At 41.3% G+C, this 57,671-nt stretch carries 51 protein-coding genes, 1 tRNA gene and 1 pseudogene (1 of these 53 running past the window's edge); 33 read left to right on the top strand and 20 right to left on the bottom strand.

Annotation, left to right across the window (positions count from 1 at the left end; translation table 11 throughout):
* The 4 genes from L8106_RS11460 to L8106_RS11445 form a co-directional block, all read left to right on the top strand.
* On the top strand, positions 1-242 hold the 3' portion of the coding sequence (locus L8106_RS11460; RefSeq protein ID WP_009784458.1) for a BON domain-containing protein. Its footprint begins 1,387 nt before the window's first position; the window shows 242 of its 1,629 coding nt (coding positions 1,388-1,629); its start codon lies off the left edge, out of view; its stop codon occupies positions 240-242.
* A 211-nt stretch (positions 243-453) separates the two neighbouring features.
* Positions 454-699 carry a DUF3134 domain-containing protein gene (locus L8106_RS11455; RefSeq protein ID WP_009784457.1) on the top strand — a complete coding sequence of 82 codons (246 nt, stop codon included), beginning with the start codon at positions 454-456 and terminating at the stop codon, positions 697-699.
* A gap of 130 nt (positions 700-829) precedes the next feature.
* Entirely contained in the window at positions 830-1,945 is a 1,116-nt protein-coding gene (gene mraY, locus L8106_RS11450; RefSeq protein ID WP_009784456.1) for a phospho-N-acetylmuramoyl-pentapeptide-transferase, read from the top strand.
* A gap of 436 nt (positions 1,946-2,381) precedes the next feature.
* Positions 2,382-3,299: a glycosyltransferase family 2 protein gene (locus tag L8106_RS11445; protein ID WP_009784455.1), complete on the top strand. Its 918-nt coding sequence runs from the start codon at positions 2,382-2,384 to the stop codon at positions 3,297-3,299.
* A gap of 59 nt (positions 3,300-3,358) precedes the next feature.
* On the opposite strand, the gene L8106_RS11440 is transcribed toward L8106_RS11445, so the two are convergent.
* Positions 3,359-3,430: transfer RNA gene (locus L8106_RS11440), tRNA-Val, on the bottom strand.
* An 88-nt stretch (positions 3,431-3,518) separates the two neighbouring features.
* Here L8106_RS11440 and L8106_RS11435 point away from each other — a divergent pair.
* Positions 3,519-4,190: a metal-binding protein gene (locus tag L8106_RS11435; protein ID WP_009784454.1), complete on the top strand. Its 672-nt coding sequence runs from the start codon at positions 3,519-3,521 to the stop codon at positions 4,188-4,190.
* Positions 4,191-4,193: 3 nt separating this feature from the next.
* Here L8106_RS11435 and L8106_RS11430 read toward each other — a convergent pair whose 3' ends face one another.
* Entirely contained in the window at positions 4,194-5,630 is a 1,437-nt protein-coding gene (locus tag L8106_RS11430) for an MFS transporter (protein WP_009784453.1), read from the bottom strand.
* On the opposite strand from L8106_RS11430, the gene L8106_RS34215 reads away from it, so the two are divergent.
* From L8106_RS34215 to ligA, 5 genes are all read left to right on the top strand, one after another.
* The gene (locus tag L8106_RS34215) at positions 5,622-5,750 is read left to right on the top strand and encodes a hypothetical protein (RefSeq protein WP_009784452.1); all 129 of its coding nucleotides are present in this window, start codon (positions 5,622-5,624) and stop codon (positions 5,748-5,750) included. The two genes, L8106_RS11430 and L8106_RS34215, sit on opposite strands and share 9 nt — an antisense overlap.
* Before the next feature lie 46 nt (positions 5,751-5,796).
* A complete protein-coding gene (locus L8106_RS11425; protein ID WP_009784451.1) occupies positions 5,797-6,399 on the top strand; it encodes a DUF1517 domain-containing protein in 603 nt (200 codons plus the stop codon).
* 50 nt (positions 6,400-6,449) lie between these two features.
* Entirely contained in the window at positions 6,450-7,304 is an 855-nt protein-coding gene (locus L8106_RS11420; RefSeq protein ID WP_039896076.1) for a hypothetical protein, read from the top strand.
* 289 nt (positions 7,305-7,593) lie between these two features.
* Positions 7,594-8,553 carry an Npun_R2479 family HD domain-containing metalloprotein gene (locus L8106_RS11415; protein WP_009784449.1) on the top strand — a complete coding sequence of 320 codons (960 nt, stop codon included), beginning with the start codon at positions 7,594-7,596 and terminating at the stop codon, positions 8,551-8,553.
* A gap of 30 nt (positions 8,554-8,583) precedes the next feature.
* Positions 8,584-10,641, top strand: coding sequence for an NAD-dependent DNA ligase LigA (gene ligA / locus L8106_RS11410; protein WP_009784448.1), 2,058 nt, complete (start codon positions 8,584-8,586; stop codon positions 10,639-10,641).
* Between the two features lie 31 nt (positions 10,642-10,672).
* Here the strand turns inward: ligA and L8106_RS11405 are convergent, their stop codons facing one another.
* From L8106_RS11405 to L8106_RS11400, 3 genes are all read right to left on the bottom strand, one after another.
* Positions 10,673-11,491, bottom strand: coding sequence for a hypothetical protein (locus tag L8106_RS11405; protein WP_009784447.1), 819 nt, complete (start codon positions 11,489-11,491; stop codon positions 10,673-10,675).
* A gap of 174 nt (positions 11,492-11,665) precedes the next feature.
* Positions 11,666-11,833 carry a DNA ligase gene (locus L8106_RS32950; RefSeq protein ID WP_009784446.1) on the bottom strand — a complete coding sequence of 56 codons (168 nt, stop codon included), beginning with the start codon at positions 11,831-11,833 and terminating at the stop codon, positions 11,666-11,668.
* A complete protein-coding gene (locus L8106_RS11400) occupies positions 11,817-12,557 on the bottom strand; it encodes a dienelactone hydrolase family protein (RefSeq protein ID WP_009784445.1) in 741 nt (246 codons plus the stop codon). Before L8106_RS11400 ends, L8106_RS32950 begins: the two co-directional genes overlap by 17 nt.
* Positions 12,558-12,757: 200 nt before the next feature.
* On the opposite strand from L8106_RS11400, the gene L8106_RS11395 reads away from it, so the two are divergent.
* Positions 12,758-13,339 carry an Npun_F5749 family FMN-dependent PPOX-type flavoprotein gene (locus L8106_RS11395; RefSeq protein ID WP_009784444.1) on the top strand — a complete coding sequence of 194 codons (582 nt, stop codon included), beginning with the start codon at positions 12,758-12,760 and terminating at the stop codon, positions 13,337-13,339.
* Here L8106_RS11395 and cysE read toward each other — a convergent pair.
* A complete protein-coding gene (gene cysE / locus L8106_RS11390) occupies positions 13,329-14,171 on the bottom strand; it encodes a serine O-acetyltransferase (protein ID WP_050779111.1) in 843 nt (280 codons plus the stop codon). The two genes, L8106_RS11395 and cysE, sit on opposite strands and share 11 nt — an antisense overlap.
* A gap of 280 nt (positions 14,172-14,451) precedes the next feature.
* Between cysE and L8106_RS32100 the strand changes: the two genes are divergently transcribed.
* Entirely contained in the window at positions 14,452-14,610 is a 159-nt protein-coding gene (locus tag L8106_RS32100) for a hypothetical protein (protein WP_156803645.1), read from the top strand.
* A gap of 491 nt (positions 14,611-15,101) precedes the next feature.
* On the top strand, positions 15,102-16,901 hold the full coding sequence (mrdA, locus tag L8106_RS11380) for a penicillin-binding protein 2 (protein ID WP_009784441.1): 1,800 nt from the start codon (positions 15,102-15,104) through the stop codon (positions 16,899-16,901).
* Positions 16,902-17,132: 231 nt separating this feature from the next.
* Here the strand turns inward: mrdA and L8106_RS11370 are convergent, their stop codons facing one another.
* On the bottom strand, positions 17,133-20,666 hold the full coding sequence (locus L8106_RS11370; protein ID WP_009784440.1) for an EAL domain-containing protein: 3,534 nt from the start codon (positions 20,664-20,666) through the stop codon (positions 17,133-17,135).
* A 248-nt stretch (positions 20,667-20,914) separates the two neighbouring features.
* Here L8106_RS11370 and L8106_RS11365 point away from each other — a divergent pair, with 248 nt between their 5' ends.
* The 3 genes from L8106_RS11365 (at position 20,915) to L8106_RS11355 (ending at position 24,013) form a co-directional block, all read left to right on the top strand.
* Entirely contained in the window at positions 20,915-22,924 is a 2,010-nt protein-coding gene (locus L8106_RS11365) for an amylo-alpha-1,6-glucosidase (protein WP_009784439.1), read from the top strand.
* A gap of 167 nt (positions 22,925-23,091) precedes the next feature.
* Entirely contained in the window at positions 23,092-23,688 is a 597-nt protein-coding gene (locus L8106_RS11360; protein WP_009784438.1) for an RNA-guided endonuclease TnpB family protein, read from the top strand.
* Positions 23,689-23,716: 28 nt separating this feature from the next.
* Positions 23,717-24,013: a TMEM165/GDT1 family protein gene (locus L8106_RS11355; protein ID WP_009784437.1), complete on the top strand. Its 297-nt coding sequence runs from the start codon at positions 23,717-23,719 to the stop codon at positions 24,011-24,013.
* Between the two features lie 130 nt (positions 24,014-24,143).
* Here the strand turns inward: L8106_RS11355 and L8106_RS11350 are convergent, their stop codons facing one another.
* Positions 24,144-24,662 (bottom strand): DUF4149 domain-containing protein, encoded by a 519-nt coding sequence (locus L8106_RS11350; RefSeq protein ID WP_009784436.1) that lies wholly within the window; start codon positions 24,660-24,662, stop codon positions 24,144-24,146.
* 207 nt (positions 24,663-24,869) lie between these two features.
* On the opposite strand from L8106_RS11350, the gene queC reads away from it, so the two are divergent.
* From queC to L8106_RS11300, 10 genes and pseudogenes are all read left to right on the top strand, one after another.
* The gene (gene queC / locus L8106_RS11345; RefSeq protein ID WP_009784435.1) at positions 24,870-25,559 is read left to right on the top strand and encodes a 7-cyano-7-deazaguanine synthase QueC; all 690 of its coding nucleotides are present in this window, start codon (positions 24,870-24,872) and stop codon (positions 25,557-25,559) included.
* Between the two features lie 400 nt (positions 25,560-25,959).
* The gene (locus L8106_RS11340) at positions 25,960-27,183 is read left to right on the top strand and encodes a Card1-like endonuclease domain-containing protein (protein ID WP_232228466.1); all 1,224 of its coding nucleotides are present in this window, start codon (positions 25,960-25,962) and stop codon (positions 27,181-27,183) included.
* On the top strand, positions 27,180-28,889 hold the full coding sequence (locus L8106_RS11335; protein WP_009784433.1) for a hypothetical protein: 1,710 nt from the start codon (positions 27,180-27,182) through the stop codon (positions 28,887-28,889). Before L8106_RS11340 ends, L8106_RS11335 begins: the two co-directional genes overlap by 4 nt.
* Positions 28,876-29,583 (top strand): RAMP superfamily CRISPR-associated protein, encoded by a 708-nt coding sequence (locus tag L8106_RS11330; protein WP_009784432.1) that lies wholly within the window; start codon positions 28,876-28,878, stop codon positions 29,581-29,583. Before L8106_RS11335 ends, L8106_RS11330 begins: the two co-directional genes overlap by 14 nt.
* Positions 29,580-31,223 (top strand): RAMP superfamily CRISPR-associated protein, encoded by a 1,644-nt coding sequence (locus L8106_RS11325; protein WP_009784431.1) that lies wholly within the window; start codon positions 29,580-29,582, stop codon positions 31,221-31,223. The genes L8106_RS11330 and L8106_RS11325 overlap by 4 nt, the downstream gene beginning before the upstream one ends.
* On the top strand, positions 31,220-32,743 hold the full coding sequence (locus L8106_RS11320) for an RAMP superfamily CRISPR-associated protein (RefSeq protein ID WP_009784430.1): 1,524 nt from the start codon (positions 31,220-31,222) through the stop codon (positions 32,741-32,743). Before L8106_RS11325 ends, L8106_RS11320 begins: the two co-directional genes overlap by 4 nt.
* Positions 32,740-33,309 (top strand): CRISPR-associated protein Csx19, encoded by a 570-nt coding sequence (csx19, locus tag L8106_RS11315; RefSeq protein ID WP_009784429.1) that lies wholly within the window; start codon positions 32,740-32,742, stop codon positions 33,307-33,309. The genes L8106_RS11320 and csx19 overlap by 4 nt, the downstream gene beginning before the upstream one ends.
* A complete protein-coding gene (locus L8106_RS11310; RefSeq protein WP_369748192.1) occupies positions 33,296-33,865 on the top strand; it encodes a Uma2 family endonuclease in 570 nt (189 codons plus the stop codon). The genes csx19 and L8106_RS11310 overlap by 14 nt, the downstream gene beginning before the upstream one ends.
* Before the next feature lie 60 nt (positions 33,866-33,925).
* Positions 33,926-36,253 (top strand): TIGR03986 family CRISPR-associated RAMP protein, encoded by a 2,328-nt coding sequence (locus L8106_RS11305; protein WP_009784427.1) that lies wholly within the window; start codon positions 33,926-33,928, stop codon positions 36,251-36,253.
* 50 nt (positions 36,254-36,303) lie between these two features.
* Positions 36,304-36,912 (top strand): annotated as a pseudogene (locus L8106_RS11300) (Uma2 family endonuclease).
* A gap of 30 nt (positions 36,913-36,942) precedes the next feature.
* Here L8106_RS11300 and L8106_RS11295 read toward each other — a convergent pair.
* Positions 36,943-37,791, bottom strand: a complete 849-nt coding sequence (locus tag L8106_RS11295; protein WP_009784424.1) for a leucine-rich repeat domain-containing protein — start codon at positions 37,789-37,791, stop codon at positions 36,943-36,945.
* 118 nt (positions 37,792-37,909) lie between these two features.
* Positions 37,910-39,478 (bottom strand): NAD(P)/FAD-dependent oxidoreductase, encoded by a 1,569-nt coding sequence (locus tag L8106_RS11290; RefSeq protein ID WP_009784423.1) that lies wholly within the window; start codon positions 39,476-39,478, stop codon positions 37,910-37,912.
* Between the two features lie 240 nt (positions 39,479-39,718).
* On the opposite strand from L8106_RS11290, the gene L8106_RS32945 reads away from it, so the two are divergent.
* Together L8106_RS32945 and L8106_RS11285 are read left to right on the top strand one after the other, a co-directional pair.
* Positions 39,719-40,279 (top strand): helix-turn-helix domain-containing protein, encoded by a 561-nt coding sequence (locus L8106_RS32945; protein ID WP_198012930.1) that lies wholly within the window; start codon positions 39,719-39,721, stop codon positions 40,277-40,279.
* Positions 40,164-41,030, top strand: a complete 867-nt coding sequence (locus tag L8106_RS11285) for an RNA-guided endonuclease TnpB family protein (protein WP_009784422.1) — start codon at positions 40,164-40,166, stop codon at positions 41,028-41,030. The genes L8106_RS32945 and L8106_RS11285 overlap by 116 nt, the downstream gene beginning before the upstream one ends.
* 108 nt (positions 41,031-41,138) lie before the next feature.
* Here L8106_RS11285 and L8106_RS11280 read toward each other — a convergent pair whose 3' ends face one another.
* Positions 41,139-41,783, bottom strand: a complete 645-nt coding sequence (locus L8106_RS11280) for a histidine phosphatase family protein (protein WP_009784421.1) — start codon at positions 41,781-41,783, stop codon at positions 41,139-41,141.
* Between the two features lie 175 nt (positions 41,784-41,958).
* Between L8106_RS11280 and L8106_RS11275 the strand changes: the two genes are divergently transcribed.
* Together L8106_RS11275 and L8106_RS11270 are read left to right on the top strand one after the other, a co-directional pair.
* Positions 41,959-42,321: a DUF4864 domain-containing protein gene (locus L8106_RS11275; RefSeq protein ID WP_009784420.1), complete on the top strand. Its 363-nt coding sequence runs from the start codon at positions 41,959-41,961 to the stop codon at positions 42,319-42,321.
* A 67-nt stretch (positions 42,322-42,388) separates the two neighbouring features.
* On the top strand, positions 42,389-44,110 hold the full coding sequence (locus tag L8106_RS11270; RefSeq protein WP_009784419.1) for a mechanosensitive ion channel family protein: 1,722 nt from the start codon (positions 42,389-42,391) through the stop codon (positions 44,108-44,110).
* Positions 44,111-44,158: 48 nt separating this feature from the next.
* Here the strand turns inward: L8106_RS11270 and L8106_RS11265 are convergent, their stop codons facing one another.
* On the bottom strand, positions 44,159-44,938 hold the full coding sequence (locus L8106_RS11265; protein ID WP_009784418.1) for a DUF4079 domain-containing protein: 780 nt from the start codon (positions 44,936-44,938) through the stop codon (positions 44,159-44,161).
* Between the two features lie 185 nt (positions 44,939-45,123).
* Between L8106_RS11265 and L8106_RS11260 the strand changes: the two genes are divergently transcribed.
* On the top strand, positions 45,124-46,470 hold the full coding sequence (locus L8106_RS11260; RefSeq protein WP_009784417.1) for an FAD-binding oxidoreductase: 1,347 nt from the start codon (positions 45,124-45,126) through the stop codon (positions 46,468-46,470).
* Positions 46,471-46,543: 73 nt separating this feature from the next.
* The gene (locus tag L8106_RS11255) at positions 46,544-47,953 is read left to right on the top strand and encodes a (Fe-S)-binding protein (protein WP_009784416.1); all 1,410 of its coding nucleotides are present in this window, start codon (positions 46,544-46,546) and stop codon (positions 47,951-47,953) included.
* A 40-nt stretch (positions 47,954-47,993) separates the two neighbouring features.
* Here L8106_RS11255 and L8106_RS29550 read toward each other — a convergent pair whose 3' ends face one another.
* Positions 47,994-48,611, bottom strand: coding sequence for a PEP-CTERM sorting domain-containing protein (locus L8106_RS29550; RefSeq protein ID WP_009784415.1), 618 nt, complete (start codon positions 48,609-48,611; stop codon positions 47,994-47,996).
* Positions 48,612-49,244: 633 nt separating this feature from the next.
* On the opposite strand from L8106_RS29550, the gene L8106_RS11245 reads away from it, so the two are divergent.
* On the top strand, positions 49,245-50,588 hold the full coding sequence (locus tag L8106_RS11245; RefSeq protein WP_009784414.1) for an NAD(P)/FAD-dependent oxidoreductase: 1,344 nt from the start codon (positions 49,245-49,247) through the stop codon (positions 50,586-50,588).
* Positions 50,589-50,917: 329 nt separating this feature from the next.
* Here the strand turns inward: L8106_RS11245 and L8106_RS11240 are convergent, their stop codons facing one another.
* From L8106_RS11240 to L8106_RS32940, 7 genes are all read right to left on the bottom strand, one after another.
* Positions 50,918-52,144, bottom strand: a complete 1,227-nt coding sequence (locus tag L8106_RS11240; RefSeq protein ID WP_009784413.1) for a hypothetical protein — start codon at positions 52,142-52,144, stop codon at positions 50,918-50,920.
* 6 nt (positions 52,145-52,150) lie between these two features.
* Positions 52,151-52,477 (bottom strand): hypothetical protein, encoded by a 327-nt coding sequence (locus L8106_RS11235; RefSeq protein WP_009784412.1) that lies wholly within the window; start codon positions 52,475-52,477, stop codon positions 52,151-52,153.
* Complete coding sequence (locus tag L8106_RS11230) at positions 52,474-55,002, bottom strand: phage/plasmid primase, P4 family (RefSeq protein WP_009784411.1); 2,529 nt, start codon at positions 55,000-55,002, stop codon at positions 52,474-52,476. Before L8106_RS11230 ends, L8106_RS11235 begins: the two co-directional genes overlap by 4 nt.
* 1,042 nt (positions 55,003-56,044) lie before the next feature.
* Positions 56,045-56,377: a hypothetical protein gene (locus tag L8106_RS11220; RefSeq protein WP_009784409.1), complete on the bottom strand. Its 333-nt coding sequence runs from the start codon at positions 56,375-56,377 to the stop codon at positions 56,045-56,047.
* A complete protein-coding gene (locus L8106_RS11215) occupies positions 56,364-56,804 on the bottom strand; it encodes a hypothetical protein (RefSeq protein WP_009784408.1) in 441 nt (146 codons plus the stop codon). Before L8106_RS11215 ends, L8106_RS11220 begins: the two co-directional genes overlap by 14 nt.
* A 212-nt stretch (positions 56,805-57,016) precedes the next feature.
* Positions 57,017-57,304 carry a hypothetical protein gene (locus tag L8106_RS11210; protein WP_232228465.1) on the bottom strand — a complete coding sequence of 96 codons (288 nt, stop codon included), beginning with the start codon at positions 57,302-57,304 and terminating at the stop codon, positions 57,017-57,019.
* Between the two features lie 68 nt (positions 57,305-57,372).
* The coding region (locus L8106_RS32940; RefSeq protein ID WP_009784406.1) for a hypothetical protein at positions 57,373-57,671 on the bottom strand (299 nt) is incomplete at its 5' end.

Below are 57,671 nucleotides of genomic sequence, written 5' to 3'. Positions count from 1 at the left end.
CGATTTTCTCAGATCGTAGTGATGAAGCCCTCGCCACCGCAATAGATGCTCAGTTATTATGGTCTCCCTTTGTAGATGAACAACAAGTAGAAGTTTCCGTCGATGATGGAGTTGCCCGTTTGACTGGAACCGTTGATAGTTGGTATGAACACGCCCAAGCCACAGAAGAAGCCTATGAAGGGGGTGCAGTAACAGTGATGAATAATTTAGAAGTTTCGCCAAACTCCAACCCATTAAATTGAGTTGACTCGCAGTTGTCCGGAATTTCTTCAAACTTTCATCGACAACTTGATCGATCCCTGATCCAGTTATGCTAATTTATGGTGGGATCGTTTATGTGTTTTTGCAGGTTGGCTTGGTATCCATCCGGTTTTACTCTCGTCTGTGAGTAGAAAGCAATAACTACAAACCGTCTCACTGTTTACGTCTAATATTTGGCATCAAATCGACTCAATGACAGAAAACAATCCTTCTTTACGCAAAATTCCCGTCCATGAACCTGCTGATGTAATTCCCTCAAAGCAGCACGTTTCCCTGTTAGAGTGGCTACAAGCAACGAATCGTTTGATTCCTCGGGATAATGTTCAGGAATCTAGCACTAATTATGTTAACCCAGAAGAGGAGATTTCAGAATTGATTGTTGATGAGAATTCCTACGATGACGATGACGACGACGATGATGATGCACTCGAAGATTAGGAAAAATTATCTATCTAGCAGGCGTTGCACTTCTGCCGTATTATAAGGGTGCAACAACGGCTAGGGGTAGTCATCAAAACTTAAACTCCCGGTTTGTAGTTGGTGTTGAGGATTAATTTTATTTATTTCCGTGGATAGTTTATTTTCACCAATTCGCTCATCAAATTTATCAGGACGTCATCTCTGGACGTTACTGACTCTAGGATTGAGTGCTTTTGCGATCAGTCTGGATCTGACAGCAGATCGCTTTCTCAATCCTCAAACTTCTCTCTTTCTTCCTTTAGCCGTCTGTGGGCTGATCGCTGCGGCTTTAGGGCATTGGGTCATTCCGCTCCTGGTTCGGATTAAAGCCGGACAATTTATCCGAGAAGATGGCCCGCAAGCACACCTAAAAAAAGCAGGTACTCCCACCATGGGGGGGATCTTTTTTATTCCGGTTGGGGTAATCGGGGGTTTGATTTGGTCAGGATTTCACCCCAATGTGATTGCTATTTCGAGTTTAACTCTCGCTTACGGATTTGTCGGTTGGTTGGATGACTGGCAAATTCTCAGACGAAAATCCAATAAAGGCATTTCTCCTCAAATGAAGTTAGCCTTGCAAGTTGGGTTAGCAACATTATTTGGTTTGGCATTAGCAACTCGGGGAGTGGCAAGTCTATCTCTCCAATCTTCTGAAATTTCAACCGTTGCTCTACCATTTGGGTTAGCCTTACCTTTAGGCTGGTTATTTTGGCCATTGGCTGTTTTTGTTCCGGTTGCCGAAAGTAACGCCACAAACTTGACTGATGGTGTTGATGGTTTGATGGGTGGACTAGGGGCGATTACTCTTTTTGGACTCGGGGCTTATCTTGCGCCGACTTCCCCAGAATTAATGGTATTTTGTGCTTGTCTGAGTGGGAGTTGTTTGGGGTTTGTCAGCCACAACCGCAATCCCGCTAAAGTATTTATGGGAGATACTGGTTCACTGGCCCTCGGTGGGGCGTTAGCGGCCGTTGCTTTACTCAGTAACACACTCTGGATGCTGTTGATTATCAGTGGGATTTTCTTGATCGAAACGGTGTCTGTAATCGCTCAGGTAAGCTACTATAAAGCAACGAAAAACCCCGATGGCATTGGTAAGCGTCTGTTTAGAATGGCACCGTTGCATCATCATCTAGAACTGTGCGGTTGGTCAGAAACTCAGGTTGTCGGAATATTTTATTTGATTAATGTGATCTTGGTGTTGGTCAGTTTGGTTATGGCTTAGACCCTGAAACTTTTAGCGGATAGAGAGATGTAATCTAGTATACGATTTGCGTTACTTTGAGTGGCTTCAAGGTATTTTCTGAATGTGATACAATCAAAAAACGCGAAAACCAAGCGATTAAAGCATTTAAGGCTTGACATCCCAGAGAATTCTTGTCTAGTGGGCAGCCTGTAAAAAGGTAACTGAGTAAAGCCATCAGTTTTAAATTTCCTGAAAATAGTGGAGTAGAGATCCAAAGTTGTGATTGAAAACTCAATAATAGGTTGGGTTCCAGCCGATTTTCAGCCTGTGGACAGGGTGCTGCCGACAGTCCTGGTTTGAAACAGGAAGCAAACAGTGCAAAAGTGTTGTAATGCGACGTTTTGTACAGGTTTTGTAGAACAGGTTAGAATTAGACTGAAGAATACCTTCTGTCTCGAAGGAGCCAAATCTAAACATGATTAATGTTTCTGTCGTCGTACCGATTTACAACGGCGAGGCAGATTTACCGGATTTAATTCAATGTCTGCGATCGCAAACTTATCAGCCTGATCAAGTCGAGTATTTATTGGTGGATAATAATAGTCGCGATCGCACTGCTGAGATATTGCAAGCCTTCGCAACCGATACCATTCGCCCCCTCTGTGAAAATCAGATTCAGAGTTCCTACGCCGCCCGCAACCAGGGAATTCGCATCGCCCAAGGGGAGATAGTCGCCTTTACAGATGCCGATTGTCGTCCCGAACCCCAATGGTTAGAAAAATTGGTCAAACCGTTTGAGGATGCGGCGATTGGAATTGTAGTGGGGGAAATTGTCGCCTTACCCGGTCAGACGTTACTCGAAAAACACGCTGATCGTCAAGATACTCTCTCCCAAAAGCATACTATTACTCACAAGTTTTTTCCCTACGGTCAAACTGCTAATCTGGCAATTCGTCGCCCTATTTTTGAACAGGTGGGTTTGTTTCGCCCCTATTTAACCACTGGGGGAGATGCCGATATTTGTTGGCGAATTCAACAGCAAACTGAATATCAAGTCTATTTTGCCCAAGACGCAATTATCAAACATAAACATCGGGAAACATTGCGACAATTACGCAGTCAATGGCAACGTTATGGCGAGTCAAACCGCTATTTACACGAACTCTATGGGGTTGATTTGATGCGAGATTTCACACCACAAGATTATCTCTATCGACTGGGGCGTTGGTTGTTAAAAGAAATACCGATTAACAGTATGAAAGCCATTGCTCAAAAAGCCGATTTAGTGGATTTGGCTAGGACTCCCATCGATTTGCTCAATGTGCAAGCCCGTTCACAAGGTCAAAAACAAGCTAAACTATCTGAAAAAGCCAAAGAAATTGCACAACTCTAAAAAGCTTGATTTTACTCAAGTTAACTGAACTAAGCGGTTGATATCAGGGGTTTTGAGTATGGGCGATACTGGATTTGAACCAGTGACGTCCTGCTTGTAAGGCAGGCGCTCTACCACTGAGCTAATCGCCCGTTTTTATCTGTTTCACTATTATAGCACCAAACTGTAAAATAGGAACAATTTATTTGCTCAGATGAGAAATCTGTTAAGCTGCTGCCTATGCCTTCCGGCCGAACTCACGATCGCATTACTCTGTGGAGTTTACCTGTAGTCACAGGCTTCACATTCGGACAAACTCGCAGCAGCCATCTGACTTTAATTATTGCCAGTTGTTTTCTGTTCAGTGGCCTGATGTTTGGCCCGGATCTTGATATTCATCGTTCCTACCATTTTCAACGGTGGGGTTGGTTGCGGTGGTTGTGGTTACCTTACCAAAAGAGTGTTCGCCATCGCTCGTTTTTGTCTCATGGCCCTGTGATTGGGACTGCGGTAAGACTCTTGTATTTGAGCATTTGGGTGATCATTTTGGCAATACCTGTAGTCTTCATTGCTCAGTCGGTTTGGGAGGTCGAATGGAGTTTCTCTCAAGTTGCTCGAATGATACTGCGATCGCTATCTCAACATTCAACCGAATGGTTAGCGATTTTTATCGGTTTAGAGTTGGGTGCCATGAGTCATTATCTCAGCGACTGGACAGGATCAGCCTACAAACGCATTCAAACTCAAGGCTTAAGCGGACTCTTCTCAAACTCAGCCTATAAACGAGTAAAAACTCAAGGCATTCTGGGATTCTTTGGGTCTAAATCGTCCTCAAAAAAACGCAAATCTCCATCAACCCGTCGTCCGCCCACCCCTTCAGTTGCTAAACGCAACTCAACTAAAAAAGACTAAAGATTAGTGACTTGATTGTTTACTTTTCCGTTCATGTAATTTCAATAAAATCTCTTCATGTACCGTTTCTGTAATCGGATAAAAATAGGTTAAAATTATCCCCCCAACTAACACAATTGCTGGAATGGGCGCGATCGCAAACCGAATCGCAAAAATAGCTGAATCCGGTTGTTGAGGGAGTGCTTCTCCCGGAATTCGTTCAAGAAATCCGGCAATTTCTAATGCTTGTCCGACGAGAAACAATCCGACTGCTAATCCCAATTTTTGTAAAAACACCATAAAGGAATAAAAAAGTCCTTCCCGTCGTTGACCTGTATTCAGTTCATCGAGATCAACAACATCCGGGATCATTGACCACGGAATCAGATAAGCCGTAGACACTCCAAATCCTGCCAAAACAGCTAGCAAATACATTAGACTAATCTGACCCGGTTGCAGAAACCACAATCCAACTTGAGCAATTAACCAAACACTAACTCCCATAAAATAAACAACTTTTTTACCATATTTTTTACTCACCTGACTCCAAACAAATAACATAATAATCGCCGTTCCCTGAACCGCAATGGCTGTCAAATAAAAATCAGTGGTTGACAGTTTCATCCGATTTTGAACGTAGTAGGGAAGAATCGCCGCAGTCAGTTGAACCCCTAGCCAAGAACATAAATAAATTCCGGTAACATATAAAAACGGGCGATTTTCAAAGACAATTTTAATTTGTTGGAATAGGGGTAAATTTGGAGATGAATCTGTTATGGGTTCAGAGGTTTTAGCCTTTAAGGTGCGATCACGAGTTCCTAACACACACCAAAAGATCGGTAAAACGGAAATAATGGCACAAATTAAGCCAAGAACGAGATATTGTTGTTTGAGATTATCAGGAATTAATAAAGAAATAACTAACGCTAAAATTAAGGATAAAATACTACCCCCAATAGAAAAAGCAAACCGAAAACTATTCAGGCTGGTGCGTTCGTGATAATCTTGCGTTAGCTCAGGGGTGAGTGCAGCATAGGGTAAATTAACAACCGTATAACTGAGATTAAACAAGACCGAAATAACAACATAGTACCAGAATAAAACCCAAATATTGGTACTCGGAACAAGCCACTGTAAAAAGAAGAAAATCCCAAACGGAATCGCCCCAAACACCATCCAGGGATAACGCCGTCCCCAGGGATGAACCGTGCGATCGCTAAGTACCCCAATAATGGGATCATTAATCGCATCGGAAATTTTCCCAATCATATAAACACTTCCAGCAAGTCCGGCAGGTAAACCCGCCACATTAGTTAAGAAAACCAATAAAACAAACGCCAGAAGATTGGCCGTAATTGCCGTACCCAGATCGCCCGCACCGTAGGCAATTTTAGTGGACAGATTTAGCTTTTCAGCCAAGGGAAATGAGGCAGGAGAAGCAGGGGAAGACTCATGAGTCATGAAGTTATTCCAAATAATCGTGATCGTCGTTATTTTTCAATTGCATCGGAAGCAAAACCGTTTCAGTGTTCTTTACCGAATGATCTGCGATGGTATCAACAAATAAACGCGATATCCTAGAACTATAGCTCAATTCACTCCAATTTCTATCAGGAGTAACTCAGTTATGGCAACTCTTGGCAATCGTTTTAATCAATTTTTGGGCAAAACTCGCTTTGTCGTCTCTCGGGTATTGCTGCATTTAGGAGGAGCAGAGGTTTCACCTTTACTCGGTGTTCTCAACCAAATTGCTCGTAATGCGATCGAGGCGGAAGGGGATCTCGAAGTGTTGGGGGAGGGACTGGTTGAAATTTGTCAAAATCTGCTGCAATACGACATCTATTGGCAATCTGCGAGCAATGAAGGTGATGTTCTGTGGGATGAAGGGGAAACAGCCGACTATGTTGATCAACTGTTCACCGACTCGGCGCAACGCTATCTCTCCCAACCTTTAGAAGATTTAGCCGATACCCCAGATGTTCCGTTGTCTTTAAGCGCCACAGCAAATCTAGTGGTGATGATTACAATAGCCTGTGAAGGTGAAGTTCCTGCTCTGGAAACCGATTTAGCGAGTATGGAAACGATGCAGGAGGGGTTAAAGGCGATCATCAACCTGCATTATCAAAATCGTCTCCGTGCTATTCAAATTCACTACTCTCCGGCTCGTTTTGGGGATGAACTCACTAGCGATCAATTATTGCAGAACTTCCCAGAACTGATCCCGCTATAGAATTAGGGCGGCTCTTGTCGATCAACTTAAAAAAAACCTCATTGTGATTTATGTTGCGTAAATTCATCATTGTTTTAATGTCACTGTCGTTGTGTTGGACAACCCTCGCTTGTGGTTCGTCGAGTACAACGACTACTTCTAATCAAACTCCCACTCAAACCGTTAGCCAAAATCGAACCCAGGCGAACCAGGGTGAATATCCCGTTCAGCAAGCCGAATACAATGATGCCAACGGTGAATATAGCTTAATGCTCCTCAATACTCCATCGGGAACTCCGCCGACTTATCGGACAACAAACCTGCAAATGGCGCGTCTGACCGATGAACAAACTCAAGCCGGAAAAGGCACTTACGCTCAGATTCAAGGTGATCAAGCTACATTGTATTTGACAGAAGACTTTAAAATCCAATACGTTCACAACGTCACTGAAACCCGCACCGATCCCTCTACCGGTCAACAGCAAGTGGTTGTGGTGCGTCAACAGTCGAGTTTTTGGCAACCTTTTGCCGGGGCTTTTGTCGGAAGTGCGATCGCTAGTACCCTGTTTGCGCCTCGGTATTACGTTCCTCCAGCTTATCAACCGGGTGGTTTAACGGGTTATGGCGGTTATGGGAATACCTATAATAGTGCAGTCAGCGATTATCGTTCTCGTTATAATTCCCCGCCTCCTGCTGTGAAAAATCGCCAAGTCTTGCGAACTACGGGAAATATTGCCTCTCCATCCAACAACCGCACAAATCGTTCCACCTCTAGAGATGCAAGTCGTTCAACCGGATCTGGGGTGGGTTCGAGTAACTTACAACGATCAAATCAAACTCGTCCTTCTCAAACCCAAAAACGAACTCCTAGCTTTGGAAGTGGGAGTTCTCGGAGTCGATCAGGGGGGTCAAGGCGTCGTCGTTAAATCAAATTGTCAAGAGACTGTGATTAGTTTTGATTAATAAAGGACAGAGGGTAGAAGGTATTTGCACCTAACAAATTCTCTCTGACCTCTGACCTTAATTCAGATCAAATTATTTGACAGCGATCACAGCTAAATATTGAGAGTCGAAATATAATAAGATCAATCTCTAACTCTATAGAAACTTAATGTTTAATTAAAGACTTCCAGATGATAAATCTGACCGGAAGTTTTGCTACCCTTGAGAGATCGAAAACCTCACAACCGACAAAATAAAATTGAGTTCTGAAGTATGTTTAATGCAACTGCTGTTCTTGTAGATGCCTTTTTAGAACGACTGCAAGCAGGCTACCGTCGTACCTACGGGGGTTTCAAACCGGACTTCCCTGAAATTATTGCTTGGGTCGGAACAATGGCATTAGAAAATATTGCCAACTGCGATGCCCTCTACCACAATGTCGAACATACGATGTTGGTCACATTGGTCGGGCAGGAAATCATGCGGGGTAAACATATTCGAGAAGGGGGTGTGACTCCTGAGGATTGGTTGCACTTTATCATTTCCTTATTGTGTCACGATATTGGCTATGTAAAAGGGGTCTGTCGCTGCGATCAAGAAGCCAACGGAATCTATGCAACAGGAATCAGTGATGGAATGGTTTCAATCCCTATGGGTGCGACCTCTGCGAGTTTAACCCCCTATCATGTTGACCGAGGAAAATTGGTCATTGATGAACGATTTGGCGGCCATAAATTAATCGATGCCGAACAAGTTAAACGCAATATTGAACTCACCCGTTTTCCGGTTCCGGCTGATGAAACCTATCAAGACCGAAATAATTATTCCGGTTTAGCAAGGGCGGCTGACTTGATTGGTCAACTCAGTGATCCTCGGTATTTAAAGAAAATTAGTTCGTTATTTTATGAGTTTGAAGAAGTCGGAACCAACAAAGTTCTCGGTTACAAAACGCCTGGAGATTTACGCAAAAATTACGCTAAATTTTACTGGAATGGAGTATTTCCTTATATTCCAGCAGCGTTAAGATATTTGGAACTGACTCAAGAAGGGAAACAAGTTGTCGCCAACTTATATGCGAATGTATTCCAAGTTGAAAACGAATCTCGAATTGTTGAAGAAGTCAATAATACCCGTTTTGATTCCGACTCAAATGGTGTTCTTTCATTGGGAGACGGAAATTCAAGACACAAAGAACTACCTAAGTTTAGTGAATTGACTGAACTCAATCTATAATGATTAACGGGAGTTTGAACAGAAAATCCTGTGGAACAGCTAACATCAGAGATTCAACAGCGCGTACAGAAGCTATCGCAACAGCTACATCTTGCTAGCTATGCCTATTATGTTCTCGATGCACCGATCATCGAAGATGCTATCTATGATCAGTTGTATCGAGAACTTCAACAATTAGAAACAGACTACCCTCAACTCATTACTCCCGATAGTCCGACTCAACGAGTGGGTGAAAAACCTGCTACTCAATTTACCTCTGTACGACATAATATCCCGCTTTACAGTCTAGAAAATGCGTTTAATACTGAAGAATTAAAAGCCTGGGACGGGCGTTGGAAAAAGGTTCTAAAAACAGAAGATAAAGAAATTAATTATTCAGAACCTCTCTATATTTGTGAACTTAAAATAGACGGTTCCGCCCTAGCTTTAACCTATGAAAACGGGATTTTGGTTCGGGGTACAACTCGCGGAGATGGGGTTACAGGAGAAGAAATCACTCAAAATGTTAAAACCATTCGTTCAATTCCTCTACGACTCAAATTAGAAAGTCCTCCCTCTATTGTAGAAGTGCGAGGTGAAGCGTTTTTATCCCTGAATATTTTTGCAAAGATTAACCAAGAACGTCAACAAAAAGACGAATCTTTATTTGCTAATCCTCGCAACGCCGCAGCCGGAACTTTACGACAATTAGACTCCCGAATTGTGCGATCACGCCAGTTAGATTTTTTTGCCTATACTGTGCATTTAGAAGGAGAAGAAATCAATCTCAAAACTCAATGGGATTGTTTAGAACTTCTGCAAGAAATGGGCTTTAAAGTCAATCCAAACCGTCAGCTTTGCCACTCGTTAACTGAAGTTCAAAACTACTTTGAAGACTGGGATAGTCGCCGCCAAAATTTATCTTACATGACTGATGGAGTTGTCGTTAAAATTAATCCTTTGTCCCTACAAGAACAACTCGGTTTTACTCAAAAATTCCCCCGTTGGGCGATCGCATTAAAATATCCTGCCGAAGAAGCCCCTACAAAACTTTTAGCTGTTACTGTTCAAGTGGGGAGAACAGGCGCCTTAACCCCTGTGGCGGAGTTAGAACCCCTACAACTCGCCGGAACCACCGTTCAACGGGCGACTCTCCACAATAGCGATCGCATCGCCGAACTCGATCTACATATTGGTGATACCGTAATTGTTAGAAAAGCCGGAGAAATCATCCCGGAAGTCGTTCGTAATCTCCCCGAATTACGCCCTACAAACGCCCAACCTTTTCAAATGCCGACCCACTGCCCGGAGTGTGGTCAAGCCGTTGTCAAGCCCCAAACTGAGGCGGTAACACGCTGTATTAATACCTCTTGTCCGGCTATTTTGCGGGGTTCTCTGATTCATTGGTGTAGTCGAGATGCGGTTGATATTAATGGAGTTGGGGAGAAGTTAGTTCAGCAATTAGTTGAACGGAAATTGATTTCAAGCGTTGCAGATTTGTATGAATTAACTGTTGAAAAACTCACTCAACTTGAACGGATAGGCGAGAAATCAGCGACAAAAATTGTTAATGCAGTTACTGAGTCTAAAACTCAACCTTGGGCGAGGGTTTTGTATGGGTTGGGTATTCGTCATGTGGGAAGTGTGAATGCAGAATTGTTAACTCAAAAGTTTTTAACAGTGGAACAGTTAGCTGATTCTACACCCGCAGATATTGAAGGGGTTTATGGAATTGGTACAGAAATTGCTTTCTCTGTTGAGGAATGGTTTAAAGTTCCGGCGAATCAAGCTTTAATTGAACGGTTAAAACAACAGGGATTAAATTTAGCTTCTCAACCGTCTCCAGAGTCGAGTTTATCACAAAAACAAGATTTAAACTTATCCGGTAAAACTTTTGTTTTGACGGGAACTTTACCGAATTTAAAACGAGATGAAGCCAAGAAATTAATTCAGAATGCAGGGGGAAAGGTTACAGGTTCAGTTAGTTCTAAAACCGATTATGTCGTTGTTGGAGAGGATGCGGGTTCTAAACTCAAAAAAGCCCAAGAATTAGAAATTCTACAGTTATCAGAAGCGGAACTTTTAGAACTGTTAGAGAAACCTGCTTAAATCCCCTGAATTTATTGATAGCAATTATCTCTTAATTTAATTGCATAAATTTATTAATCAATTGAGCAATTTTAGTTGCTTCTTCAGGAGTAATATAATGATATCTTAAAAAGACTTCTCCAGAATGGAGTTTAATATAAAGAACGTGATAAATTACAGAATTATTTTTTTTACATTTAAGGGTTTCTGGTTTAACTTCTACTGAACTAATTTCATTCAAATGACATTGACGTTTTTCACGAAAAAGTCCTTCTGTTTTCCAAGTCGCTAGGTTTAAAGTTCGATCAAATCGACAACTACATTTTGATGACGCTGCGATAAATCCCCCTAACAGTCCCCCAAACAGTAAAGAAGGTAAAGCCATAAGAAGCATAATAATAAAAAAGATGACTCCTAATAGATTAGGCTTAACTTTAATCTTGAGAGAATCTTTATTTTCATTACTAACAAAAGTTTCAATTTCAGATCTAAGCTTTTGAGGAAATTTTGAGGTATAGTACATAGTGAAGGGAATTTGTTTGCGATTGGTTTCTAAAATCACTCGATAAGCATTTTTAGATCCATTTCCATAAGGAACAGATTTTGTTTGTAGGCTAACGTTTTGCAGTTTATCAAGAGTAAATTGTTCAGAGTAGTAGTGACTTAAACTCACTCTAAAAACTTGACACTTAGTTGGTTCAGAAGCGATTCGATTACATTTCAATGATGAATAACTTAACGATCCCAAAGCAAAAAAAGGTAATAAAATAAATATTAATCCCGGTAAACTTACGATTAAACCGGCTAAACATCCAGCATAAGTCGGAACGTTTAATACTAATAGTTGGGGTGTATTTTTAGCAATTTTCATCAAATTTGGGGGGTTTAATTCTTTTATACCCCGAAATTTTATACAACTGCTATTTCGATACAATTTGTTAGATCGATCTATTGAGTATGCTTTAGTGTAGCAAAAAGTCTTTTTTACCCTATTGATAGTTTTAAGGGCGCAAGTCTTGCACCCCTATGACTGTTTCTAACTAAACTACAGTAAACGAATTATTCTCAACGAATGTAATCGAGGTAGCATTAAATCTAATAAAATCAGGTCATAGGCAGCCGCTTGAGCAAAATTCCAACCCTCTATTCCATCAATGGCAATATCAACAGCATGATGCTGATTAACCCAACCTATTTTAACGCGCAAATACACGCTCTAAAAATGCTGTTATTTCTGACCAAGCCGCAGTTGTTACCACCGGATCATAACGATAACCGTCATCGCGCATAAAGGTGTGTTCGGCTTCATAGGTAACAATTTTGTGAGGAATACTTGCCTTTTCGAGTTCATTTTTTACAGTCTGACGGTCATTTTCTGGTGTGTGACGATCTAGAGTTCCAAACACAATCAACATCTCGCCTTTAATCTCAGAAACTCGTTGAATGGTATCGGCTACACCTTGACCTAATTTCCCACTGGGAACACCCGTTGGATAACAACAAACAGACGCTTTGATTTCAGGTTCAAAAGCCGTTCTAAAGGCTAAATGTCCGCCAATACAAAAGCCTAACGTGCCTATTTTATCCGTCGCCACAGAGCTTTCTGCTTTGAGAAATTCTATCACCGCCCGACCATCACGATCATAATTTTCGCCCTCTGTTCTACGGGCGTCATCATTCCCTCGCATTCGTCCGAGATCATCGGGTTCGATCACTTGACCAATAGGTTCAATTCGATGAAAAATCTCCGGTGCGGCGACCACATAACCATATCCAGCTAAATAATTAGCGAGACGAATAATCGGGCTACCTAACTGATAAATATCACTATAAAAAACAATACCCGGATATACACCAGAAGGTTTCGGTGCGGCGATATAAACCCGCATCAAACTGTCATCTACTCTTAAGTCAATATTGCTAGATGTAATTTGCACTTAAAATCCCCCTAATTTTATGCTTAAATTCAAGCAATAAATGTTAGTTATCCCCAAATTTATATTAGTTTAACAGTGATTTTTTAGATTCTGCTAGATTGTTGTGATTTTCTTTAGAATGAGATCAGAAGTCGCGCTGTACTTGGCGATCGCTGTATAATTTTATTTTTGTAATTTATTTTTGTAATATTTTGTCTAATATGGAGCTTGCGCCTTGGAGAGAACCTTTAGCCCGTGCTTTACATCGAAATCGGAGTTTAGCTTATTGTCGTTATTTTCAACTGGCAACTATTCGGAGTGATGGACATCCAGCCAACCGTACCGTTGTTTATCGAGGGTTTATGGATCAGACAAACCAACTCAAAATGATCACCGATAGTCGTAGTCAAAAAGTACAACAAATTACAAAAAATCAGTCGGCAGAGGCTTGTTGGTATTTTCCAAAAACCCGTGAACAATTCCGTTTGTTCGGTCAACTCACACTCATTACCGCGACATCTTCCGATCGCATTTTATCATCGGAACGTCAACAAGTTTGGCAAGATCTTTCCGATAATGCCCGCTCCCAATTTTTTTGGCCATCACCGGGTCAATCTCGTGTGGATGCGTCTGAGTTTACTCCGCCAGAAGTATTTCCGGTGGAACCCCCTGCTGAATTTTGCCTATTGTTGCTCGAACCCGAACACATTGATCACTTAGAATTGCGGGGGGAACCTCAGAACCGTTATCTGTACTGGCGAGAGGCCAATAATAACTGGTTAACTCAAGCCGTTAATCCTTAGAACACTGAGAACACTCATCAAGATGCCAAATACCTGAACCATCGAGAAACTCTAAAATGTCCTTATCCTTGAGACTGCAACAGGTTGTCCCACCACTACAATCAACCTCTGACTCTTGGGAGTCGTCAGCAAGATGATTATTTTCGGAGGTAAAGCATAAAGAAGGTGGAGTTAACGCCCGACGGGGAACTTCAGAAAGTTGATCTTGGAGAGTGTAAACCTGACTTTCGAGGGCTTCAATTCGATCCATCAAAGTCCGAATGACAACCGCTTCAGAGTCGGGTAGGCTACCATGTTCGAGGGGATTGACCCGTACACCCGAACGATAAATCACTCGACCCGGAATCCCTACAACAGTACAATCAGAAGGAACCTCCCGCAACACAACCGAACCCGCACCGATGCGGACATTGTTGCCAATTTGGATATTTCCGAGGACTTTTGCGCCAGCACCCACAACCACATTTTCCCCTAAAGTGGGATGTCGTTTGCCGCTTTCTTTGCCTGTTCCACCGAGAGTCACACCCTGATAGATCAGACAATAGTCTCCAATAATAGCAGTTTCACCAACAACAACACCCATGCCATGATCGATGAATACCCCCGTTCCAATCGTCGCACCGGGATGAATTTCAATTCCCGTTAAAAAGCGAGCTAAATGGGAGATCAGACGAGGAAAAAAAGGCATTCCCAGACTATACATCCAATGGGCTAGACGATGAAACAATAGCGCTTGAAGACCAGGGTAACAAAACAGAACTTCAAGCCAGTTGCGAGCCGCAGGATCTCGCTCGAATATTATCCGGAAGTCAGCTCGTAGGCTTTTGAACACGATTATAAAATATTTATCAAACATACCACGCCTCTATATTAATCGATATTCGGATCAGAACAGTTCATCAAAAAGGGATATATTCCGAATTTTTGGATCGGTTTTTCTCTCGTTCTGAGTTCTTGACAGATTCTTGATGGGCAAAATGTCCCGAATTTTTATAAAAATAGTCAAAAAAATGATTTAAAGTTTTAATTTTCTCACTTCCGCTGTATTATTACTCATTCCGTTTAAAATTTATTGAGAACCCCTCAAAACCCTCAGTTAAGAAGCAAGAGTCATGTCTATTTTACTTACGTTACTTTTGGTCGCAGCCAGCTCGATTTTCTCGGTGGTGTTTGTCTTCTGGCCAAGCTACGGATTAAATTGGCTACACCTTCCTCAGTGGGCTGGATTGATGCTGTTTGGATTAGTGCTATCTTGGTTGATGGGAGAATGACCGAAAAAATTGGGGTACAAGCCCCGTCCGTGATTGACGGCTTTATGCTAAACTTTCTTTTGTGGAAAGGGTAATCAACCACACTAAAAACCCAGTCGCCGAAAAGGCAGCGCACCTTGACGCACTGAAGTTATGAGGTTCCGTACAGGAAAGCTTGTACGGGTAAAAGGCGCAACGCAACAAGTACAGAGAAACCAAGATTTTAGGTTTTGAACTGTAGGGTAGGGCATACCCAAACAGGTTTCTGAAATGGAGCAAAACGCTTGAGGAGAATCCATCTCTGGTATAGATAGGTCGCCCTGTCTGTATTAAGTGGACTCGCTGAACCAAGAATCCCCGCCGTTTACGGCGCGGGAGTGTCAAATTTTTCCATGTTCAATCAAAATTAACCTGTAATCAGCGATCGCGAGCATTCAGCTCAACACTAACCAACGGTTACAGCAGGCAACTTGTAACTATAATCCTTAAATCAATATTGACACGGCAGGGCTATGGTGCGTCAATTGTCATTTACATCTGAAACGTCTTCCATCGATTTTCTGAAATCCCCTTCTAAAAGCGATAAACGGGATTCTCGCTATCTCTATCGAGCCGTAGCGTTTATTTTGTTAATCACGACACTGATGGGGGTGAGTGTCTATCGTTTGGTCGGACTACAACTGATAGAAGGCAAGCAAAACCGCATCCGGGCTGAAGAAAATCGAATTCGTTTGTTACCTATTCCCTCAAATCGGGGCAGAATTTTGGATCGAAATGATCAACCCCTAGCCGAAAATCATCTGACTCGGGCGGTCTATTTGTGGCCAAAGGAACAAACCCAGGAGGAATGGAAGCAAAGCGCCCCACAGTTAAGCAAAGTTCTAGATGTACCGACTGAAGAAATTATCGCCAAGTTAGAAAAAGTTAACTATAACTCTGCCGCTCCAGTTCGTATTGCTCGATATGTCACCCCAGAAGCTTTTGTTTGGATTGGAGAAAATGCCTTAGAGTTACCCGGTGTCGAAATTCGCAGTGACTCTAATCGCTACTATCCACAAGGGAGTGTAGCCTCTCATGTACTAGGTTATATTGGGGAAGCGACCCTAGAAGATTTAAAAGCGAACCCAGAATATCCGATGGGAATGATTGTGGGTAAACTCGGCTTAGAAGCCGGCGCCAATGAGCAACTCGCCGGAGTTTGGGGAGCGCGTTTGGTCGAGGTTAATGCTCAAAATCAAGAATTGCGACTGTTGGGCGAAAAACCCTCTATCGGTGGTAAAGGCATCAAGCTCACTCTCGATATTGCCCTACAAAAAGCAGCAGAACAGGGGATAGGATACCGACGAGGTGCTGCTGTGGCAATAAATGTGAAAACGGGGGAAGTGTTGGCGATGGCGAGTAGTCCCCGCTTCAATCCCAATACATTTACCAAACCTATTTCCACCGAAGAATGGGAAGATCTACAAGGGTTGGAGAATCCTTTTCTCAACCGCACCCTACAAGGATATCCTCCCGGTAGCACGTTTAAAATCGTCTCAGCGGCCGCAGGGATGGGATCTGGTAAATTTTCCCCCGGTTCGATGATTGCGACTTCTGCATCGATTACTGTTGGCGGAATCACCTTTCACGAACATAGTGGCGGTTACGGAGTGATTGGATTTAGAGATGCTTTAGCTTTTAGTAGTAATACGTTTTTTTATCGTTTGGGAATGGCTGTTGGTGCCGAAGAAATTGCCAAGTGGGCGGGGCGTTTTGGGATTGGCAGCACAGACTTGAAGTTGCTGAAATTGGGTGAAGGTTCGACAGGCTTTGTTCCGACTCCCGATAACAAGGAAGAAATTTTCGGCGAACCCTGGTATTTGGGTGATACAATCACGATGTCTATTGGTCAAGGGGCTGTTTTAGCGACTCCGTTAGAACTAGCGGTAATGGTGGCAACGGCGGCAAATGGCGGCAATCGCGTTAAACCTCATTTGTTAGCTGACATGACCAATACCCCTGAAACGAAACCTGTGCCGACGGGGTTAGATCCACAGGTGATTAATACGATTAAAGAAGGGTTAGTGAGCGTGGTTCAGTATGGTACGGGTCAGGGAATGAACGATGGGACAATTCCCCTCACAGGCGGTAAAACCGGAACTTCTGAGGTGCTGTGGCAGCAATCACACTCTCTATTTGTGGGGTTTGGGCCGGCAAATAATCCAGAAATTGCAATTGCTGTGGTGATTGAAAATGGGGGTTATGGTTCCGTTGCTGCTGCTCCTGTCGCCAAGCAAATGTTTCAAACTTATTTTAGCCAGAAAAAGAAATAGGTGACAGGGAATAGGGGAGGTGGGGAGAAAGAAGTCGTGATGTCAGAAATCAGAAGTCAGAAGTTACTGATAACAGCATGATTGCCTGTTCCCTGTCCCCTGTCCCCTGTTCCCTGTTCCCTGTCCCCTGTTCCCTGTTCCCTGTTCCCTGTCCCCTGTTCCCTATTGCCTGTTCCCTGTTCCCTGTTCCCTGTTCCCTGTTCCCTGTCCCCTGTTCCCTGTTCCCTTCTATTAACTGACTTTGCGAGTTCCGGCTAACCATTGTTCAGCTTCGTTGGGGTGTAGGGGTTTCGCGAAATAATAGCCTTGACCATATTTACAGTGGAGGTTTTGCAACTGGATATATTGTTCTTCTGTTTCTATTCCTTCAGCGATCGCATCCATTCTCAGACTCTCTGCGAGTTCCACGATCACTCTAACAATTTCTCGTTTATCACCTACCTGCATTTTATTAACAAAAGAACGATCAATTTTCAGAATATCAACGGGAAACTGATGTAAATATCCTAAAGAACAATAACCCGTCCCAAAATCATCAATACAAATCATAATTTCTCGCTGCTTCAATTCATTGAGAGTGGCGATCGCCAGTTGAGGATCAGCCATAATTGCAGTTTCAGTGATTTCTAATTTTAATTCTCGCCCTAAAACGTGAGTTTCTTGGAGAATTTGATCAACCCGTTGGCTTAAATCTACGGTAAATTGTTGGCTTGATAAATTCACACTCATCATTAACAACTTGGAAAGGGAAAATTTCTCTTTCCAGGTATGAAGCTGACGGCAAGCTTCTCGTAATACCCATTCTCCCAGAGGGACAATAATTCCAGTTTCTTCTGCAACGGGAATAAATTCACCGGGAGAAATAAATCCTTGTTGGGGATGTTCCCACCGCAATAAAGCCTCAAAGCCTGCGATTTTACCCGTACTTAATTCGATAATGGGTTGATAGTAAAGTTGAAATTCTTCTTGTTCCAGGGCAAATCGCAAATCAGTTTGAATTTGTAAACGTCGCAACGCATCAGTTCGCATCCCCGCATCAAACAGAACAGCACAGCCTTTTCCTTTCTTTTTCGCCCGATACATCGCCGTGTCTGCATCTCTCAAAATCTCTGGAGGAAGATGATATTCACGAGTTCCTTTAACAATACCAATACTCGTCCCGATAAACACTTGATGACCTTTGAGAGTAAAGGGTTTATTGAGTATTTTCAGCACTCGGGAGGCGATTTCTTGAGCTTCATTGATATCGGAAATATTTTCTAATAAGATTGTAAATTCATCTCCACCTAATCGACATAAAATATTACCTGAATGCAGACTAATTTTTAGACGTTTACTAATTTCGATTAACAACAAATCTCCCATCCCATGACCCAAACAATCATTGATGATTTTGAAGCCATCTAAATCCAAAAACAACACTGCAAATAGATAATTAGATTGTTTATGTAGACGAGTGATAGATTTTTTAAGGCGTTCAATAAAAAAGGATCTATTCCATAAATTTGTTAAAGCATCGTGAGACGCACTATATCGTAATTTTTCTTCAGTTTTCTTGAGATTTGTAATATCAATTATAGAGCCTTCATAATAGATCACTTGCTTTCCTTTCGATGAACGAATAGCTCTAGCATTTTGTAAAATCCAGATTAAACGTCCATCTTGACGATAAACTTGTGATTCAAAATTAGAAACTTTTCCCTGTTTATTTAAAGTTTGAATAAATTTAGAATACTGTTCGCTACGAAAGTAAAGATTTTTAACTTTAGTTTTTTTATTGAGTAAAACCTGGGGAGAACTATAACCTAAAATATTGGCTAACGCCGGATTTGCACTGGTATATAGACCTTCTAAATTCATTTGAAATATACCTTCGACCGCATTTTTAAAGATATTTCTATACTTTGCTTCCGCTTGTTTGCGTTCAAAGACAGTACCGAGTTGTGTTGCTACTGAAGAAATAAATTCAACTAAACGTCTATCCTCAGCTTTGGGAATAGACATTAAAAAAACAAGTATCGCTAGGACTTGATTATTGGATAAAATCGGCACTCCAAATCCAGCTTTAAATTCAGGTTCTGCCGCAATTAAAGTCCGAGGAAATTGAGTTTCAGATTCTCTGGAAATATCAGGAATCCATTCGGGTTTTTGAGAAGACCAAACCCGTCCCGGTAATCCTTCATTGGGTGCAAATCTTAGACTATGACTTTGTTGACGAAATGCTGTTGCTTTGGAAGTATTATCATAGCCCACTGCACTGTATTCTAAATAAGTTTGATCGGTATTGGGAACCCACGCCTCGCCAAATTCCCAACCCGTCGTTTCACACACCAAACGCAAAGCAACTTCGATAGCAGAGTCAAAATCTGAAGCAATACTGACAGCATTTGTAATCCGTTGAAGCAGTTGTAATTCTTCTTCAGTTCGCTTGCGTTCAGTGATGTCTAAGCCAGCACCTAAAAAGTATTCATACTCGTCTGTTTCTGGGTTAAAAACTGCCCGACCATACCATTCTACAATAATTTTTTTGCCATTTTTCATCAAGACTTTTTCTTCGGTTCTGATGGGGAGTTGGCGGTGAATCATCAACTCAAATACCCAAGGTAAAGCATCTTTATTATGGCGAGGAACAAATGTTGCTAAATAATCAGTACCCACAACTTCTTCGAGAGTATAACCTAAAGCATTCAGCATCGTATCATTCATTAATTTGACTTTTCCTTCTGGATCAAGCACAATTAAGAACGCTGGATTTGCATGAAAAAGGGTTTGATTAAAGTCTTTTTCGTGACGCAAGGCAATTTCAGCTTTTTGACGTTCAATAATTTCAGTTTGCATTTGATCAGTCAGAGGACGTAAAATTAAGACGATTCCCGTTGTTCCTAATCCAATTAAAATGACAATTGCCCCGGAAACCGTTATAAATTGTCGATAAATCGAAGCATAAAGTTTAATTTTTCCCGTCGCCAGCAATAAACCCCCATTTACGGTTGGAACTGGACTATAAGCGATAAAATAGTCACACTCTTTACACCATAATGCTCCGGTTTCTCCGCGAATAGATTTATCAATTGCAATCTTGATTGACGGATCAATAAGTAAGAGATCATCAGATGTAGAATGGGGATTACCTAAGGGCAAAAATGCTTCTGTTTTTTCAGGTTGTCGAATTCCTAAAATGGCGTGACAAACTTTGGAAAATCGAGTACACTTATGAAGTCGCTCAATCTGAGGAAATTGAAATAGAACGATACTGGTTCCAACTTTTTTTGAATTGATGACTGGATTAAGAACGGCAAAGTAAAAGTCTTGCTCAATCCAAAATAGCTTAACTTTAGATAAGTTCGTATCCGAACTAAAACTCTGAAAAACTTGATCGGGTAAAGGTTCACCCACTTCCAACTGTTTTTGATTTTGAGAATCAAGGTAAGCAATTCCGACAACAGATTGATTTAATTTTTTTTGCAGATCAGCTTTAATTTTTTCTGAATAAAATTTTGAACTGCTGACGGTATTTAAACTCGATAAAAATTGCTGAACTTGAATATTTTGAGCAAACTGTAATCCCTGTTCCTGAGCTTTTCTCAAAGAAATATCGAGAGCCACAGCACTTTTTTCAGTTTGCAATAATAGACTCTGTTCTTCTTGTTGTTTGATCCGACTATAAAGCGGGAGCAAGCTAATCAGAGCAACTGTTGTACTAATTACCAAGAGTCCACTTGCTGCCCCAATCACTATCGCTTTTTTAATTTTTTTGGGGTTCATTACCATACTGGATAAAACATTAAAAATTTAATTTTATTGGTTTGATCTCAAGTAGTTTAACCTGTAGAATGAAATTCAACCTCAAAAAACAATTGCTTCTCCGACAACTCTTAAAAGAAAAAATAGAATCTCTTTTAAGGGGAAGGTAGGATTTACAATAAACACTCAGTCTTTATTCGTGAATCTAAACCCTCAATAAATTGACCATTACCAGATAGATAAACTGAGTGCAAGTTAGGAGATCAAGCATGATTATTACATTTGGGCGAGAAATCTGTTGTGATCTAGCATCTGCTGAATCCCGAGAATGGCTCGTGACCAACGGAATAGGGGGTTACGCTTCAGGCACAATAGCGGGGGTATTAACCCGTAGATATCACGGATTACTATTAGCGGCTCTCCATCCGCCCTTGGGTCGGACTTTACTCTTAGCAAAGCTAGATGAGACGGTAAGCTATGACAATCGGGTATTTCCAATTTACATGAATCGTTGGTCAGATGGCAAAATTGATCCTGAAGGGTTTAAGCATCTAGAACAATTTTATTTAGATGGGACAATACCAACGTGGAAATTTGCCTGTGCAGACGCCTTACTCGAAAAACGGGTATGGATGCAACAGGGAGAAAATACAACCTACATTCAGTATACGTTGCGTCGTGCCACTCAACCGATGACGCTTACCCTCAGAGCTTTAGTCAACCATCGAGATTACCACCATAATACCCACGCCAATCAATGGCCAATTCAAGTCGATACCATCGAACATGGAATTTGTATCAAAGCATTTCAACTCGCCACTCCCTTGTATTTACTCACCGATGGGGCAAAAGTTGCGACTTCACTGGCGACTCATCCCTGGTATTATGGCTTTGATCTAGCTGTCGAACGGGAACGGGGTTTAGATGATACCGAAGATCACTTACACGGTGCCACCTATTACACCACCCTCGAAGCTGGACAATCAATTACCTTTGTCGCCACAACCGAACCCCACCCCCAACTCAATGGTCAAATTGCGCTCTTATCTCGCTACAACTACGAACAAAAACTGATTCAAAATTCACCCGTTACCGAACAAACCCCCGCCTGGGTGCGTCAATTGGTTCTCGCCGCCGATCAATTCATTGTCGATCGTCCCACTCCAGATGAACCGGAAGGTAAAACAATTATTGCGGGGTATCCCTGGTTTGGAGATTGGGGACGAGATACCATGATTAGCCTTCCCGGTTTAACCTTGTATACTGGACGCTTAGATGTTGCTCGGTCTATTTTGCGAACCTTTGCTCAATACGTCGATCAAGGAATGCTCCCCAATCGTTTTCCGGATCGAGGTGACGCTCCCGACTATAATACGGTTGATGCGACACTCTGGTATTTTGAAGCGATTCGGGCCTATGTTGATGCCAGTAACGATGAAGGCTTAATCCAGGAACTTTTTCCCATTTTGGCTGATATTATCGACTGGTATAAACAAGGAACTCGTTATAATATCAAGCTTGATCCAGAAGATGGTTTAATCTACGCCGGAGAACCCGGAACTCAACTGACGTGGATGGATGCAAAAGTCGGAGATTGGGTTGTTACTCCCCGGATGGGAAAACCGATCGAAGTGAATGTACTCTGGTATCATGCGCTTCAGATGATGATCCGTTTTGCTCAAAAACTGGGTAAACCCCACGACGAATACCAACAACTCGCTCAACAAACCGCCAAAGGCTTTGCTCGGTTTTGGAATGAAGCCGCTGAATATTGTTACGATGTTCTCGATACTCCCAACGGCAATGATGCCAGCTTGCGTCCCAACCAAATTTTAGCCGTTTCTCTGCCGCCTTTAGGAGAAAACTCCTATGCTTGTCTGTTAAATTCGAGGCGTCAACGTCAAGTCGTTGAAATCTGCGCCCAAGAACTGTTAACCTCCTATGGACTCCGCAGTTTAGCTCCTGATGATCCCGAGTATCAAGGCACCTACACCGGAAATCAACTGCAACGAGATGGTGCTTATCATCAAGGAACGGTTTGGGGATGGCTGATGGGGCCATTTGTCTTGGCTCATCTGCGAGTCTATAAAAATTCTGATCAGGCTCGTGAATATTTGCAACCCCTCGCTGATCATTTATTTGCTGCGGGAGTGGGAAATATGAGTGAGATTTTTGAAGGAAATGCACCCATGCGTCCCTGTGGTTGTCCCGCTCAAGCTTGGACAGTAGCGGAGGTGTTACGCGCTTGGTTTTTGAGCGAACCGCAAGCCGCGCGTTGAGGTTTCCAATCCTAAATCGGGTAAACTTTTGAGTAAACTGAATGGTTTTGAGGAAGACAGGAACACGCCAAATCGCAATTTTAACTGAATAAGCGCAAATCCCTACCTTCTTCAAGATGGGGATGTAAGCCGTGAGTCGATAGACGAACACACAAAACAGTTAGCCTGTGCTAAAGTCTTATCGTGCTGTGTTGAAACAGAAATTAGCGAGAGCTAAAGATGGAAGTAACACCCGTAAAAAAATCAAACGGTTAGTTGCTAGAGTTCAGTCTAGGATTGCTAGATGTCGAGAAGATTTTCTACATAAACTATCCCGCAAGATAGTCAACGATAACCAAGTGATTGTAGTGGAAAATCTGGCTGTCAAGAACATGGTCAAAAACCATAACTTAGCTAAGGCTATTAGTGATTGTGGATGGGGAATTTTTTGTACAATGCTCAGTTATAAAGCTAAGATGGAAGGGAAAGTCTATCTAGAAGTAGATAGATTTTTCCCGAGTTCGCGCATTTCTCATCTAACAGGATATCGGTTCACTGATTTGAAGTTATCAGACCGAATGCTATACGATCCTATTGCTGAAAAATGGATTGACCGTGATATCAATGCAGCAATAAATATCAAGAATGAAGGCTTGCGGATTCTGTCGTTGGGAACCAGCGATACTGCCAATCTGAGGGAGAATAAGACGGGTGGTAAAACTTCGGTTTTATTGGACGCATTTCCCCTAGAAGATGGAAACCCCGTCTCCGATGAGGTGGGGTAGTTCACAGCTAAAATTCTAAACTTGAAAGATGGATTTACAACTGTTGGGATTGAGTTTTATCGCTGTGTTTCTCTCCGAGTTGGGAGATAAAAGTCAAGTCGCGGCGATCGCTTTGAGTGGTACCAGTAAGTCACCTCGGGCAATTTTCTTCGGAACCGCACTCGCCCTAGTGTTAGCGAGTTTGATTGGAGTGTTAGTCGGAGAAGGAATAGCAGAAGTCTTACCCACTCACTGGATTAAAATCTCTGCGGCGGTGGGATTTGCTGTTATGGGGGCGCGACTATTGTTATGGCCGAGTTCTGAAGAAAGCGAAGAATTAGATTAACCTTCTTCGTGAAAAAATTAGTAAAAAAGGGGGAAGAATCTTTGCATCTTTCCCCCTCCTTTATCTGAGATCTCTGCAATGAGTTAATATCATTATGGGTTCAAAAATAGAACAGAATACTGAACAATTATTAATGAACAGCTTCGCGGCGAGTTGTACGAACACACCAGCCTAAAACGATACCAACACAGGTTAGTTTAATCAGTTCTAAACTAAAATAACTGAAGTGGAGTTGATTCATTCCGGTCGGAACTTCAGTAACGGGATTAAACAGATTGAGATTTAAGCCTAACGCCGTCATTTGGGGAGTTAAACCGTAGGTATAAGTTAAAGCGATCGCCAATAAACCTACCGCCAAAATACTTAAGGTACGAATGCGATTACTAAAGCCTTCTGGCAACGTAATTCCCAACGCCATCAAGCCTGTTAATCCCACTGCTGCACAAAGGATTTCTACACGATTGAAAGCAGAAAAAATCATCGAACCCGCAGAGGCAAACTCTGATTGATTCATCATCCCCGTCATATACATACTGGGCATAATCACGAAGTCTAAAACCATACTCCCGCCCATCCAGAGCGCCAGCGTGATTAAAATAACCGTTAACCAACGAGAAGGATTGTATTCAACTTTAGAAAATGTAGTCATAAGATAATACCTGAACACGGATAATTGTGTCTTGGTTTCTATTCTAACGAATATTGCAGCAAAAAAATATGAAGTAATCTTTCGATTTGTACTGCAATCTGTAAAGTAGATTTGTTAACATTTAATACCCTCGTTTTCCGTCAATTTGATTAATTTTTGTTAAAATCACGGGCATAAAAGTGAAAATAGCAGTAAGAACTCAAAACCGTGAAAGCCGTTATATTACTATCGGGTGGATTAGACTCCTCAACCGTTCTCTATCAAGCCAAAGCTGAGGGCTATGAATGTTACGCCATTTCCTTCGACTATCAGCAACGACATCAACGAGAACTTGCTTCTGCTCAACAAATTGCTCAAAGTGCAGGCGTCGTCGAACATCAGGTGGTAAAATTTGACTTGAGTTTATGGGGCGGATCAGCGTTAACTGATCGCAAAATCGATTTACCCAATGATCGCTCATTAAACCAAATGAGTGAAAATATTCCTATTACCTACGTTCCCGCCCGCAACACCATCTTTTTAAGTTTTGCATTGGGCTACGCCGAAACAGTTAACGCCAGTCGAGTTTATATTGGGGTGAATGCGTTGGATTATTCGGGTTATCCCGATTGTCGCCCCGACTATATCGCCGCCATGCAAGACGTGTTTCGACTGGGAACCAAACAAGGCAGAGAAGGAAATCCGATTCTAATTCATTCTCCTCTCATTCACCTCAAAAAAACAGAAATTATTCAACTGGGAAATCGCTTAAGAGTTCCCTGGGAAAAAACTTGGTCATGCTACGCCGGAGAAGAAAAATCTTGTGGTGTTTGTGACTCCTGTAAACTCCGATTAGCGGCTTTTAAAGAACTGGGATTAACTGATCCAATTCCCTATGTAGAAGATGTTTTAAAGTAAACACAATTTAAACTCTTTATTATTGTGCTAGGGACTTACATAAAGTTTGTTTCTCGCACATTTTTATTTTTTAACGTCTTAAAAGAAATGCTTAAAAATCTGTAAATAAGATTAAAAATAATTCAAGAAAAGTTGTTATATTCAAGCCATTTTTTAGGGTAAAATTTTGTGAACTAAGTCTGTTAAAATCAGCTTATCTGCAATAATTACTGGAGTTAGGCTTTTCGGAAGTTCGGAGTATCGAGAAAAGCGTTAGATTTGAGCCAGCCTGAATTGTATTAACCTGTTAACGTCTGTTTTGGAGTCATCCATGGCCAGTAACAATCCGTTAGATAAACATCAAGTCGATCATCTGTTTTTGTTGATTGGGGAAAACCCTTTACCGAACTATGTAGCCGCTATGAAACTACTGGAAACTGGCGGCACAGCATATCTTGTTTATACCAATCAAACAAGGCCTCAAAGAGAGCGATTAAAAATTGCTCTGAAAGATAAAGGCTTTCATAGCCAAGAAGTTGCTTTAGACAAACAAAACTCTGACAGTAATAAATCTAATGCTCATCGAATTTACACAAAAATTCAAGAATATGCTGGAAAAATACCTACTAATGAACGTATTGGTTTACATTATACAGGTGGCACAAACCCAATGGCAATTCATGCCTATCGAGCCATTGATGATTTAAAAAGAACTGATACAGTCTATAGCTATCTTGATGCCAAGACATTAGAAATATTTATAGATCATCCCAATTCCGATTCTACCCACAGAGGAGTTCAGCTTGAGGTCTCTCTGGAAATATTGTTTCAACTTCATAACTATAAATGGGAAGAAAATAAAAAGCCACTCCCTAGTCCAATTTTACCAGATGCAGCCGCAGAATTTGTCAGACTTTATCAAAATGAAGAAATAGCAAAAACTTGGAGAACTTGGTCTAATACTCATCGTTATAAAAACTACGGAGAACTTAAGAAAGCAAAAAATTCAGAAACAGGTTACTGGAAATCTGAAGACGAGCTTTCTAAACTATCGTTAAGTTTAACAGGCGTACACCCAGAGATTATTGAAGTTTTGCGCCAGAAGTTAGATGCTTTGGCTTCTTCTCCGAGTCAGCTTTCATTAAAAGTGACTAAAGCCAAAGGATTTAGTAGTTGTCAGCAAGTTTGTGAGTGGTTAGGGGGGATTTGGTTAGAGCATTATGTACTTAAACAAGTTAAAGAATTAACGCAAGAATTGCAGCTTGGCGAAAGCAAAATGTCATTTGTTATTAAAAAAAGCCAAACTTATGAAGGAGGAGTCTTTGAATTTGATGTCGCCTTCATGCGAAGTTACCAATTATTTGCGATTTCCTGCACAACCAGTAAAGATCCCAAAGAATGTAAGCTGAAACTCTTTGAGGCACACACCAGAGCTAAACAACTCGGTGGTGATGAAGCCAGAGTTGCTTTAGTTTGCTGTTGTGACAATGATCCTAGTAAACCACAACGTTTAGATCTATGGCTGAAAAGTCAGCTTGAAGGGGCTGTAAGAAATCCGAAAATTGCTGTTTTTCTTCGAGAAGACTTACCTGATCTAAAAAAGAAAATTGCAAATTGGGCTAAAGACAATAAGGGTGCAATATGACTAAACTAACTGTAACTGTATTAGATACAACTGGAATTCAAGACTATGTTTTCGGCAGTAACCGCTTGCGCGAAAACATTGGTGCTTCGTACTTAGTGTCTCAGACTACTAAAGAATGGGCTGAAACTGCTTTACAGGATTTAGGAAAAGAACTTAACCAAAAAGTTCATATTCCTACAAGAGACTCATTACATCAAATCTATATCGGTAATGAGAATGTAGCGGCTGAGATAGTCTATGCAGGAGGTGGCAATACAGTTTTACTGTTTGCAAATTTTGAATATGCTAAATGCTTTACCAAAATTTTAACCAAACGAATTTTGCAAGAGGCACCCGGTTTAAATATTGTTGTTGTTCATAACAAAGAATTTGAATTTCACAAAGGAGAGTTTAAAAAGACACTGAATCAACTGTTGGAAAAAGACTTAGCTAAAAAGAAACGTGAGCGAGTTGCTTCTGCGCCTTTATTAGGTTTAGGAGTAACAGCAGCTTGTCAGTCAACTCAACTTCCTGCCGTCAATAACAGCGAAGGATACGTTGATGCTGATGAGGAGGATATTTATCTAATTTCCAGAGAAAGTGAAGCCAAGCTTAAGGCAGTTCCCAATGCTAATCAAAGACTAATAGAAAAGTTTGCTGGTACTTTTAACTCAGACATTTATGAGTTTCCTTACCGCACGGACTATTTAGGTCGTTCTGAAGGTGAATCTAGCTATGTTGCTATCGTTCATGCAGATGGTAATGGCATGGGAAATCGTTTTCAGAAATGTGGGGAAGGAAAATCTGACGAAGAAGCCATTGTTGAAATGCGTAAACTTTCTTTCAGCGTTGAGGATGCTGGAATAAATGCTCTTAAAAAAGTATTGGAAATAATTTATGCTTCAATTGAAAATGGAGAAATAACAGGCAAAATAGGCAATTTCAATCTCAAAAAATCAAAAAAAGGTAAATATTATCTGCCGTTTCGTCCTTTGGTGTATGGAGGTGATGATGTCATCTTTGTTTGTGAAGGAAGATTAGGGCTTGAGTTAGCAACTATTTATCTGAGAGAATTTGAAAAACAACAAGATATAGAAGGTCAACCTCTTAACTTAACGGCTCGTGCTGGAATTTGTATTGTAAAAACTCACTACCCCTTTGCTAGAGCTTACCAAATAGTTGAGGAATTATACGGCACAGCGAAAAAGTTCATCCGCGAAGAAAGAGTTAGATTGGGATTAGATGAAGATGGTAACTATTATTGTTCAACGCTTGATTGGCACTTTGCTGCTAGTGGCTTAATGGGTTCTTTAGGAGAAATTCGTCAACGAGAATATGAGGTTTCAGCCGGAAAACTTACGATGCGACCGATACGGTTAAAAGAACACGATTCTGACGATGACCAATGGCGAACATGGGCTAACTTCATCAACGTAGTTCAATACTTTAATGGTTACTTTGATGATATAGAAGGTAACGAACCTTGGAAAGATCGTCGCAATAAAATTATTGCTTTGCGTGAAATTCTCCGCCAAGGGGCTTACAAAACTGAACAGTTTATGAAAGCATACGGTATCAAACAACTGCCACCTTTTTTACAAGTACATAACTTACAAGAGCAAGGTTGGTGTATTCAAGGTGAACAGTATTATTGTGGTTACTTTGATGCGATCGAAGCAATGGATTTTTACATTGGCTTAAAGGGGGATAATAATGAACATCTATGAATTGCAAATACAAATTCAACTTTTGAGTGATACAACCTTTGGGCGGGGTGATGGTGTTGCTGGTTTAGTTGACCAAGAAGTAGAGCATGACTTGTATGGATTTCCTTATCTGCGGGGACGCACTTTGAAAGGCTTATTGAGTGAGGAGTGCGATAACTTAATTATCTTACTAAAAGATGAGGTGTTTATACACTGGAAAGATGTCCGAAATAAATTATTTGGTGTTTCTGGTAGCGTTATAGAACACAATTCTATTATCCACGTTGGCGATGCTTGTTTGCCAGAGAAATTACGGGAAGCGGTAGGAATTCAGATAGACAAAGAGCGAGACAATGAGCAACCTGCTTTAACACCAACTGATATATTGCATTCCCTGACAACAATTCGTCGCCAAACAGCGATTAATCCTAATAATGGTACAGCAGATAGCGGTAGTTTGCGATCGGCTCGGGTTGTCATGCGCGATCGCCCTAATACCTCACCTCGTTTTACTGCTCACCTCTTCTTTGATGAAGAACCAACATCAGATATGAAAGCACTTTTAGGTGTTAGTGTTTTAGCACTTCGGCATATTGGAAGTGGACGAAATCGAGGGCGAGGTCACGTTCAATGTAGCTTATGCGATGCCAATGAACAAGATATTACTCAAGATTTTATTCATCTTTTTGGAACAATTGAGGAGGTAAGTAAATGAAAGTCATCACTTTTCTTTTAGAAACACAACAGCCAGTTTTAGCAACTTCATTTCAGGGCGATCCGAATAGTGATGTGTCTTTTGCTTATATTCCTGCGAGTATGATTCGAGGTGCTTTAATTGGTCGTTACCTCAAGCGTCACCCAGAATTGCCAGAGGATATTTTATCAGACGCGGATATCAATAAAGAGGTAAAACGCTTATTTTTTGATGGCAATACCCGTTACTTAAATGCCTATCTATTTTGCAAAAAACAAAAGAGACGGACTTTACCAGTACCTTTGTCTTGGTATAAAAAGAAAGATGAAGAATTACCGCAAGAACAAGAACCTGCCTTAGAAGTTTATGATTTGAGCAACTATGAACCAGAGCAGGAATCTCTGAAAAACTTAAGTGAAAAATTTTGCACTGTGAACGAAAGACAGGTTGTTTTATACAGAGAGAAGCGACGGATTAATATTCACACTACACGCGATCGCACTAAAGGACATTCATCAGCAACAAAACACGATCAAGCTACCAATCAAGTTATTGAAGAGGGAGAAGGTGCTATCTTTCGTTACGAAGCTTTAGATGTTAAACAAACTTTTCAAGGCGTTATTTTGTGTGAAGATGATGATGCAGAAAGAATTGAAGGTTTACTCAAACCAGCAGATATTTGGTTAGGAGGTTCTCGAAGTGCAGGTTATGGACACACAAAAATTAAAATTATTAATCCAGATAAGCCCCTAGAACTTGATAATTGGAATGAAATACAGATTAAACCTGAAAATCGAGTTAATCGTAGAAAGCTAAAAATTACTCTTCTGAGTGACACGATTCTACGCGATTGCTGTGGGCAATTTTTAGCCAATCCTTGTTTGGTCAAGCAAGCAATTGAAGATAAGTTGCAAGTGCAGTTACCTCAAGCAACTAATGTTTTTATCAGCAGTACCGTTGTTGGTGGATTTAACCAAAAATGGGGTTTACCTTTACCTCAAGTACCAGCTTTATCAGCAGGAAGCGTGTTTGTGTTTGATGTACAGTTAACAACTGAACAAATAAAAATTTTGGAAAGCCAAGGAATTGGCGAGCGCTGCATTGAAGGTTTTGGCAGAGTTGCTGTTAATTGGTTAGCAGAACACCGTCATTTTTCAGCTAGACCGCCTGAGTCGGTTAAAGCTAATGAAACAGAGTTAGACGAGAAATACCATGATTTAGCTGCACAAATGGCTGAAAATATTTTACGCCAAAAATTGGATCAATTTCTTGTAGAAAAAATTAGTTATATTAGTATACAAGGCGAGATTAGCAACAGTCAACTTTCTCGATTAGAGATTGTTGCTCAACAAGCTTTGACTGTTCAAAGTCGCATTCCCGTTTTTAGGTTACTACGTTACTTAGCATCAAATGCTCGTAATCAGTTTAAGAACACTGAAGTTTCAGGGATTGCTGAACGACCTAAACATCTTGATGAGCAAATTTATGATTTGTTGAGAAAACCAATAGGGAATCCTGACTCATGGATTAAAAATCCACAAGATTTACAAGTAGAGGTTGCTGGAATTACTAGAAAACTGACTCTTAAGTTAGCTAGAGAATACACATTACGCTTAATTATGGCAATTGCTAAGAAAGCTAAAAAGGAGAAAAATAAATGACGATGACTCAGAAAAAATCCGAAAGCGATAATCTATCGACACGCAAACAGCGTCATATTATTCGGCGTGTGATTGTACGCGGAACTTTAATTTTAAATACTCCTACTTGTCTAGGAAGTGGTGATGCAGATAGTCCTACAGATTTACCATTGCTTAGAGATAGTATTAGTGACCATGCTCTTTTAACTGGTTCATCCATTGCAGGTGCTTTGCGAAATTATTTAAAAGAACGCGAACATGGATATATGGCTAGCGAACAAGCCAATGATTTAGCAACCCTCTTATTTGGGGGAATGCGGAGTGATGATGACGGGAATCAAAGTCCTTTAATTATTGACGATGCTATCAGTACCAAGATACCAACTGTGGAATTGAGAGATGGAGTAGAAATTAAATCCACAACGGGTACAGCAAAAAAAGGTCAGAAATACGACTTAGAGCTATTAGCTGCTGGAACTGAATTTACTCTTTGTTTTGAATTGCTGATAGAACAGAAACAAGACCCAATAGAACAGCAAAACTATGAAGAAAAACTAATCAAATCACTAGCATTAGCTTTACAGGGTATAGAGCTTGGTGAAATTGGCATTGGCATGAAAAAGCGACGGGGTTTTGGTCGCGCTAAAGTAAAAGCATGGCAAGTTTGGCAATTTAACCTTACTCAAGATGATAAAAGATTAGAATGGTTACTGTTCGATCATTGGTGTCGGGAATTATCACCAGAGCGCGAAACCTATTCATCTATTGTCACTGCTCTTGATGTGTCTTTGGATGAAGAGGAAGATAAACGCGATCGCTTCACCATCCATGCTACCTTCAAACTGGTTGGTTCTATGCTCATCCGTTCGGGTCAAGATTCTACTGGTTGCGCCCCTGACGTTGTACATTTGAAATCTCATCGACCGGGTAAAACAGATCCCGAATCTATTTTATCTGGTACAAGTTTAGCTGGAGTATTGCGCCATCGAGCAGAACGAATTGTGAAAACATTAGGAAGCTTTTCGCCTGTTGTTGATGAGTTATTTGGTTTTGTTGTAGGTAAACAGGCAAAAGCAAGTCGTTTAGTTGTCCATGAGAAAGTTATCAAAGATGCAACTGACTTAGTACAAAATCGGATTGCGATTGATCGATTTACAGGGGGTGCATATCACGGCGCATTATTCGATGAGCAACCTATCTTTGGGGGTGATGAAACAATTGTCACTATTGAACTTGAGTTACGGAATCCAAAAGAATATGAAATTGGCTTACTGTTACTTTTACTTAAAGATTTGTGGACAGAAGATTTACCCGTTGGCGGAGAAAGCAGTATTGGACGCGGACGGTTAAAAGGAATCCAAGCAGACTTAATCCGACATCATCCAGAAAATCCGAAAAAATGGCAAATTACAGCAGATAATGAAAAGTTAAAAATTGAGGATCGATTGAATTTAAGCAAGACTGAAAAATCAGTTAAAGATGAATTAGAGGAATTTGTTAAGGCTCTACTAAAACAACTAGGTCAGGAGGGATCAAAATGAGTGAGGAAAAAGCATTTAAAAATAATGATGAATTACACAGTTGGTTAGAATATAAAGCATCATCGGTATCTGAGCAAACATCTTATTTATTAGCTCATGCTGATGATGGTGTAATTTGGGGACGTTTTGACAATGGAAAGTTAACTATTGCTAATGAAGTATTTACTGAATCTAATTTTCCAACTTTACGATTATCTACTTTACAACAGTGTCGAATTTTTGGACAAGAAGGTGAAGTATTACTCTGGAAGTCTAGAGAAAACTGGAAATGGCGATTTGTTGGGAATCTAGAGGAAGATCAAATTATAGAACCTCAAATCCTTTGGGGAACACATGGGGAACGAGAAGGTAACTTTACTCTACTCTGGGATGGTTCACAAGGTTTAAAACACGCTGTACCTTTGAGTCTTGTGACTGTTGGCGATCACAAACTTGACAAACCAGTGCGTTTAGTTGTTTACCACTACATTAATTATGATGATAGTGGAGTAGCAAGAATCTATCTCAGTCGTCTGGTTAATTTAACAACTCAGGAAATAAAATTAGGAGAAAATGATGATTGCTGAACCCCAATATCCTCAAAAAATGACCCCAGAAGAATACTTAGAATGGGAAGCCAAGCAGGAATTTAGGCATGAGTATATTGACGGCGAGATTGTGGCGATGACGGGGGGGAGTATTCCTCATAACACCATTGCTCTCAATTTTTATACAGCTTTAAGACCTCATTTACGACAGCGTGGTTGTCAAGCAAATGTATCGGATGTGAAAGTTCAGGCTAGTAAAAATAGTCGTTATTTCTATCCAGATTTAGTCGTGACTTGCCATCCAGACGATCTAAAAGCTCGTGACTTTATAGAACATCCTACAGTAATTGTGGAAGTGCTGTCTCCGAGTACCGCTTATTACGATAACACAAAAAAACTCAAATATTATCGGCAAATTCCCAGTTTACAAGAATATGTCTTAATTGATTCAGAATCGAGATCGGTTGAAGTTTATCGTCGAGGAGAAGGAAAAATGTGGCTTTACTATGCGTCCTATCAAGGAGAGGCGATCGCATTAGAAAGTATTGAGTTTGAGTGTCAGATTGAAGTGTTGTATGAAGGAGTTAGTTTTTAGAAAGTGTAATCAAGCCAATAGATCTTAAGTCAATTTATTTTACTATAAGGAGATTGAACGATGAGTCCGAAACATATTTCTAAAGTCGATAGCGATCGCAAAGCTATTGCTCCCTATAATTTTGTAGAATTACCTGAAAAAGTTGTTGAAGCAGAACTACCTTTACCAGAGGGCGATCGCTATTATTCAGAACGACATACGGGTAGAATTGAATGCACGTTAACCACAGAATCTCCTCTGTATACTCGTGGTGGTTGGAGTCCAGAAGATTTTGCCGAATATGGAGAAACACCTTTTAATGATTTACCACCTGACCTCAAACAAAAAAGATCCAATTTCTTTATTAATCCTGCAACTAATCAACCCGTTATTCCTGGGAGTAGTATTCGAGGGATGTTGCGAACTTTAGTTGAAATTGTGAGTTTTGGAAAGATAGATCGAGTTTCAGGTAATGATCGATTATTTTTCCGTGCTGTTGGTTCAAATCCTGATAAAGAGTCTTGGGGCCAAGAATATAAAGAGTATGTTTCTCCTGAAATAATAAAAGCTGGCTACTTGGTAAAAAGACAAGATGATTGGTATATTCAATTAGCTAAAACTGAACAAGGTGCAACATTTGCTTGGGTTAGGGAAACGCCTCTTAACTTACAAAATTTTAAAAAATTTAATGATGATAAATATGAGCTTCAGTATATTAATGTGAGCTATCAAAATGTAGCGGTAGACAACACAGATAGAGCTAAACGATTATTTGCTCATGATGTAGATTTGCCAGATACTCATTATAAAAAGGGCGTGCTTATTACCAGTGGAAATATGAAACAAGGAGATAAAGATTCTCCACGTCGCAATCACTGTATAGTCTTCCCGGAAAATATAGAAGTAGATCCATTACCAATAGATGATACAGCAATTGAGCATTATCGTAATGCGCTGACCGATTTTCAGAAAAAATTACCTTTTGAGAAGGATTGGGGAGTATTAAAAGAAGGTCGTCCAGTGTTTTACTATCACGATGGAAAAAGCAAAACAGTCGGATTTTTTGGTCAAAGTCCTAATTTTCGGATTCCTTACTCTCCAGAAGGTAATGGTCACGCCACAACTGTATTAGACTTTATTCCTACAATAGTTAGTGATCCTTATGTAATTAATTGGAACAATGCTCCAATTCGTTATTCAGTTACGCTTTTAAATATTAATTTCTTGATTGGCATTTTATTTGTAGCTATTCCTTTAATTGATATAGCTGATGCTATCTTTGGTTGGGTCAAACAGGAATTTACAGAAAAGAAATTGCCTAAAGATTTTAATAAACAAAGAGCGAGTAGAGTTTTTGTTACCGATGCTTTATATCAAACTAATGAAAATGATATTTGGTATAGCAAAACTCCTGTAATTCCTCAGATACTATCTGAACCAAAACCAAGCTATTTTCCACACTATCTAGTTCAAAAAAATGCTGTTCCAAAAGATCTTAAGCATTATGCTAGTGAACCTCTTGAAAAAACAGTAATTCGTGGTCATAAACTATATTGGCATAAGGGAAGTAATCCTCAATTTAAGTTAAAACGCAATCTAGATAAAAGAAATAAATCTGAAGACTCTGATACTCAAACAACTCTTATTACACCTATTAACAAAGGAGTGACTTTTAAATTTGATATTCACTTTGAAAATTTGAGTGATGTTGAATTGGGTGCATTGTTGTGGGTGCTTAGTCTTAGCAGCGATAAATCGCAACAACTGGAAACGGGTAAAACAGGAGAACAATACTGTTTTTCTCTGGGAATAGGTAAACCTTTGGGGATGGGTGCAGTCAAGATTGATTATGAATTGCATTTGAGCGATCGCAAAAAACGCTACAGTCAATTATTTGAGAATGAGCAATGGTCAAATCCACCAATAAGTATCACCCAAACTAAAAAAAGTTGTGTTAAAAAGTTTGAAAACTATATTCTAGATCAAATTAGTGAAGATGACTATCCCAAAGATCATAACAGACAACAGCTTGAACATCTGAAACAAATACCACGAATTGAGATGTTATTGGCAATGTTGCGGTGTGATAAAACTCCAGATTCAGATCAAACACGGTACATGGAGATTGAATGCAATCCCAGTCAGAAAAAATGTATAGGTAAACCCAAAAAAGATAGGAAAGTAAATGAGTATGCAGACCGTCCTGTATTACCTACTCCATTAGATATCATGGACATATCAGATAATCGCAGGCTCCCTAAAGATGTTAATTCTTCTTTGGAAGATAAAACTAAAAATCAAGTTGCTCCTCCAAAGCTAAAACAAAAAAAGTCAAGCCAAGATCAGGAAAAAACAGGAGGTAATATTAATCTTGCTACTCAAAGACCAACTCAACGCCCTAACCCCTAAAACCCAAACATTAAAATACGATCGCATTCTAACCTAACCCCAAAATACCAATGATAACAACACCTCTGACCTCTCAACTCACATTCGAGGAATTTATTAGTCAACTTCCAGATGAAGAAGGATACTACGAACTTGTTAACGGTGAAATAATGAGGAAACTTCCGACTCGACGACATGAAGATCTAGCAGATTTTATCCTCCGACAATTTGATAAAGAAGTGGAACGACTTCAGTTAAACTATCGAGTTTCGGGTAGAATTGTGATTCAAACTGAAACCAAACAAGGACAAGAACAAGGTCGTCATCCTGATATTACTGTTGTCGATAAAACCCTTTGGGAAGCACAACCTACTGCTTATTCTGCACTGCTTGAACCGCCCCAATTAGTAGTATAAATTGTCTCAACGAATTGGGAAGATGACTATGTGGATAAACTGGAGGAGTATCAACGTTTGGGTATATCTGAATATTGGATGGTTGATTATTTGGCGGTTGCGAGTCGCAGCTATTTAGGAAACCCAAAACTCCCCACCGTTTTTGTCTGTGTACTCGATGAGAACAAAACCTATCAAATGAATCGCTATCAAGGGAACGATCGCATTATTTCCCCAACGTTTCCAGAATTTTCTCTCACTGTTGAAGAACTGCTAAAAAATTAGATGTTGTCTAGGTTTTTCTTTCGATTTTTATTAAATAAAGCATAACGCATCTCGGTTTTGTGGACAAACCTGACTTTCAACCGGATTATTAAAAAGATAAATCTCCGTTAAATTGGGTAAAGTGGTTAGTGGTATAATATTAGAAACATTATTTCCATTCAGATTCAACTCAGACAGTTGAGTTAAAGGCTGTAGCGGACGCAAATCAGAAATTTGATTAGAACTGAGATTGAGTTCAGTTACATTGGTTAAACTGGATAGGGGACTAATATCTGAAATTTTATTTCCCGGTAAAGACAATTCAGTTAAATTCGTCAAGGAAGATAAAGGCTTTAAGTCAGAAACTTGATTGAAACCAAGATAAAGAAGCTTCAGATTTGTCAAGGAAGAAAGCGGACTAATATCCGATATTTTATTCGTTTGAAGTACCAACTCAGTCAACCCCGACATCGAAGAAAGTGGTTTGAGATCCTCAACCTGATTTCCAGCAACATACAAAATTTTCAACTCCGGTAATGTAGTCAGAGGAGCCAAATCTGTGATATTATTCTTATGGAGAATTAGTCGATTAAGTCGAGTAAAGCTTGAAAGGGGTCTGAGATCAGAAATACCCGTTGCAGTCAGGTTCAAACTCGAAGCAAAGCCCAAAACAGCCTCAGCATCCTGACAATTTTGAGTCGCCGCTTTACGGAGTAACGCTTCTATTGTTTTTTGAGTTTCTGCGGAAAGACTCTCTTGCGCTGAACACCATTCTGCAAAACTGTTAAAAGAATCCGACTGTGCCGAAGTGGGAACCTGAACTATTCCCCAACTCAAAACAGCGCTCAAACTCCCCAGAAATAGACCTCTAAAAATTTCACCCAGATGGTTTTGCAACATTTTTGAAACACCACACTCTTGAATTTAAACTTTTAAATTTGATTGATGGTCAGTTTACCACCGTCATCTTCAACAATTACGATACCTTTGATGGCAAGCAACACATCGCTATTTTTGATCAAACACCACAGCCAATATCATCTAACATTTGCGAGTGTTTTTGAACCGATGCCAACGTGTTCGCTGCAATCATACCACTCGCTGCCACCGCAGGTAAGCCAATCCCTGGAAACGTTGAATCTCCGCAGCATAACAGCCCCGCTAACGGCGTTTGAGGGCTAGGAAACGTCCCCTGTCCAGCCGGAATAGCCGGCCCGTAAGAGCCTCTGTAACGGCGTAAAAAGCGTTCATGGGTGAGCGGCGTACCTACCAACGTGACTTCACAACGCGATCGCACGTCAGGAATAACCCGTTCTAAAGCTTTCCACATGGGTTCAGCCCGTTCTTCCTTGAGTTGGGTATATTCAGGGCTACGACGATCTAAACCCTCCCAAAGATCATAAGGCTCATTACCAGGCGTATAAACATGAATAACGTGTTTTCCAGGCGGTGCCAGAGTTGGATCTAAAACCGTTGGAATGGACATGACAATCAAATTCAGAGGCGAGGTAATTCCCTGATCCCAGTCATTCACCGTAATATAATGACAAGCGAGATCCTCCGGTAAACCCGTCGCATCAATCCCCAAATGTAGGTGCATAAAACTCTCACAGTCAGGAGTCTGCGATCGCTCTTTGATAAAGCTTTGCGGTAACGCCCCCAACGGAATTAACTTCAGCGTATCCCAAACCGAAGCCGCAGAAACCACCGCTTTAGAAGCCCGAATTTCCTCACCGCCCCGTAGACGCACACCCACCGCTCGATTATTTTCGACTAAAACTTGTTCGACATGAGCGCCCAGTTTGAGACAACCCCCGTAACGTTTCAGTCCGCGAACCATCGCCTCAACCAAAGCCGCACTGCCACCAACCGGATAATCTAACACCACCTCCGGTCTGTACCATTCCGCAAACATAAACGCCACTTCTGCCGCACTGGTGCCACTCGCAGGCAGTCCAGACAACAGAAAACAGAGCATATCTAGCCAATTGCGAGTAAAGGGATCTTTGATCACCTCATCCATAATTGGGCCAAATGCTCCCGTGAGTTTAGAAGCGTGGGGAAGACTTTGCAATAAAGGCAGGGCAAATCGACCTAATGTAAAAATTGCACCCAAATCATAGCGCATCGCTGCCATGGGTAAAGCAACCGCAGCATCCTTAAGCGGTGCCATGACTCGTTGTAGTTCTCGCCATTCTTGAACGGCTTGAGATCCGCGCAACCGCATCAACACATCACAAAATTGATCCGCCCCAACAGAGGTATCAAAGTCACCTTCGGGTAAACGACAACCCCAAACATTGTAAGTTTTCCAGGAGATATCCTCACCGATCGCATCAAGAACTTGTTTTAACGGGTTCGTCGAGGGACTATAAGACATTCCTGAATACAGCGATGGCCCGGAGTCAAAAATATAGCCATCCCGTTCAAAGCCATGGGCTGCCCCACCGGGTATGGTATGACTTTCACAAACCGTGACTGCAAAGCCATAGCGGGCAAGTATTGCCGCACAACTTAAACCCCCGATTCCACTTCCAATCACAACAACTTCTGTATTTTGAGTTTGAGGAGATGTTTGATCGCTCATATTTGATAACCTCAGATAAACCTTAAGAGTTCAGGATACAAGAGTTTAGATGGGATCGCTTAGAGCAATAGAATTGAGAGTCTGATTGTCCAAGCGATCGCTAAACGGATTAAATCTGCTGATCTTTTAGCTCAAGGTGGGGTTTGGGGAGGCTATAAGCCCCGCGCTATACCTACAGGGTTAGCGTCGGGACGGGGCGTATAAACTGCGCGGGAAACCCACGCAGACAGCCCCTCATCCATGGACATCCCAAAAACTGTTGAGGGACTCGATGTGCCGACAACAGTTAACGTAGATTTATTTCGTGCTAAAATAGCATTCATGGCACTAACAATGAATTATGCTTACCGAATTTATCCCAGTGCTGCTCAACAAGAATTAATGTTGAGTTGGTTGGAGACTTGTAGACTACTATACAACCGTTGTCTGCGAGACTTGAAAGATTGGATGAATAGTCGGAAGTGCATGATTGATAGGTGTTCTCTGGATAGAGAATACATTATGCCGACCGAGACTCCTTTCCCCGGTTACATAGAGCAAAAGCGACAGTTAACGCAATGGAAAAAGACCAACCCTTACTTAAAAGAAGTTCACTCTCAGGTCACTCAAGATGTAGTCAAAAGATTACATAACTCCTGGGAATCTTTCAGACAAAGAGGACGAGGTTTTCCACGTTATAAGAAATATGGTCGCTCTCTTACAAAGTTTGGCGGGACGGAAACCGACACCGCCAACTTTGCGCTATCAATCATTTTTGTTTCCTCAATTTACAACTTATCCAATCAAGGGAAATCAAATTAAACTCCCTAAGATTGGGTTTGTAAATATCAATTTGCATCGCGAAATTCCTGAAGGATTTAGCATCAAAGGTGTGCGAGTTGTCTCAAGATGCAGAGGAACAAAATGGTTTGTTGTGATCACAATTCAAGCTAATGTTTCGATACCAGATACACCTTCTTTTGGGAGGGCTGTCGGGATCGACTTAGGGTTGATCGATCTTGTAGCAACATCAGATGGACTAACCATTCCTAGACCCAAGTTTTTTGTAGAACTACAAAGCAAGCTTAAATTGCTGCAACGTAGAGCATCTCGAAAACAGAAACGGTCTAAAAATTGGGAGAAAGAACAAGTTAAAGTAGCACGATTACACCACAGAATTGCCAACACCCGCAAGGATTTTCACCTAAAAACAGCCCATCAACTTTGTGATCAAGCTGACTCAATATTCGTTGAAGACATTGATTTTAGAGTGATGGCAAAAGGTTTTCTGGGTAAGCATTCTCTGGATGCAGGGTTTGGACAGTTCAGAAACTTATTAAAATGGGTGTGTGGTCAACGAGGAAAGTTCTTTTCCGTTGTTGATCACAGAGGAACATCTAAGCAGTGTCCTAGCTGTGGCAGTGAATGGAATAACAACCTTTCAGTTCGTTGGCATACCTGTGATGAATGTAACTATTCAAATAACAGAGATGTTGCCTCGGCCGAGGTAATTTGTAATCGTGGAATCGAAAAGTACCTTTCGGACTATTGGGGAACGGAAACCGCCTACTGAATGCGTACTGTCGGGGGAGAAATCCTAGACAAGTGCAACGTAGGAAATCTTGATTGCGAGGTCAAGAAGCCCACACCATAAAACAAAGTTTTTGGTGTCGGGAGTATGTCACTTAAATCGAACTACTTTTTCGGTAGCATCAAGATGGGAAACATCGCCATCAAGTTCAACGATCCATTTGTTGTCGTGACGAACTAATTTTACCAAACAACAAAGAGAAGCATGAATATCTGTTTCTGCTAAAGTGGGGACTAGACCTAGCGCTGTACCTAAAACAGAAGCACCATGACCCACAAACAACAAATCCTGATTGGGATAAGCAGCAACAAGGCTTTGAGCGGTTTTGGCGGTACGATGAAGACAATCTTGCCAAGTTTCAGGATAACGAGCTTCACCAATGGGAGAAGAGAGGTCTACTTTTGGAAATTTTTGCGCTAAGATTTGGGGGGCTAGAGTTTCTGGAGAGGCAGACATCCACTCGGAATTTAACCATTCACCCAAACCCCAATTGAGTTTCAAGGATAGATCAAGCGTTTCTGCGATCACATGAGCGGTTTGTACGGTTCGCAAGAACGGAGAGGAGAAAATATGAGTAATCCCTTCTCCGACTAAGCGGTTCGCCAATTGCTGGGCTTGAACAAAACCATCATCGGACAAATGGGGATCATAGCGATGTTCTGCGGTGTTGAACCATTCGGGGTTCACAAAATCTATCCGGTTTCCGTGTCTGGCTATCCAAACAGTTTGAGTCATGGGTTGGCAGTCTGATGATCATTTCCCCTAATAAGATAATTGGTTTTTGCTTTAGGTGATCGGGTAATATAAGCAGGATTCTCTTGATAATTTGATCACAGGGAAATCCTTTGTATGCGAGGTCATTCCCCGTTTTGCTAATTTGTTCATTCTTGTATAAATTAACACGTAAGTTATGGAAATTACTGATCGCGATCGCAGTGAGATCCGTTCTGTGATTGAACGTCAAATCCAAGCTTTTCAAAGAGATGATGCTGTCAGTGCTTTTGCATTTGCCAGTTTAGAAATTCAGACACAATTTGGTACAGCAGAGCAGTTTATGCAGATGGTTAAAATCGAGTATCCTGCTGTTTATCGTCCTCGATCTATTATCTTTGAAGATGTCGCTCTTGTTCAAGGTATTCCGACTCAAACTGTGCTTTTACTTTCTCCGAATGGAACTCCTTTTAGAGCTGTTTATATGATGGAAAAATATTCTGATGGCTGTTGGCGAATTGATGGATGTTATCTCGTTTCTATTGAGAGTAAACTGATATAAATTAATTTCTTGAACTCAAAAAATACCTAAAAATTGTTTTTAATAACTCCATAAAATCAGCAAGTTTATGATGAAAATTATTAATAAAGCCTGGAAAATAATCACGAAAATTGGTTTTAGTCTTCCTATTCATCTACGTGATTTTAAACTTGGATTATCCCTGGTAATTATTTTAATTTTAAGTAGCTTTCTATTGTTCAACCCGGTTTCTGCTCAGGACAACACGGCTGAAGGATTTAAGCAAAACACAGCGCCCATCACTCTCGATGGTATACGATTATTTAAGGTGAGCAGTTCTGGAGAATTCACCGCTCAAGATCGAGCCGATATTATTAATTCTAAACTACAGGAAGCAGTTTCTTCACAAGAATCTATTGAGCTAGAAATCAGGCAAAATAATGATTTGCCTACCGTTTGGCTGAATGATCGTTACTTACTGACGATAACAGAACGAGATTCTCAAGCGGGAAATAATCAGCAAGGACAAGCGGAAGTTTGGCGAAAAAAGCTTCAAATTTCTTTAATTCAAGCCCAGAAAGAACGCAGTCTAAAATTCTTAAGAGATGCTTTTATTCGCTCTATACTCATTTTGAGTTTTGCTATTTTATGTAACTTGATTTTAGGTAAATTTTGGAATAAATCTCTACGGCATTTCTTTAAAAAAGTTATTCCTGTACAGCAAACTGAAGACCAAGAACAATCTAAATATCATCGCAGTATAGATCTGTTTGTGTCTCTGACTCTGGCTAGCGTTAGAGTCGGTATTTGGATGGCGACAATTTTATACATTGCCAATCAATTTCCATTCACTCGGCGACTGAGTTTTGAGGTGACAGGGACTTTGATTTCTACCTTAACCTCAGACATAATCAGCTTTGCCAATCAAGCCTATTCTATTCCTGATGTTTTATTTTTAATTGCTTTATTGTGGATCTTGATTGTTTCTGCAAAAGTTGTTAGTGATTTATTACGATCGCGAATTTTAAACGTCACTGGAATTAATCGAGGCGCTCAAGAAGTTATTGCCGTTATTATTCGATATAGTTTAATTTGCATTGGAAGCATTGTCTTATTACAAATATGGGGATTGGATCTAAGTTCATTGACGATTCTCGCCAGTGCTTTAGGTGTGGGGATTGGATTTGGTTTTCAAGATATTGCCAAGAATTTTGGCAGTGGAATTGTACTGTTATTTGAGCGCCCAATTCAAGTAGGAGACTATATTGAAATTGGAGAATATCAAGGAATTGTTGAACGAGTTGGCGCTCGAAGTACCGTGATTAAAACCTTAGATATGATTTCTATTATTGTTCCCAATTCCCGTTTTTTAGAAATGGAATTAATTAACTGGGATCATGATCATCCGGTTTCTGGTGTGCGTCTTCCGGTGGGAGTCGCCTATGGGTCTAATATTGAGGCTGTTAAACAGTCTTTATTAGATGTCGCCAAAGTGAATCCTGATATTTTAGCAATGCCTTCTCCTCAAGTTTTATTTAAAGGTTTTGGGGATAGTTCTCTCGATTTTGAACTGCGAGTTTGGATTTCTCAGCCGAGTCGTAATGTGATTATTTGTAGTAACTTATATTATCAAATTGAAGCGATCTTTCGACTCCGAAATATTGAAATTCCCTTTCCTCAACGAGATTTACACGTTCGCGGAAGTCTTCCGCTAGAGTTGTCTTCTGAGTTAAAAGACTTGCTGATGCGACTCTCTCAACAGCAGAATAATGGTACTAATAACCTTGATTCCCCCAAAACTGATCTCGATTCTCAAAACCATAATGGCTAAAAAGTTCAGAATTGAAAGTTCAGGGCGCAAACGACAGCGCCCCAATAATTACTGTGGATGAATCTCTCTTTCTTCTGGACTCAAGTTAACAAAATCTGTTGGAAATAATTCTAAACGACGAGAACTTTCAAACGGACAAGTTTGCTCATTCCAATCACATTGATAGAGATATTTCTGTTGCCAACTTAAGGGGATTTCCAATAAATCTCGCGCCCCCGTAATTCCTTGAGCAAAAAACAACAGTAAGGCGATACAATTTAAAGCTGTATGGGCAATGCGCCATTTTTTATTTTTATAAATCTCTGGGATAACAGCCAAAGAAATCACCATCAATAAAGCGGCTATTATCCCATAATAGTAATGAGAAATATACCATTCATACCCTCGTCTAAACACTCCCTCTTGACACCCTAAAAGTATTAATCCCATGGAAGTTAATGTTGCAAAAATACCTCGCCATAAAGGTTGATTAGGTTTGGCTTTGTAGAGGAAGACTAAAGAAGCGATAGTTGCCGCAAAAATGAGTACAATAAAAATTGCTTGTGGGGTTTTTTCAGGTGTTAAATCTTTGAAAACGCCCTTAAAATAAATCGAATAGCCAACCGCAATTAACGTAATTCCAACAACACTCCCAGTTAACCAGCGCCCGACTTCTAAATGTTCTCGTCCAACCGTCGGTGGAATTTTACTTTTTTGCTTATTTTCTTGCGTTTGGATGCGTCGTTGACGAGTTTGCCAAGCCCGACTCACCGCCATCCCGATAACGGGGAAAACAACGCCAACAGCAAGGGCTGGATGGAGTAATGCCAGAATATCAACTGAGTTCATTGAGATCTCCTCAACATGATGTCTACTGAATAGTTTAAAGAAAATCAGTCAAGATAAAATTATTTTTTGCTGAGAAACTGAAAAAGTAAAACGGGAATTGAGTAAATTTTGTTTCCATGCGATCGCAGTCGTTCTAAAATAGGAATATCTCAATTTTCAATAAAAGTGATGGATTACGTTTCTAAATGAACCTGATTTCAACTCCTAATCAAAACCCAACCTCACCCTTGAGTCACGAACATTATCGCCAATTAGAAGCAATTGTCGGTGAATCCGGAATTGATGACTGTAGTGAAATTGATCCGGTTGAGCAAAACCGTATTTTTCGCAGTATTGCACCCGAAACAACCGTTAATTCTATCATTTATCCGAACACTCAAACTGAACTTGCGGATGTTATTGCTTACGCAAAACAGCATCAACTCGGTATTCTACCCTGTGGAAAGGGTAGTAAATTGCATTGGGGAGGATTAGTCAAAAATGTTAACTTAGTCGTCAGTACAAAACGTTTAAATCAACTGATTGAACACGCAGTTGGTGACTTAACTATTACCGTAGAAGCGGGGATGCCTGTTTGTCAACTCCAACAAACTTTAGCAGCAACCGGACAATTTCTTGCCCTTGATCCGGCTTATTCCGAAACCGCAACCATTGGCGGAATAATTGCAACTGCGGATACAGGTTCACTCCGACAACGTTATCGAGGAGTCCGTGATCAAATTTTGGGGATTTCTTTTGTTCGTTCTGATGGTAAAATCGCTAAAGCCGGGGGTCGTGTTGTTAAAAATGTCGCCGGATATGATTTGATGAAGCTATTAACTGGATCTTACGGAACATTGGGAATTATTTCTCAAGTCACGTTGCGAGTTTATCCTGTTTCTCAGGCTTCTCAAACTGTACTTTTAACGGGAAAAAGTGAAGCAATTGCGAGGGTAACTCAAACGTTATTATCCTCTGCTTTAACTCCTGTTGCAGTAGATTTAATCTCACCTAAACTGTTAGAAAAACTGAATAAAGGAAGCGAAATGGGGTTAATGGTTCGCTTTCAAAGTTTACCTGAAAGTGTCGATCAACAAGCAACTCGGTTGTTAGAACTCGGTGAAAAATTGGGCTTAGTCGGCGATCGCTATAGTGAAGATGAGCATCACTTATGGCAACAATTAAAACAACTCATTTGGCAATCAAACGAAACCCCTCAAATCATTTGTAAAATTGGAGTCACCCCCACTGAAGCCGTTGCAACCTTGAGTCAATGTCAAACGTCCGGTTTAATTCATGCAGGAGTGGGTTTAGGTGTGTTACGGTGGGAAACAGTTGCACCCGAAATTGTCCCCAAAAAGATATTAGAACTGCGAAACTGGTGTAATACGAAAGGCGGTTTTCTCTCGATTTTAGACGCACCCTCTGAAGTCAAACAACAGTTAGAGGTTTGGGGATACAACGGAAATGCACTTGATTTAATGCGTCGAATTAAACAGCAGTTTGACCCCGAAAATCTATTGAGTCCTCATCGCTTTGTTGGGGAGATTTAAACCCTCTTAGGTTCTGCTGAAAATTGATTTCAACCTGTTGTTAAAATAAGTTCCAAAAATCTTTTAATTCACCATGCAAACTTCCGAACAGCCTTTAGAAAAAACGACAGCCAAAATTCTGGCTAAAGACAGCAACTTTCTCAGCCAAAATCCCCATCTCAACTCAACCGAAGAATTACCGGGTTTTGACTCCAAAAATCCACCCGATCCCAACTTAATTAATACCTGTGTTCACTGTGGATTTTGTTTAGCAACTTGTCCGAGTTATCGTGTCATTGGAAAAGAAATGGATTCTCCCCGAGGGCGAATTTATCTAATGGATGCGATCAACAATTCCGAAGCCCCTTTATCTGAAACAAGCGCCCAACATTTTGATACTTGTTTAGGATGTTTGGCTTGTGTTTCTACTTGTCCGTCTGGGGTTCAATATGATCAACTAATATCAGCCACGCGCCCCCAAGTTGAACGGAATATTTCCCGAAATTTAGGAGATCGCTTAATTCGTTTTCTAATCTTTAATCTGTTTCCCTATCCAAACCGTTTACGTCTATTTTTAGTTCCCCTTTTTGTCTATCAAAAACTTGGGGTTCAAACGTTAGTCCGTTCAACAGGTTTACTTCCGAAAATTTTCCCGCGTTTAGGGGCGATGGAATCGATTTTACCCCAAATTACAGTTGAATCTTTTCAGGATAATTTACCGACCATTATTCCCGCAAAAGGTGAAAAACGGTATCGAGTGGGGATGATTTTAGGCTGTGTACAACGGTTATTTTTCTCTAGCGTTAATGAAGCGACTGTGCGAGTTTTAACCGCCAATGGTTGTGAAGTCATTATCCCAAAAAGTCAAGGCTGTTGTGCGGCGTTACCCGAACACCAAGGACAAACAAACCAAGCCCACACGCTGGCGAAACAAATGATCGATAGTTTTGAAGAAACAGGCGTTGATGCTATTATTATTAATGCCGCAGGTTGTGGTCATACCTTAAAAGAATATGGTCATATATTGCAAGATGATCCTGAATATGCGGAAAAAGCTCAAGCCTTTTCAGCCAAAGTCAAAGATGTGCAGGAATTTTTAGCCGAAGTGGGTTTAACTGTTCCATTATCTCCGTTAACCGATGGAGAATTAACCCTGGTTTATCAAGATGCTTGTCACCTCTTACACGGACAAAAAATTAGCCAGCAACCCCGTCAACTGTTGCAACAAATTCCGGGGGTAAAATTGCGGGAACCCGTTGATGCGGCGTTGTGTTGTGGAAGTGCAGGCGTTTATAATCTATTGCAACCGGAAGTCGCCGATGAACTCGGACAACAAAAAGCCGAGAATTTACTCAATACCGGGGCGAAGTTAATTGCTTCAGCAAATCCCGGTTGTTCTCTGCAAATTCTCAAGCATTTAAAATTAAAAGGGGAATCTATCGCGTTAAAGCATCCGATGGAATTGTTAGATTGTTCAATTCGCGGTGAAAAAATTAACGCTTAATAAAAGGAGAGACGTGCTACGGTGCGTCTCCTATCTTGAATTAGGATTTACGTTTGAGGGCGACAGAACCTAAAGCACTAATAGCCATTAAACCTAAAACCGTTGTGGGTTCGGGAACTGTTGCAACTGTAATACTTTTGAGGGAATAATCACTTCCTAAGTTCGCTGTGAAACTAAAGGTTTTAGCCGTTGTTTGCAGCAAGTCAAAGCCAGTGAAGTCAAACATATTGTTGTCGGGGATATCCTCACCGTTTACGAGAGAATTCTCGCCAACAAACAGATTAAACGCATCGTTTCCATCCACGTAACCGAAAGTAGCCGAAACAAGACTCACTTTCTGACCAAAGTTTAAAAATAGAGTCTCAAGACCTCCAGCCGCATCAATTTCTCGTCTCCACCCTTTACCATCAAAAACCCCTAATCCTTCGACAGTGGTTCGTACCTGACCTGTACCATCTTCTGCATCCGCAGTCACATTCAGAGTGACATCATCAACGGTAAAGTCGAAAGAAGGTGCAGTCTCAAATGTAATAACTTTTCTTGAGAAATCAAACTTCTTCAGACTCGCAGCTTCAGCAGGGCTAACACTCAAGATACCCCCAGCAACAAAACCACCAAGGGCTGCAACAGCGAAACGTGTCACAACGCAAGCATTCATTTCTTAATCCTTATATATAGATCAACAGTGAAAGGGAGACTTTACCGAGTGTGTTGTCTATAGACCTGTAGCTTTTTCCGAGTTGTCCCTGGAACTAGCGTATCGTTTAGACTTGACGATCTTCGTAGACCTACTCACTAGCTTGTCCCATCTCACCTCGGTTCGTCCATAGATTTACAGAGTCTTTACTTCAGGGTTCACAAATGGGGGGTCAATTCTACCGAGTTCTTACGGAAACAGACTTCTAAATGGATACATCCTCAAAAAAATAGTTATTTTGCTCTACACTTAAAAAAATTTTTTAGGTATTTTCGCTCGAAAAAATGGGTTTTTTGAATCAAACTGAAGGGGCTAAAAATTCTCTAAAAAAATAAAAAACGATGTCTAAATCTATGAATCAAAAGCATTTCAATGTTTCTAGCATTTTGCAGATTTTATCCTATCAGATAATCATATTTAACGAATTCAATCTGTATTTAAAATCACGAAAAAAAATAAGTATCCTACACTACTTGAAAGAAGTCAATTGAATTATAAAATAAACGTAAACGTAGGCAAAACCGATTGTTAGAGTTTCTAACCTAACCCTTTTCCCAAACGATTTACCCTGTCAACTCATAGGAGAGGAATTTCATGTCTTTAGACAGCATTACGACCCAGTCTCCTCATCATGTTGTCATTATCGGCGGAGGCTTTGGCGGACTACACGCCGCTCGTGAACTAGGACGGGCTTCGTCAGTCAAAGTCACCCTAATTGACAAACGAAACTATCACCTATTCCAACCCTTGTTGTATCAAGTGGCGACCGGAAACCTATCCCCTGGTGATATCGCCTCTCCCATTCGGGGTGTCATCGGTCAAAACAAAAATACTCAAGTATTAATGGGAGAAGTCGTCGATCTCGATCCAGCAGACAATAAGCTGTATCTCAAAGACGGTGAACTTAGCTACGATACCCTAGTTGTCGCCACGGGAGTGACACACCACTACTTTGGAAATGACAATTGGGCACCGGTTGCCCCTGGACTGAAAACGATTGAAGAAGCTTTAGAAATTCGCCGGAGAATTTTCTCCGCGTTTGAAAAAGCCGAAAAAGAACCCGATCTCGAAAAGCGCAAAGCGTTATTAACCTTTATCGTTATCGGTGCTGGCCCGACTGGAGTAGAACTAGCCGGAGCGTTAGCAGAAATGGCGCATCAAGGCTTAAAAGATTGCTTCCACAATATTGATCCCTCAGAAGCCACTGTGCTTCTGTTGCAAGGGGCTGATCGCATCCTCCCCACCTTCCCCGAAGATCTCTCCGCTAAAGCCAAAGAAGAACTAGAAGGTTTAGGCGTAACCGTGCGAGCCAGCACTCGGGCGATGGATATCGATGCCAACGGTGTAACAGTCAAGTCGAAGATAGATGATCACATCGAATATATTGGTGCAACAACTATTCTCTGGGCTGCTGGCGTGAAAGCCTCCCCGATGGCGGAAGTGCTTGCTAACCGTACATCTGTTGCCTTAGATCGTTCAGGACGAGTCATGGTTGAACCCAACCTAACCGTTGCTGACCATCCGAATATCTTTGTAATTGGCGATGTAGCAAACTTCTCCCATCAAGGGGATGAATCTTTACCGGGATTGGCTCCTGTCGCCCAACAGGAAGGCGTTTATGTTGCTAAACTTGTTCAGCAGCGCCTACAAGCTCGCACACTTCCAGCTTTCAACTACGCTGATAGTGGCACCTTAGCCATGATTGGGCGAAATCAAGCTGTTGCCAACTTAAAATTCGGTAAATTCTCCGGTTTTACCGCATGGGTTATGTGGGTGTTTGTCCACATTCTGTTCCTGATTGAATTTGATAACCAACTGTTGGTGATGATTCAGTGGGGATGGAGTTACTTCACCCGTCAAGGGGGAGCGCGACTGATTACCAACCGCACATCTCCAGAAGAAAGTTCGATTGAACATGAATCGGCTGTCAAAGTCTAAAACTGAACAGACACCTTAACTCGGTTTCTCAACGGAATTCTCACATTTCGGCTCTCAAACTGGAGAAATCGAGTTTTATCGCCACGACGAACAACCGACAAATAGACGTGCTGTGTACAGATGTATCATGGCACGTCTTTACCTGTTTTGTTGTTGTTTTTTACTGCTGCTAAATTTTGGACTCAATTTTAACGTTGACCGGGTGAGTTTTCTCCCTCACGGTATAATCAGTCAGTACAGTTCTCTGAATTCATAAGGTCTGTAACCCATCTATCAAGGGTTTTCTAGTCAAGCAGGTTCTAGGAAGTGGTGAACCTTTTTGGTGAACCTTAGCTTTTTAATAACTGTTCTAACTCCTGTACCCGTTCTTTGAGGAATTGGTTCTCAAGTCGCAATCTGGCTAGCTCGTTTAACTCCTGTTTGTAGTTGAGAAGCTTTCTATAAATCTTGTCGCTGGTAGAAGCGTCCATGTACTTCTGATAGCTCTTGACGTGTTCCTCTACTGAGTGACCCATCCAACGGGCAGCATCATCAATCGGGATACCTAGTTCATGCGCTCTAACTGCGTAGCGATGCCTGAGACTGTAAGCTTCATTCTTGAATCCATACTTGATGAGCGTTCGGCCTAACTTGTCTACCTTGCTTTCATACTTTGTGGCATTACTGGGGAAACGCTTTGGATTCAACAGGTCAAACCGTTCAATCCATTCTGGATGTAGCGGATAGACCAAACGCTCTCCGGTCTTGTTATCCTCATCTACTTTGAATTTGTGAAACTCATTGTCGGGATTGGTAAAGAATTCAAGGTGATTCTCAACACCGATGAAGATTTCTTGAGTTCTCAGTCCATAGGTGGCGATCATCCCAAACGTCCAAGCAATATCTTCTGGCAGTAGTGCAAAAGTTAGCTCTATTTCTCTGTCTGTTGGTAGGATTCTAGGTCTTGAAATTGGTTTGCATGAGTAGGGCTGAATCTCAATCCCCTCTTGTTTAGCTAGTTTTTTGATCAGACTGATTAAGGTTGACCTGGCGTAAGTGTCGGGGTCTGTTGAGCGTATCCACTTCTCAATATTTGAGTCTGTGAAGCGGTCAGAGTCGGGAATCTTCTTAAAGTAAGCTTGGCATGATGTTCTAAAGGTGTTCAGCTTCTTGCGAGTCTGAGGCCGATCACGCCAGTAGTTCTCCTCAAAGTCGGCTTTAATCTCACCCATTGTTCGGGACTTGAGTTGTTTGACCTTAACCCCGTACATTTCCCAGTTGAAACTTCCTGACTTTAAATGTGCTGTAATTTCTATCGCTTTAGTCTCTGCCGTTCTCACCCCTTCTAGGGTTTTGTTAGCTATAGAAATTTCCTGACGCTTTGTTTGTTGTGGTGTCTTATCTCCGGGTTTGCATGGTAACGTTCCTCTGAGATACAGTCGGTTTTTTCTGGGTTGAATTATCAGCTTACTGCCAAGTTCTTTAAGTCTCTGATTTGACTGCAAAATAGCACTGTTAATCTGGCTGTCAACCTTCTCTAGAGACTGACAGGCTTTCTTATTCGGTTTGCGTTTCATGGCTAGTTAGTGAAGTCCTAAGTCTCGCTTGGTTCTCTCAAAACGCTCAATCTGTCGTTGCAGTTCGTCACAGATTTGAGTAGCTTCCTCATCAGTTAATTCACTGACTTTTGACTTTTCAAACCTCTCTAGGAAAGGGGTTAGATTATTCTCTTTTATGTCGGCCTGTTCCTTTTGCTGTTTGGCTAACCGCTTAACCCGTTGGTGAGGGGTTTCTGTTTGGAGTTTACTAAAGTCCAGTTCAGTCTGTTCACCTTCTGGATGGTCTGGGAGAGGTTGGATGTCTCCAGTGAGTGACTTAAGTATTTCAATACTGTCCGGTGTGACGTTCAATGACCCATTCTTGTGAGTGACTTTCCAGGGTAAGTCGTCGTGATAAGACCTGCTAAGGGTGGCTGTTCCTGTGTAGTCGGGATGGTAACCCAGACAATCGGATGTCTATCCCTGTTTTGCTTAAGCCATTTTTTCTTCTGGGATAGGGTGTATTTTGCAGTTGGAGGTTTCTCGGATTTTTTAGGCTCTGTTGTGTTGCCAGAATTAACAGCAGGAATAATATCAGGAGAATGATCACTTAAGTCTACACACTCTACACGGCCTTGCGTAGAGGGAGTTTCAGTCTTCACCTCAGTCTTCACAGACTTATCACCTGAAGTCTTCACACCCTCAACTAAGGATTGTTCATGGGTCAAAATGTCATCATCTTGTCCTTCAGCTCTCAACCGGATTCCTGAGATTTGAGTCGCGCTTCGGGTTCTGAATCTTTGCACTTCCCATGACAGACCTGACTGACAAAGTTCTATTAACTCTGGAGAGAATCGGGTCACAGATTTAGGATTCATGCCCGAACGCTTGCAAAAGTCTGCATAGGAACCGAACAGCGTTTGAGGTGTGCCGTTGTCAGCTTCATTCTTGTTACCGCCCATTTGAGTCTGAGCTTCTGGGTCACAGATTATGCAGTCGTTGAGCCAAGCGGCTATAGAGTCCTCTCTTAACCGAGATTGCCAGAATTGAAGCTTGCATTCTGGGATGTCGCTAACGCCTCTTAACGTCTGGGTGACAAATTCATCTGACAAGCTCAGAAGATAGTTTGTGAATGCTGGTAACTCCGATTGAAATTCGGCTCTGAGGTCGCGTCTGTCTTTGTCGGCAACCTTTAGGTTCATAGGTAAGGGAATGACCCGCCGCTTCCAACCATTGCCTCTGATTCCCTGTGCGATCGGATGTTCACTCACCAGCATTGCTATTCCGGTGAACCTGAACTGAAAAGCGGGTTTCCCTTTCTGTTCTCCGGTGAGATTGTTACCGCCTACCAGCTTCATAATGTTGCTGATATTTTTGGGTAGTTCTTGCTCATCTGAGAACAAGACAAACCGCTTTTGATAAGCTCTAATCGGTGTGAATCGGTTGGTACAAAACTGTTCAACCCCCTCATCAAGAACGTTGTTTTCACCAATCAGGTCTGTGATTAAGTTGCTGTAAGTTGTCTTTCCACTTCCGCCTAAACCCATCAAGTGCATCATTTTCTGTATGCCTGACTTTCCGGTGAGAACGGCGTTGGCAAAGCAGATTAACAGGTTTCTGATCATCGGATTTCCCTGTGAAACCTCATCTAACCAATCATTGATTTTGCTCCAATCCTTAGCTTCTGGGTCATATTCACGGGGTAGCGTCCAAGTCAAATAGTTCAGTGGTGAGTGTTCAACAAACTTGCTTGAGGCAATCTCTAACACTCCGTTATGATGGGGTAAAACCTCATTGGGACTGCGTTCTAACCACTTGCGCTTAAGTATTCTAGGGTCAACTTCTAAGCATTCAATGACTTGCTTGACATAAGTTTGGGTCTTGAACTTAATTCCTTTTCCCTCAACAACTTGAGAGATAATTGACCGGATAAAGCGATCTGATTCAGGACTCCAAACGCCTTTGTCTTCGGCTTCATACCTCATCCAAGTATTCGTCTCATCATTGAAGGCTAATTTGTTTTCATATTCCTCTGCAATCTCGTTAGCAATGTTTTTTTGAGTCGGGGTTTTACTGTCCTTAGAAAGCTGCCGTTCTAGGCTTGTTAGGTGCTTCTCTTTCCACTGTTCAATCGTCTCAGCTTTACTTAAGACCTCATCCCTGAATTTATCAAATCCGTTCATTTGGATGTAATCATCAATCCCTTTCCCCTCAGCTTCATTCCACAATCCGGTGATGCTGTAGACGGGAACGCCAAATAGGGTGAGTTGATGAGCGAGTTTGCTTTCAGCTTGAATTACGCCTTTTTTTCTGGCACAATCAGCATCAAAGGCAATGATAAACCCAAAGCCTGCCCTAGCCAAGTGTTCTAAAACATCAACTAGGTATCGCTTCCCTTGTGGGTCACGACTGGCTGAGGTTAGCCCTTGCTCAACTCCCAGAATGGCAACAGTCGGGATGCCATGAGATGTTAAGGCAATCGCTTTAAAGTGGCCTTCTGTGACCACTAAACAGGGATGACCGTCAATCTGGAAGCATTCGCCCTTGAGTGCTTCTAGGTCATCCCAGAAGCGGGGATTTTCAGGGTGACGGGGTAACATCGCATCGTACCCATCCTCATCCTTACAACTCCGGTATTTAGGCTTTTTACCATCTTTAGACGGCCATGGCGTATCGGGTTTGAACTGTTCTTGATAGCCGTGACCACTGAGTAGAATTCCGTCTGAGAATGCTTTGTATCCCAGATGCTCTGTAGCGGTTTGGGTGTCAATGCTTTTGCAGTTGACGGCTACCCAGTCCGGGTTTAACCCTCGTTTCTGAACTAACTCCCGGTAGTGTTTGGGGTTCAGTTCAGCTAATTGATTGACCTCAGAGCGCATTGCAAAGGAGGCAACCATTAAGCATCACCTCCTTTTTCTATGCGTTGTAGGTTTACAGATTGTTTGGTAGACAGCTTAAATTCCTTGCCGTCTCTGTTGCAGATTTTCCACTGACGGTCTAAGTCGCGGATGAAGATTCTATCCCAACCCTTGAGGGGTGCCTTCAGTAGTTGGTCTAGTCTCTGTCTGTATTGACAGAGGTTTTTGGAGAAGTCTTTACTTTGAAGTGTTTTTATTTTATGATTCATTTGCGTAAAGCATTAGACCCATCGCTCTCCAATCCCAAGTACAGAGCGGTGGGTTTTGCTTTACAAACAACAGGTATTGCATGGGATGAGAGCCTTTAAAGTTTCTAGCTCCTCTTCAACTAGAGATGAACTAAATCTCCCCGCCTCCGGCCGTCTGTAGGGTAATTACCTTACATAAGGAGCTTATCCGCCCTTACAGACCCAACGAGTTAATTGCCCTCACGGACAAAAGCAGCTTCATTACCTGTTGGAAGTTCTGTACTTTTTTTACTGGATTTGAGCGGCGATGTCAATCTAACAGTGAAGGTTTATCTACTTTTGCGTACAGTCTGAAAGTGAAAAGTCACTTGCTTTGTAGTACCGCTTTGGAAGTGTTTGCAATTTTGTACGATTTTTACCAGATAGGTGTAACCCTTCTAGCGAGGGAGTTGACTTTTCTCGGGGATACTACAAGTTTGTGGAGTTTTTACCAGAAAGGTTCAGGTTTCTAGCGAGACTCTTGCTCTATTTTTGGGATTAGCCAGAGCTTCTGAAAATACTACAGCTCGTTAGGGTGTTGCAATTTTGTAGAATTTTTAGCCCAAAGACTATAACCTTTGGCGCGGAAAAACTCACAATTTTAGCGGGGTTCCGATCCGTCCAGAAGTGATCGCACAACTGGGGATTCAAGCGAACTGATATCACCCAACAACTCAACCTCAAGGTAGACCCGTTGATATTGGCTGTTACCCCGGTTGCTGTAGCTACCAGATACCTCTAGCAGATTGATGACGTTAGCGGTGGCTAGAAGGTCAAAGAAGGCTTTCCAGTTGTTAATCTCTTGTGCAGTTGCAGTGAGTCGGATTTTGACGGTCATAGAGCCTCTTAGATGCGGGTAGATTGTTCGGGATGGGGTTGAGCTTGAGTAGTTCGTTGTGACTCTGAGCGTCAGCCCAGATGTCGTTATCAAACTTGAGCCAGTATTGAATATCTAGGTTGCTGTACCAGTCAGTTGAGATTATGTAGGACTCAATCTCGGCCCGTTGAATGTCGCCTAAGCATTCAAACAACACCTCTTGACCGATAGAAAAGACTGGATAGCCTAGAGCGTCTGCAATGTTGTTTTCTATCCAGTCTATGAATTGTTGTTGGTTAGAACATTTCATCAGCAGGAACGGGTTCTGATTGATTGTTTTTCAAGCGTTCGTAAGAGTCAATAACCTTCTCTACTTCGGAGAGGTTTGGGTCTTGTTTAAATGCCTGAAACTTCTCTAAAAGTTTGGTAACTCGGTTGATTTCATCTTCCGTTTGACCCAGTTCATAGAGCAAGCTATCAAGCTCTTTCTTCTTTCGCTTATATTCCCGTTGAACATCTTTAATTTCTTTAACTAACTCTTGAGTATGTTCATCAGTGGCTAGCTTTTTCATAATGGAAGCATCACCGCCCATTAGTTGAACAACTTCTTGTTTGAGTTTGGCGAGGGATTGTTTGTAATCTTCCCCGTCCTCCAGTTCAACTCTTAAAGACATTTTGGCTGATTCGTAGTTGCCTAAGCTGGTTGTTAGTCCAAATTCAATCTCTTTAACTTTCATTGTTCAACCTCTCTAATGATCTCTCAAATCCTGAATTGACCAACTATGTGAAATGTAATAATAAAAGCCTTTTTTGAAATTAGCTAAATCCGTTTCATCATACTTTGGATTGTGAAGACAACGCCAACACATAAAGGCATGGTTAAAGTGCTTTTGCCCACAGATTAAGTTGTCAAGAATGATGTTTGAATGAAAGTCGAATTTTAGTAGTCTCATGGTTTGTCCTTCATTTCCTCTAACAGAGTTAACAATCTCATAACTGTGACTGTTTTCTGTCCGTCAAGTTGGCGATTTAGGTTATCAGATACGCGGTCAATCGTTCGCTGGCTTTCCCAGTATTCGGCGTAGTCAACTTGGCTCATGGCTCCCACGAAAATTCCTCCAGTAAAACCTATAATCACCTTGATTTCCGCAGGTATCCAAGATGTCTCAAGTACAAAGAATGCCATCCCACCAATCATCACACTACCGACTATGTTTTTTGCTCTAGGTCTATTCATTGCGCTTAGATATTCTAAACTCATTGACTGGATTAAAGAGGGGTCGTTTGACCCCTTGCAATTGTGTTCTAGTTGTTGTCGTGTTCGTCTAGCTTGGGTTCAATCACTTCTGAGAGAACGGGTGTATGCTGTAAAGGTTCAGGTTCAACAGTTGGCTCAGGTTGACGGTTGCCTTTGTTGAAGAACTGCTCAATTTGGGTCAACAGGTCATATTGAATTTCCTCTGTCTGACTGGTTTCCTGTGCCGTGATAAAATCGGTCAAGATGTTTATTTCCGAATCTACCCGTTGCCGTTCACTGATAGCAATGGGTTTGTTTTTGTGGTTAGTATCATAGGCTAGGACTGCACAACCGAGGGCGGTTGATG

The sequence above is a fragment of the Lyngbya sp. PCC 8106 genome, from assembly GCF_000169095.1.
In the GTDB taxonomy this organism is placed as follows: domain Bacteria; phylum Cyanobacteriota; class Cyanobacteriia; order Cyanobacteriales; family Microcoleaceae; genus Capilliphycus.
This window is presented reverse-complemented; position numbering and strand designations above follow the sequence as displayed.

Bases quoted from the DNA above. Each gene is read 5' to 3' on its own strand.
- L8106_RS11455 (WP_009784457.1), top strand. From the start codon at position 454: ATGACAGAAAACAATCCTTCTTTACGCAAAATTCCCGTCCATGAACCT.
- L8106_RS11445 (WP_009784455.1), top strand. From the start codon at position 2,382: ATGATTAATGTTTCTGTCGTCGTACCGATTTACAACGGCGAGGCAGAT.
- L8106_RS11435 (WP_009784454.1), top strand. From the start codon at position 3,519: ATGCCTTCCGGCCGAACTCACGATCGCATTACTCTGTGGAGTTTACCT.
- L8106_RS34215 (WP_009784452.1), top strand. From the start codon at position 5,622: ATGAGTCATGAAGTTATTCCAAATAATCGTGATCGTCGTTATTTTTCA.
- L8106_RS11430 (WP_009784453.1), bottom strand. From the start codon at position 5,630: ATGACTCATGAGTCTTCCCCTGCTTCTCCTGCCTCATTTCCCTTGGCT.
- L8106_RS11425 (WP_009784451.1), top strand. From the start codon at position 5,797: ATGGCAACTCTTGGCAATCGTTTTAATCAATTTTTGGGCAAAACTCGC.
- L8106_RS11420 (WP_039896076.1), top strand. From the start codon at position 6,450: ATGTTGCGTAAATTCATCATTGTTTTAATGTCACTGTCGTTGTGTTGG.
- L8106_RS11415 (WP_009784449.1), top strand. From the start codon at position 7,594: ATGTTTAATGCAACTGCTGTTCTTGTAGATGCCTTTTTAGAACGACTG.
- L8106_RS11405 (WP_009784447.1), bottom strand. From the start codon at position 11,491: ATGAAAATTGCTAAAAATACACCCCAACTATTAGTATTAAACGTTCCG.
- L8106_RS11395 (WP_009784444.1), top strand. From the start codon at position 12,758: ATGGAGCTTGCGCCTTGGAGAGAACCTTTAGCCCGTGCTTTACATCGA.
- L8106_RS32100 (WP_156803645.1), top strand. From the start codon at position 14,452: ATGTCTATTTTACTTACGTTACTTTTGGTCGCAGCCAGCTCGATTTTC.
- mrdA (WP_009784441.1), top strand. From the start codon at position 15,102: ATGGTGCGTCAATTGTCATTTACATCTGAAACGTCTTCCATCGATTTT.
- L8106_RS11370 (WP_009784440.1), bottom strand. From the start codon at position 20,666: ATGAACCCCAAAAAAATTAAAAAAGCGATAGTGATTGGGGCAGCAAGT.
- L8106_RS11365 (WP_009784439.1), top strand. From the start codon at position 20,915: ATGATTATTACATTTGGGCGAGAAATCTGTTGTGATCTAGCATCTGCT.
- L8106_RS11355 (WP_009784437.1), top strand. From the start codon at position 23,717: ATGGATTTACAACTGTTGGGATTGAGTTTTATCGCTGTGTTTCTCTCC.
- L8106_RS11350 (WP_009784436.1), bottom strand. From the start codon at position 24,662: ATGACTACATTTTCTAAAGTTGAATACAATCCTTCTCGTTGGTTAACG.
- L8106_RS11340 (WP_232228466.1), top strand. From the start codon at position 25,960: ATGAAACTACTGGAAACTGGCGGCACAGCATATCTTGTTTATACCAAT.
- L8106_RS11335 (WP_009784433.1), top strand. From the start codon at position 27,180: ATGACTAAACTAACTGTAACTGTATTAGATACAACTGGAATTCAAGAC.
- L8106_RS11330 (WP_009784432.1), top strand. From the start codon at position 28,876: ATGAACATCTATGAATTGCAAATACAAATTCAACTTTTGAGTGATACA.
- L8106_RS11325 (WP_009784431.1), top strand. From the start codon at position 29,580: ATGAAAGTCATCACTTTTCTTTTAGAAACACAACAGCCAGTTTTAGCA.
- L8106_RS11320 (WP_009784430.1), top strand. From the start codon at position 31,220: ATGACGATGACTCAGAAAAAATCCGAAAGCGATAATCTATCGACACGC.
- csx19 (WP_009784429.1), top strand. From the start codon at position 32,740: ATGAGTGAGGAAAAAGCATTTAAAAATAATGATGAATTACACAGTTGG.
- L8106_RS11310 (WP_369748192.1), top strand. From the start codon at position 33,296: ATGATGATTGCTGAACCCCAATATCCTCAAAAAATGACCCCAGAAGAA.
- L8106_RS11305 (WP_009784427.1), top strand. From the start codon at position 33,926: ATGAGTCCGAAACATATTTCTAAAGTCGATAGCGATCGCAAAGCTATT.
- L8106_RS11295 (WP_009784424.1), bottom strand. From the start codon at position 37,791: ATGTTGCAAAACCATCTGGGTGAAATTTTTAGAGGTCTATTTCTGGGG.
- L8106_RS11290 (WP_009784423.1), bottom strand. From the start codon at position 39,478: ATGAGCGATCAAACATCTCCTCAAACTCAAAATACAGAAGTTGTTGTG.
- L8106_RS32945 (WP_198012930.1), top strand. From the start codon at position 39,719: ATGGACATCCCAAAAACTGTTGAGGGACTCGATGTGCCGACAACAGTT.
- L8106_RS11285 (WP_009784422.1), top strand. From the start codon at position 40,164: ATGGTCGCTCTCTTACAAAGTTTGGCGGGACGGAAACCGACACCGCCA.
- L8106_RS11280 (WP_009784421.1), bottom strand. From the start codon at position 41,783: ATGACTCAAACTGTTTGGATAGCCAGACACGGAAACCGGATAGATTTT.
- L8106_RS11275 (WP_009784420.1), top strand. From the start codon at position 41,959: ATGGAAATTACTGATCGCGATCGCAGTGAGATCCGTTCTGTGATTGAA.
- L8106_RS11270 (WP_009784419.1), top strand. From the start codon at position 42,389: ATGATGAAAATTATTAATAAAGCCTGGAAAATAATCACGAAAATTGGT.
- L8106_RS11265 (WP_009784418.1), bottom strand. From the start codon at position 44,938: ATGAACTCAGTTGATATTCTGGCATTACTCCATCCAGCCCTTGCTGTT.
- L8106_RS11260 (WP_009784417.1), top strand. From the start codon at position 45,124: ATGAACCTGATTTCAACTCCTAATCAAAACCCAACCTCACCCTTGAGT.
- L8106_RS11255 (WP_009784416.1), top strand. From the start codon at position 46,544: ATGCAAACTTCCGAACAGCCTTTAGAAAAAACGACAGCCAAAATTCTG.
- L8106_RS29550 (WP_009784415.1), bottom strand. From the start codon at position 48,611: ATGAATGCTTGCGTTGTGACACGTTTCGCTGTTGCAGCCCTTGGTGGT.
- L8106_RS11245 (WP_009784414.1), top strand. From the start codon at position 49,245: ATGTCTTTAGACAGCATTACGACCCAGTCTCCTCATCATGTTGTCATT.
- L8106_RS11240 (WP_009784413.1), bottom strand. From the start codon at position 52,144: ATGAAACGCAAACCGAATAAGAAAGCCTGTCAGTCTCTAGAGAAGGTT.
- L8106_RS11230 (WP_009784411.1), bottom strand. From the start codon at position 55,002: ATGGTTGCCTCCTTTGCAATGCGCTCTGAGGTCAATCAATTAGCTGAA.
- L8106_RS11220 (WP_009784409.1), bottom strand. From the start codon at position 56,377: ATGAAATGTTCTAACCAACAACAATTCATAGACTGGATAGAAAACAAC.
- L8106_RS11215 (WP_009784408.1), bottom strand. From the start codon at position 56,804: ATGAAAGTTAAAGAGATTGAATTTGGACTAACAACCAGCTTAGGCAAC.
- L8106_RS11210 (WP_232228465.1), bottom strand. From the start codon at position 57,304: ATGAATAGACCTAGAGCAAAAAACATAGTCGGTAGTGTGATGATTGGT.